Annotated in this window: 56 protein-coding genes and 1 pseudogene (1 of these 57 only partly in view); 44 read left to right on the top strand and 13 right to left on the bottom strand. The window is 43.1% G+C overall.

The window, feature by feature from the left end:
• The 4 genes from galU to B2U10_RS10050 all read left to right on the top strand — a co-directional run.
• On the top strand, window positions 1-662 hold the 3' portion of the coding sequence (gene galU, locus B2U10_RS10065; protein WP_035408354.1) for a UTP--glucose-1-phosphate uridylyltransferase GalU. The gene continues 205 nt to the left of window position 1, outside the view; 662 of the gene's 867 nt are visible here — the last part of the coding sequence; its start codon lies off the left edge, out of view; it ends in the stop codon at window positions 660-662.
• Between the two features lie 1,294 nt (window positions 663-1,956).
• Window positions 1,957-2,769 carry an ankyrin repeat domain-containing protein gene (locus tag B2U10_RS10060; protein ID WP_290787282.1) on the top strand — a complete coding sequence of 271 codons (813 nt, stop codon included), beginning with the start codon at window positions 1,957-1,959 and terminating at the stop codon, window positions 2,767-2,769.
• Window positions 2,770-2,895: 126 nt separating this feature from the next.
• The gene (locus B2U10_RS10055) at window positions 2,896-3,366 is read left to right on the top strand and encodes a DinB family protein (protein WP_290787279.1); all 471 of its coding nucleotides are present in this window, start codon (window positions 2,896-2,898) and stop codon (window positions 3,364-3,366) included.
• 384 nt (window positions 3,367-3,750) lie between these two features.
• Window positions 3,751-3,963 carry a hypothetical protein gene (locus B2U10_RS10050; RefSeq protein WP_290787276.1) on the top strand — a complete coding sequence of 71 codons (213 nt, stop codon included), beginning with the start codon at window positions 3,751-3,753 and terminating at the stop codon, window positions 3,961-3,963.
• Between the two features lie 46 nt (window positions 3,964-4,009).
• On the opposite strand, the gene B2U10_RS10045 is transcribed toward B2U10_RS10050, so the two are convergent.
• Window positions 4,010-4,993: a ketoacyl-ACP synthase III gene (locus B2U10_RS10045; protein ID WP_056060900.1), complete on the bottom strand. Its 984-nt coding sequence runs from the start codon at window positions 4,991-4,993 to the stop codon at window positions 4,010-4,012.
• A 168-nt stretch (window positions 4,994-5,161) separates the two neighbouring features.
• Here B2U10_RS10045 and B2U10_RS10040 point away from each other — a divergent pair, with 168 nt between their 5' ends.
• Both B2U10_RS10040 and B2U10_RS10035 read left to right on the top strand, forming a co-directional pair.
• Window positions 5,162-5,836, top strand: a complete 675-nt coding sequence (locus B2U10_RS10040) for a permease (RefSeq protein WP_056060902.1) — start codon at window positions 5,162-5,164, stop codon at window positions 5,834-5,836.
• A gap of 204 nt (window positions 5,837-6,040) precedes the next feature.
• Window positions 6,041-8,068, top strand: coding sequence for an acyltransferase family protein (locus B2U10_RS10035; protein ID WP_052019044.1), 2,028 nt, complete (start codon window positions 6,041-6,043; stop codon window positions 8,066-8,068).
• 58 nt (window positions 8,069-8,126) lie between these two features.
• On the opposite strand, the gene B2U10_RS10030 is transcribed toward B2U10_RS10035, so the two are convergent.
• The 5 genes from B2U10_RS10030 to B2U10_RS10010 form a co-directional block, all read right to left on the bottom strand.
• Complete coding sequence (locus B2U10_RS10030) at window positions 8,127-11,651, bottom strand: CDP-glycerol glycerophosphotransferase family protein (RefSeq protein WP_056060907.1); 3,525 nt, start codon at window positions 11,649-11,651, stop codon at window positions 8,127-8,129.
• Window positions 11,652-11,811: 160 nt separating this feature from the next.
• Window positions 11,812-13,386: a glycosyltransferase gene (locus B2U10_RS10025; RefSeq protein ID WP_290787269.1), complete on the bottom strand. Its 1,575-nt coding sequence runs from the start codon at window positions 13,384-13,386 to the stop codon at window positions 11,812-11,814.
• A 147-nt stretch (window positions 13,387-13,533) separates the two neighbouring features.
• Window positions 13,534-15,426, bottom strand: a complete 1,893-nt coding sequence (locus tag B2U10_RS10020; RefSeq protein ID WP_056060914.1) for a glycosyltransferase family 2 protein — start codon at window positions 15,424-15,426, stop codon at window positions 13,534-13,536.
• 175 nt (window positions 15,427-15,601) lie between these two features.
• Window positions 15,602-15,988, bottom strand: coding sequence for a hypothetical protein (locus B2U10_RS10015; RefSeq protein WP_056060917.1), 387 nt, complete (start codon window positions 15,986-15,988; stop codon window positions 15,602-15,604).
• 98 nt (window positions 15,989-16,086) lie between these two features.
• The gene (locus tag B2U10_RS10010) at window positions 16,087-16,326 is read right to left on the bottom strand and encodes a hypothetical protein (RefSeq protein WP_056060920.1); all 240 of its coding nucleotides are present in this window, start codon (window positions 16,324-16,326) and stop codon (window positions 16,087-16,089) included.
• Between the two features lie 240 nt (window positions 16,327-16,566).
• Between B2U10_RS10010 and B2U10_RS10005 the strand changes: the two genes are divergently transcribed.
• The 19 genes from B2U10_RS10005 (at window position 16,567) to B2U10_RS09915 (ending at window position 28,447) form a co-directional block, all read left to right on the top strand.
• Window positions 16,567-17,106 (top strand): hypothetical protein, encoded by a 540-nt coding sequence (locus B2U10_RS10005; RefSeq protein WP_056060922.1) that lies wholly within the window; start codon window positions 16,567-16,569, stop codon window positions 17,104-17,106.
• A 29-nt stretch (window positions 17,107-17,135) separates the two neighbouring features.
• On the top strand, window positions 17,136-17,792 hold the full coding sequence (locus tag B2U10_RS10000) for a hypothetical protein (protein ID WP_056060926.1): 657 nt from the start codon (window positions 17,136-17,138) through the stop codon (window positions 17,790-17,792).
• A 30-nt stretch (window positions 17,793-17,822) separates the two neighbouring features.
• A complete protein-coding gene (locus tag B2U10_RS09995) occupies window positions 17,823-18,533 on the top strand; it encodes a DUF2750 domain-containing protein (RefSeq protein ID WP_082478650.1) in 711 nt (236 codons plus the stop codon).
• 106 nt (window positions 18,534-18,639) lie between these two features.
• Entirely contained in the window at window positions 18,640-19,224 is a 585-nt protein-coding gene (locus tag B2U10_RS09990; protein WP_290787258.1) for a hypothetical protein, read from the top strand.
• Between the two features lie 42 nt (window positions 19,225-19,266).
• Complete coding sequence (locus tag B2U10_RS09985) at window positions 19,267-20,439, top strand: SMI1/KNR4 family protein (protein ID WP_290787254.1); 1,173 nt, start codon at window positions 19,267-19,269, stop codon at window positions 20,437-20,439.
• A gap of 10 nt (window positions 20,440-20,449) precedes the next feature.
• Window positions 20,450-20,938, top strand: a complete 489-nt coding sequence (locus B2U10_RS09980) for a hypothetical protein (protein WP_290787251.1) — start codon at window positions 20,450-20,452, stop codon at window positions 20,936-20,938.
• Window positions 20,935-21,567, top strand: coding sequence for a hypothetical protein (locus B2U10_RS09975; protein WP_290787248.1), 633 nt, complete (start codon window positions 20,935-20,937; stop codon window positions 21,565-21,567). The genes B2U10_RS09980 and B2U10_RS09975 overlap by 4 nt, the downstream gene beginning before the upstream one ends.
• A gap of 22 nt (window positions 21,568-21,589) precedes the next feature.
• Entirely contained in the window at window positions 21,590-22,072 is a 483-nt protein-coding gene (locus B2U10_RS09970; protein WP_290787245.1) for a DUF2691 family protein, read from the top strand.
• A gap of 88 nt (window positions 22,073-22,160) precedes the next feature.
• On the top strand, window positions 22,161-22,547 hold the full coding sequence (locus B2U10_RS09965; RefSeq protein WP_290787242.1) for a hypothetical protein: 387 nt from the start codon (window positions 22,161-22,163) through the stop codon (window positions 22,545-22,547).
• A gap of 20 nt (window positions 22,548-22,567) precedes the next feature.
• On the top strand, window positions 22,568-23,572 hold the full coding sequence (locus B2U10_RS09960) for a DUF2716 domain-containing protein (RefSeq protein ID WP_290787240.1): 1,005 nt from the start codon (window positions 22,568-22,570) through the stop codon (window positions 23,570-23,572).
• A 14-nt stretch (window positions 23,573-23,586) separates the two neighbouring features.
• Window positions 23,587-23,754: a hypothetical protein gene (locus tag B2U10_RS09955; protein WP_290787237.1), complete on the top strand. Its 168-nt coding sequence runs from the start codon at window positions 23,587-23,589 to the stop codon at window positions 23,752-23,754.
• Window positions 23,755-23,761: 7 nt separating this feature from the next.
• Entirely contained in the window at window positions 23,762-24,526 is a 765-nt protein-coding gene (locus B2U10_RS09950) for a hypothetical protein (RefSeq protein WP_290787234.1), read from the top strand.
• Between the two features lie 27 nt (window positions 24,527-24,553).
• Window positions 24,554-24,988, top strand: coding sequence for a hypothetical protein (locus B2U10_RS09945; protein WP_290787231.1), 435 nt, complete (start codon window positions 24,554-24,556; stop codon window positions 24,986-24,988).
• 174 nt (window positions 24,989-25,162) lie between these two features.
• Entirely contained in the window at window positions 25,163-25,780 is a 618-nt protein-coding gene (locus B2U10_RS09940; RefSeq protein WP_290787228.1) for a hypothetical protein, read from the top strand.
• 31 nt (window positions 25,781-25,811) lie between these two features.
• Window positions 25,812-26,207: a hypothetical protein gene (locus B2U10_RS09935; RefSeq protein WP_290787225.1), complete on the top strand. Its 396-nt coding sequence runs from the start codon at window positions 25,812-25,814 to the stop codon at window positions 26,205-26,207.
• Between the two features lie 45 nt (window positions 26,208-26,252).
• Window positions 26,253-26,633 (top strand): DUF5412 family protein, encoded by a 381-nt coding sequence (locus tag B2U10_RS09930; protein WP_290787222.1) that lies wholly within the window; start codon window positions 26,253-26,255, stop codon window positions 26,631-26,633.
• A 98-nt stretch (window positions 26,634-26,731) separates the two neighbouring features.
• Window positions 26,732-27,439 (top strand): hypothetical protein, encoded by a 708-nt coding sequence (locus tag B2U10_RS09925; protein ID WP_290787220.1) that lies wholly within the window; start codon window positions 26,732-26,734, stop codon window positions 27,437-27,439.
• A gap of 41 nt (window positions 27,440-27,480) precedes the next feature.
• A complete protein-coding gene (locus B2U10_RS09920; RefSeq protein WP_290787218.1) occupies window positions 27,481-28,050 on the top strand; it encodes a suppressor of fused domain protein in 570 nt (189 codons plus the stop codon).
• Window positions 28,051-28,141: 91 nt separating this feature from the next.
• A complete protein-coding gene (locus B2U10_RS09915) occupies window positions 28,142-28,447 on the top strand; it encodes a hypothetical protein (protein ID WP_052169499.1) in 306 nt (101 codons plus the stop codon).
• Window positions 28,448-29,360: 913 nt separating this feature from the next.
• Here B2U10_RS09915 and B2U10_RS09910 read toward each other — a convergent pair.
• Together B2U10_RS09910 and B2U10_RS09905 are read right to left on the bottom strand one after the other, a co-directional pair.
• Window positions 29,361-29,960: a DUF624 domain-containing protein gene (locus B2U10_RS09910; protein WP_035408312.1), complete on the bottom strand. Its 600-nt coding sequence runs from the start codon at window positions 29,958-29,960 to the stop codon at window positions 29,361-29,363.
• Between the two features lie 29 nt (window positions 29,961-29,989).
• Complete coding sequence (locus B2U10_RS09905) at window positions 29,990-31,114, bottom strand: GntR family transcriptional regulator (RefSeq protein ID WP_290787214.1); 1,125 nt, start codon at window positions 31,112-31,114, stop codon at window positions 29,990-29,992.
• A 372-nt stretch (window positions 31,115-31,486) separates the two neighbouring features.
• Here B2U10_RS09905 and B2U10_RS09900 point away from each other — a divergent pair, with 372 nt between their 5' ends.
• The 13 genes from B2U10_RS09900 to B2U10_RS09845 all read left to right on the top strand — a co-directional run bounded on the left by B2U10_RS09900 (window position 31,487) and on the right by B2U10_RS09845 (window position 46,241).
• Window positions 31,487-32,830: an ABC transporter substrate-binding protein gene (locus B2U10_RS09900; RefSeq protein WP_290787691.1), complete on the top strand. Its 1,344-nt coding sequence runs from the start codon at window positions 31,487-31,489 to the stop codon at window positions 32,828-32,830.
• Window positions 32,831-32,897: 67 nt separating this feature from the next.
• Window positions 32,898-33,794 (top strand): carbohydrate ABC transporter permease, encoded by an 897-nt coding sequence (locus B2U10_RS09895; RefSeq protein ID WP_035408306.1) that lies wholly within the window; start codon window positions 32,898-32,900, stop codon window positions 33,792-33,794.
• Between the two features lie 72 nt (window positions 33,795-33,866).
• Entirely contained in the window at window positions 33,867-34,709 is an 843-nt protein-coding gene (locus tag B2U10_RS09890; RefSeq protein ID WP_082478680.1) for a carbohydrate ABC transporter permease, read from the top strand.
• 73 nt (window positions 34,710-34,782) lie between these two features.
• The gene (locus B2U10_RS09885; RefSeq protein WP_290787211.1) at window positions 34,783-36,180 is read left to right on the top strand and encodes an arabinan endo-1,5-alpha-L-arabinosidase; all 1,398 of its coding nucleotides are present in this window, start codon (window positions 34,783-34,785) and stop codon (window positions 36,178-36,180) included.
• A gap of 278 nt (window positions 36,181-36,458) precedes the next feature.
• The gene (gene araB, locus B2U10_RS09880; protein WP_290787209.1) at window positions 36,459-38,150 is read left to right on the top strand and encodes a ribulokinase; all 1,692 of its coding nucleotides are present in this window, start codon (window positions 36,459-36,461) and stop codon (window positions 38,148-38,150) included.
• A complete protein-coding gene (gene araD / locus B2U10_RS09875; RefSeq protein ID WP_156358990.1) occupies window positions 38,147-38,842 on the top strand; it encodes an L-ribulose-5-phosphate 4-epimerase in 696 nt (231 codons plus the stop codon). Before araB ends, araD begins: the two co-directional genes overlap by 4 nt.
• 33 nt (window positions 38,843-38,875) lie before the next feature.
• Window positions 38,876-40,363: an L-arabinose isomerase gene (gene araA, locus B2U10_RS09870; RefSeq protein WP_047395662.1), complete on the top strand. Its 1,488-nt coding sequence runs from the start codon at window positions 38,876-38,878 to the stop codon at window positions 40,361-40,363.
• Between the two features lie 43 nt (window positions 40,364-40,406).
• A complete protein-coding gene (locus B2U10_RS09865; protein WP_290787204.1) occupies window positions 40,407-41,933 on the top strand; it encodes an alpha-N-arabinofuranosidase in 1,527 nt (508 codons plus the stop codon).
• 1 nt (window position 41,934) lies between these two features.
• Window positions 41,935-42,174, top strand: a complete 240-nt coding sequence (locus tag B2U10_RS15565; protein WP_414655319.1) for a DUF6171 family protein — start codon at window positions 41,935-41,937, stop codon at window positions 42,172-42,174.
• A gap of 17 nt (window positions 42,175-42,191) precedes the next feature.
• Complete coding sequence (locus B2U10_RS09860; protein ID WP_290787201.1) at window positions 42,192-43,190, top strand: aldose epimerase family protein; 999 nt, start codon at window positions 42,192-42,194, stop codon at window positions 43,188-43,190.
• Complete coding sequence (locus B2U10_RS09855) at window positions 43,187-44,356, top strand: sn-glycerol-1-phosphate dehydrogenase (RefSeq protein WP_290787198.1); 1,170 nt, start codon at window positions 43,187-43,189, stop codon at window positions 44,354-44,356. The genes B2U10_RS09860 and B2U10_RS09855 overlap by 4 nt, the downstream gene beginning before the upstream one ends.
• Window positions 44,353-45,300, top strand: a complete 948-nt coding sequence (locus B2U10_RS09850; protein WP_290787195.1) for a glycoside hydrolase family 43 protein — start codon at window positions 44,353-44,355, stop codon at window positions 45,298-45,300. Before B2U10_RS09855 ends, B2U10_RS09850 begins: the two co-directional genes overlap by 4 nt.
• Window positions 45,297-46,241 carry a family 43 glycosylhydrolase gene (locus tag B2U10_RS09845; RefSeq protein ID WP_290787192.1) on the top strand — a complete coding sequence of 315 codons (945 nt, stop codon included), beginning with the start codon at window positions 45,297-45,299 and terminating at the stop codon, window positions 46,239-46,241. The genes B2U10_RS09850 and B2U10_RS09845 overlap by 4 nt, the downstream gene beginning before the upstream one ends.
• Before the next feature lie 152 nt (window positions 46,242-46,393).
• Here B2U10_RS09845 and B2U10_RS09840 read toward each other — a convergent pair.
• Window positions 46,394-46,528: pseudogene (locus B2U10_RS09840) on the bottom strand (hypothetical protein); the annotation flags it as partial.
• 87 nt (window positions 46,529-46,615) lie between these two features.
• On the opposite strand from B2U10_RS09840, the gene B2U10_RS09835 reads away from it, so the two are divergent.
• The 5 genes from B2U10_RS09835 (at window position 46,616) to B2U10_RS09815 (ending at window position 52,634) form a co-directional block, all read left to right on the top strand.
• Complete coding sequence (locus B2U10_RS09835) at window positions 46,616-46,801, top strand: hypothetical protein (RefSeq protein WP_035408297.1); 186 nt, start codon at window positions 46,616-46,618, stop codon at window positions 46,799-46,801.
• Between the two features lie 790 nt (window positions 46,802-47,591).
• Entirely contained in the window at window positions 47,592-49,262 is a 1,671-nt protein-coding gene (locus tag B2U10_RS09830) for a DUF6044 family protein (RefSeq protein ID WP_290787189.1), read from the top strand.
• Window positions 49,263-49,286: 24 nt separating this feature from the next.
• Window positions 49,287-50,243, top strand: coding sequence for a glycosyltransferase family 2 protein (locus B2U10_RS09825; protein WP_231496861.1), 957 nt, complete (start codon window positions 49,287-49,289; stop codon window positions 50,241-50,243).
• Window positions 50,240-50,617: a GtrA family protein gene (locus B2U10_RS09820; protein ID WP_052169496.1), complete on the top strand. Its 378-nt coding sequence runs from the start codon at window positions 50,240-50,242 to the stop codon at window positions 50,615-50,617. Before B2U10_RS09825 ends, B2U10_RS09820 begins: the two co-directional genes overlap by 4 nt.
• A gap of 781 nt (window positions 50,618-51,398) precedes the next feature.
• Window positions 51,399-52,634 carry an MDR family MFS transporter gene (locus B2U10_RS09815; protein WP_035408295.1) on the top strand — a complete coding sequence of 412 codons (1,236 nt, stop codon included), beginning with the start codon at window positions 51,399-51,401 and terminating at the stop codon, window positions 52,632-52,634.
• A 262-nt stretch (window positions 52,635-52,896) separates the two neighbouring features.
• Here the strand turns inward: B2U10_RS09815 and B2U10_RS09810 are convergent, their stop codons facing one another.
• A complete protein-coding gene (locus B2U10_RS09810; RefSeq protein WP_251137727.1) occupies window positions 52,897-53,940 on the bottom strand; it encodes a Fic family protein in 1,044 nt (347 codons plus the stop codon).
• A 283-nt stretch (window positions 53,941-54,223) separates the two neighbouring features.
• Window positions 54,224-55,063, bottom strand: coding sequence for a helix-turn-helix transcriptional regulator (locus tag B2U10_RS09805; protein ID WP_214769681.1), 840 nt, complete (start codon window positions 55,061-55,063; stop codon window positions 54,224-54,226).
• A 118-nt stretch (window positions 55,064-55,181) separates the two neighbouring features.
• Between B2U10_RS09805 and fabF the strand changes: the two genes are divergently transcribed.
• Window positions 55,182-56,420: a beta-ketoacyl-ACP synthase II gene (gene fabF, locus B2U10_RS09800; RefSeq protein ID WP_056060993.1), complete on the top strand. Its 1,239-nt coding sequence runs from the start codon at window positions 55,182-55,184 to the stop codon at window positions 56,418-56,420.
• A 416-nt stretch (window positions 56,421-56,836) separates the two neighbouring features.
• On the opposite strand, the gene B2U10_RS09795 is transcribed toward fabF, so the two are convergent.
• Both B2U10_RS09795 and relB read right to left on the bottom strand, forming a co-directional pair.
• Window positions 56,837-57,106 (bottom strand): type II toxin-antitoxin system RelE family toxin, encoded by a 270-nt coding sequence (locus tag B2U10_RS09795; protein ID WP_247857230.1) that lies wholly within the window; start codon window positions 57,104-57,106, stop codon window positions 56,837-56,839.
• Window positions 57,103-57,327, bottom strand: a complete 225-nt coding sequence (relB, locus tag B2U10_RS09790; protein WP_026829710.1) for a type II toxin-antitoxin system RelB family antitoxin — start codon at window positions 57,325-57,327, stop codon at window positions 57,103-57,105. The genes B2U10_RS09795 and relB overlap by 4 nt, the downstream gene beginning before the upstream one ends.
• Window positions 57,328-57,671: the final 344 nt, after the last annotated feature.

Below are 57,671 nucleotides of genomic sequence, written 5' to 3'. Positions count from 1 at the left end.
ATAACCAAAAAGAACTCGAAATTACGCTCGAAAATTCCGGTAAAACGGAATTGCTCGAGAAAGTTCAATTCTCAACGAACCTTGCGAATATCTTTTATGTCCGCCAAAAAGAACAAAAAGGTCTCGGGCATGCCATTCTGACGGCAAAACAATTCATTGGGAATGAACCGTTTGCTGTCTTGCTCGGGGACGATATCGTCGAGTCAGACAATCCGGCAATCAAACAATTGATGGACGTCTACGAACAGACGGAAAAATCGGTCATCGGTGTACAAGAAGTCCGTCCGGAAGATACGCATCGTTATGGCATCATTGATCCGGTCTCACAAGACGGACGACTTTATGATGTAAAACAATTCGTCGAAAAGCCGGCACACGGAACAGCACCGTCAAATCTTGCGATCATGGGACGTTATGTATTGACACCGGATATCTTTGATTACCTTGCGAATCAAGGAGAAGGGGCGGGTGGCGAAATTCAATTGACGGATGCGATTGAACGCTTGAATGCGGATAGCCAAGTCTTTGCGTATGATTTCGAAGGTAACCGCTATGACGTCGGGGAGAAACTCGGCTTCGTCAAGACGACGATCGAATATGCGTTAAAAGATGCAGAGATGAAAGATGAGCTTAAAGCTTTCATTAAATCATTAGACATTTAAAAAGGTGAACCACTCTGAAAAACTTCAGGGTGGTTTTTTGTAATTCATGAAACCCATCTTTCTAGTCGAAACGTAGAAGAAACAAGAAGAGAGATGCTACATATGTTAACGTGGATTGCTTTAAAGAATTACCAAAAGTCAGATGGGCAATCCATAATTTGCTTGCATAGAACGTAATTGGCTCCTCGCAATATTTTCATGTAAATGTTTTTTAAAGTTGAATTAGTGGAAAATAAATGTAATTATATAAATATAGTGAAATGAAATGGTTTACTTCTATAAAAGTAAAATAAAGTATGAGGAATTGAGAGGTGAAACAGAAAGATGAAAAAACAAATTTTAGAAAGTGTTTTTGCGGCAATATTTTTTCTTATTTTTCTAATGTTTTTTGAAGGAATACCGAAGTCGACTGATACATGGGTCGAATATGGAATAAAGTTTGTGGCAATTGCTTTCATTTTCCTAATAACTGAAGTTATTTTTTCTAAAAAGTCACTCAAAAAAAACACATCAAATCAATAATGTAAGATTCAATTGTTCTAATACTGAGTAAGCAATAGAAAGAAAGCCCACATGTGCGTCATAATGTGGGTTTTCTTCAATACAAAGTTATCGAGTGAAGTATACTACGATATGACGAATCCACTATTTTCAACAATACCGCGATCCAATTCGATTTACTGCTTCATCCACCTTGCACTCCGACCATTCCCGTCGTTGAACGGATAGGAAATCGAGGATGAACAGGCTCGTCTGGATGGACGGATCGATGTCCTCTTGTTGACGAAGCTCACGTAGGCTGTCACATAACGCCTGCATCGCTTCCGAAGTTTCGAATGCTGGGCGAGAATGAAGCGCGTCCGACGAGTGCCAGCCGGGAACGTCTCACTAATCTCGTTATCAACGTTCTTCCATCGTCTACCTTCGACGGGGACAAACTTATAGAGTTCTTTGTATTGATCCGTCCAATCAAATGGACAATCTCCATCGGCACGGCGAGTTTTTTGAGATAGGTATATATAGTCGCGCATTCGTCGAACTCCTATAGCGAAATAGATCATTTTAAATTAAACATACTCATTTTCACGCTATTTGACTATGTTTATATATGTTCTGATCATAATTATTTTTCTTGTTATTCTAACGATCTCCCTAAAATAAATATATGTAGGGAGTGACGTACCGAGCTTGCTACAATAGACATTAGATATTCAAAGGCGTTTTTGCTCATTTCTCGATGTCCTTGATGTAAAATAAGAAAGACAACGACGGAACAGGTAAGGGGCGAACGGACATGACGAAACGATCCATCCAAGATGTTGCTTTTTTAGGCAAACGAAAACAAGTAATGCGGTGTATCGAACGTGGTGATGATCTGAACGAACTGGATGAAGAAGGGTTTGCGGCACTTCATTGGGCGATTCAGGAAGGATACTTGCGGATCGTCGAATTGTTGCTCGATCATGGAGCGGATGTGAATCTTCCGAATCAAGACGGGATGTCACCGCTGCATATTGCTCTGTATGATCAAAAGACGGACATTGCGTTGCTGTTGATTAAGCGCGGAGCCCATCTTGATTTAAATGAGTACGGCTTCTCAGCGCTTCACTTAGTAGCGGGGCGATCCGGCAATAAAAAAGTCTTACGGAAACTAGCGCAGAATGTGGAGTTGTTACATCAACGGACCGATGATGGAGCTGGGGTGACGCCGCTACATTACGCAGCGCAAGAAGGCAAGGCGAAAAAAGTCAAACTGTTACTTGAAGCGGGAGCAGAGGTTGATGTTATCGGATTAGACGGTTTCACACCGCTGTATCTGGCAGTTGGGAATAATCATCCGAAAGCGGTCAAAGTGCTCCTAAAGGCGGGAGCCGATATCGAGGCGGAAAACGTCGCAGATGGTGATACGGCAGTGCTTGCTTTAGCGAGTGCTTACGGTTATGAACGAATTGTCCGTTTACTTCTCTCTTATGGAGCCGATCCACTACATCGAAATGAAGACGGGCGGACAGCACGTGGTGCAGCACTTGATAATGACTACCATCAGATTGCGGAGATTTTAAGACAAAAAGAGATTGATGCATTGTCTGAGGAAGAAAATAAGTGAGCGATTGACGACAACAGGAAACATCTGCGGATGCTTCCTGTTTTTATTTTTAAAAGGACTTTCAAATCGCTTTGTCAAAATAGAGATAGGAGAACACTTATTCGTCATCGAAAGGAAGGATACGTCATGAACGCAAAAGATTGGATGGTATGGAATTTAAATGAAGTGAGAAGAAGAAGCATCAAAGTCTGGTGCTCGATTCCTGAAGATAAGCTGAACTGGAAACCGGATGAGAACGCCATGACGTGTTTTGAGATGATTCGTCATGTGTTAGATAGCGAGTATTATTATTACTTAGCCTTACAAAATGGAGGCAGTCTATCGTCGTATGAGTCTCCGTTTGAAGGGCGTGACTTCGTATCAGTGCAAGAGGAGCTAGACTTTGCGGAAGTCTATCGTGAGGAATTCATGACATATGTCGGGCGACTACCGGAATCAGATTTAGCGACGGTCCAGATTGATCGTTCTGAATCAGGTTATGTCCGTTCGCTTGGTGATATGCTGTTACGAATTGCTTATCATGAAGCAGTGCATACAGGACAGCTACTCGATTATTTGAGAACAGCAAACATTGAGCGTGTGCGGGTTTGGGACTAAGGTAGGTGAATGAGAAAATAATGGTAGTACTGTGAGCTACCGATGCTAGGGGGATGAAATTCTTGAATATACGTTTAGCCACGTCCAAAGACATGAAAGTAATAGCAAAAATTTACGTTGATACGTGGAGGACGACATACGCCGGTTTAGTACCCGATGTATACTTGAAACAACTCTCGGTTCAACGAGCTGAACAAAAATGGACACAGTTTTTGAACGATTCCTCACAAGATACGTTCCTATATGTGGTATTGAACGAACAGGGAATCACAGTGGGATTCGCAGCAGCTCAGATTCATGCTGATGATGGAGTACGGATAGGAGAGTTATCTGCCCTCTCTCTATCTATTACCTGAAGCGCACGGTTTAGGGATCGGCAAAAAATTGATGGCGACTATCGCTGCTCATTTCCTGAAAGCAGATGTCTTCTCGATGCTGGTTTGGGTAATGAAAAAGAACGAGTCAGGACGAGCATTTTACAAACGACTCGGAGGTAAATACATAGATCATCGTCAGAGTCGTTTTGGGAATGTCACGGTTAAAGATGAAGCATATGAATGGCTGGATATTACCACGCTTGTCCGTCATCAGAATTAAAAACAAGGAGGAAGTACGATGCATCTGTACCTCCTCCTTGTATGAATCACAGACTCCATTTCATTAGTAATCCAGCTTGTGTCAAACCGCCACCAAATCCATATAATAGAAGCAAGTCACCCGTTTTGATTTTCCCTTCGGTAACACCTATATCTAAAGATAAGGGAATGGATGCAGCGGAGGTATTTCCGAAATGGATGAGACTGTAAAGCGCTTTATCAAAAGGAACATTACTTTTTTCGCAAATCGATTGAATCATGCGCAGGTTTGCACTGTGCGGAATGAACCAATCGATTTGATCCAAAGTCATCGATGCCTGATCCACTACTTGTTTCATTCCACGAGGAACCGTGCTGACTGCCCACTTGTAAACTTCGCGTCCATTTTGGATGAGTTTATTAGTAGGAATGATAGGATCTTCGAACAAGTGATTTGACAAGTTCGAGCAATAGAGATTGGCTCCCTTTTGCCCTTCCGAGTTCAAGTAAAATGAAACAAAATCAGACTGGACTTCATCGCGTTCCACAAGAACCGCTCCACTACCATCTCCAAATAAAATGCATGTGTTTCGATCGGCATAGTCAGTGATGTTAGAGAGTGTTTCTGCTCCGATGACGAGAATTTTTTTATGAAGACCAGATGAAATTAACCCGTTCGCCAGGTGTAATCCGTATGTAAATCCTGCACATGCGGCGTTCAAATCAATTACACCTGCATGATTGATACCGAGTTTTGCTTGTACCAATGATGCAGTACTTGGTGTCTTAAAATCGGGTGTCATCGTACAGATGATGATCATATCAACATCTTGAAATTCTGTATTGTAACGCTGTTTTAAATTCATGGCTGCTTGATAGGCAAGATCACTTGTCGATTCAGTCTGACCCGCGATTCTTCGTTCTTTGATGCCTGTGCGTTGCACTATCCATTCATCATTTGTTTCTACTAGTTTCTCTAAATCATGGTTCGTCATGATTTGATTTGGAACGTAAGAGCCGATTGCTGTTACTCGAGCATGATATGCAGTCATAAATGGTTCCTCCCTGTAAAAAAGTTATACTTGGTTTTAGTACTAGGTACTAATTTAAGCGAATTTTCGTTTAAACACAAGGAATATAACTTATCGTACACACCATCAATTCAATTAGATGAAAAAATAGAGCGGTCTTTAGCGGATGCTCGAAAGGAGTAAGGAAGGATGATTGGAATCAGCATCGCCACCACATGGGAGTTCGACGCGACGATTGCATATTTTCATGTATCGCCTGAAGAAAGAATCGTCTATCCGTATGGTGAATACTTTACGCGCGAGATGAATGGGGAAACGCTCTTGTTTTATAGCACAGGCGTTCGAAAAGTAAATGGCATCGGTGCGAACCAATATATGATCCTCCGCTTTTCCTTGACGAAGGTCATCATTGCCGGAACATGTGCCGGCATCGATCCGAGGTACGACATACTCGATATCATCGTGCCAGATCGCGCTGTTCAATATGATTGTACGGTCAAAGAGATTGAACCACTCATTAAACCATCGTTCGTCGTCAATCTCGACGTCTCAAAATATGGCAACGACTTTCATCTCGGAACGATCGGAACGGCTGATCGCGCTGTCGTCATGTGGAGAGACTATATCGAACTGCGAGATAACGGTCTGACGATTGCCGATACGGAGGCGGGGGCTGTCGCGTACATCTGTCAGAAAAATGCTGTCGAATGTATCATCATCAAAGGCATCTCCGATTTTCCGACGGAAGAGAAGAACGAGGATGCTGTCGAAGCAAACGTCGAACAGATGCGAATCTATATCGAGAACACACCGAAAGTCATGCGACGGATTTTTGACGACTACTTGCATCAATTTCTAATGTAATTTGTACCCGATGCACTTCTTTTACATATTTTCCAAGTTTCTTACGGCAATATAGTTCATTGGCATTGTATTTTTTGAAATATGTTCTATCATAGTGAATGGAAACGTTTTCTCGAAATGGTGAGTACATACCGAACTGTACAAGAAATGCGCTGCAATCGTCAGGATTCGTAGGTGTAGAAGTAGATGGAGGGACATAGAAGCATGCAAGAATGGAAAGCATCTGGTCAGTCTGGGCAGAAACGGATTGATATTGAAAGCCGGTTTCGCCCGGAAATCGAAGGGCTACGCACGGTAGCTGCCTTACTCGTCGCAATTTATCACATTTGGTTCAATCGTGTCTCAGGTGGTGTCGATGTCTTCTTCGTCATCTCGGGTTTTTTAATCACGACATCAATCATCTCGACGATCAACCGGACAGGAGAGTTCAAGTTCCTGCCATATGTGACAAAGTTACTGAAACGACTGTTGCCATCGGTTTTATTCATCTTAGGAGTCGTCTTGGTATTAAGTACGTTTTTATTACCAGCATCGATTCTCGGTAAAACGATTCGTGAAGTCGTCGCCTCGATGTTCTTTTATCAAAACTGGCAACTCGCCGTCTCAAGTACTGATTATTTGGACGCGACGCAAATGAAGTCACCCGTCGAACATTTTTGGGCACTATCGATCCAATGGCAATTTTATATGATTTGGTTCGTCTTGTTTTCGTTCATCTTATGGATGATGAACAAATATCAGATTCGGTCAATTAAAGCCGTCCTCAATGGTCTGCTTGGATTCTTGTTCGTCACGTCACTTGCGTACTCGATCTATCTGACTGAAGTCAATCAGCCATGGGCGTATTTCATTACGCCGACACGGGTTTGGGAATTTGCTTTAGGTAGCTTGTTATGCGTGAACTTATCGGCAATCCGTATCCCGAAATGGGTGGCAACGATTATCGGCTGGATTGGTCTGATCGGTTTGCTGACGACCGGCGTCCTGTTCAATGTCTCGCAAATGTTCCCTGGTTACATCGCACTCTGGCCGATGACATGCGCCTTGATGATCGTGTTATCAGGGACGCAAGAGACACGGTTCGGATTAAAACGGTTCCTCGGATCTAAACCAATGGTCAAACTTGGGGGGATTGCCTTCGGGATTTATCTCTGGCACTGGGTACTGCTTGAGTTCTATCGCTACAACGTCCAACAAACACCTGGTGTTCTTGTTGGCACACTGATCATCGTCGCATCGATCGGCTTATCGTATCTGATGACGGAATGGATTGAAAAACCAATCCGGACTTCGACCGTCAATCGGACAGCGTTCAAGAAATTAGGTGCGCTGTTGACGGTCAACGTCTTGTTAATCGGATCATTACTCGGATTCGCTTATATGGAAGAACAAGAGCTGAAACAAGCCGTCAGTAAGAATAAATATCCGGGTGCCTTAGCAATTGAACAGGCACTGTCTGTACCGAAGCAAGACCCATTCCCGTCATATGCGAACGTCTTCAATGACTTACCCCTCGTCCATACGGATGGTAGCAACCAAGGGCTGCAAAAGACGGAAGCAAAAGTCGGCGAATACGGGAAGACGAAGGATTATAAAGCAACGATCGCACTCGTCGGTAGCTCGCACTCGGAGCAATGGTTCGGTGCCTTACATGAAGCAATCAAAGGGACGGACATCCGTTTACTCAACCTGACGCGGTCAGGAACACGTTTTTCAACCGGCTATGAACCGGACTCGCTAAAAGGAATCTGGAATCAGAATGTCTTGAACTATTTGAAAGATGCCGATGTTGATTTGATCATCTCACACGTGACGGCAGCGGATGCTTCAAAAGACAGCATCCATCAACAAATGGTCGACCAGATGCAGTTCGTCAAGGACGAGTATGGCATTGATGGATTGGCGCTTCGAGACAATCCACGGTACGATTTTAATGTACTCGAGGCACTGGAGACGACAAGCATCGCTGACACGACGAAACAGATGAACGCGCAACCGAATCAAACGGATGAGGCGTATTGGAAACAATTCGAAAAAACGAACCAGTCGCTCCATAAGCTGGATTTGACGCGTTACTTCCACGTTAAAGGCGAGTATCGTCCCGTTATCGGCAATGTCGTCATCTATCGCGATAACAGCCATATGACGAATACGTATGCGGAAAGTTTTGCTCCGATGTTCAAGAAAAAGCTCAACGAGGTCCTCGCAGAAAAATTAGCAACGGACGAATAAAATATGTAAAACGGCTTGCATCCAGAAAAGGGTGCAAGCCGTTTTTTCGTATCATCGCTCAAACAGAGTAACTGCCGTCTGGTTGTTCAAGTAATTCAAGGGTTTGAGTGCGCATCGTTTGATCCGTTTTGAAGTACGCATCGACGACACGAGAAGCGGCAAACCCATCCTCCATCGGACCGTACGTCGCACGGAACGCATCAAGTTGCGCTTGATACATTTTCGTCAGATGCGGAATATCCGATAAGGCGTGAAGCAAGGCCTCTTCCGTTTCTAAGATCGGTCCCGGAAGATCGTTGTAGTAGTCCAGGTAGAACCCGCGCAGCGTATCTCGATAAAGATCGAGGTCATACGCATAGAACATCATTGGTCGATTCATGTTCGCGAAGTCGAAGAAAACAGAAGAATAGTCTGTGATCAGTAGATCGGTGATCAAGTACAGTTCTTGAATATCCGGATAGGCCGTCACGTCGAGGAATTGTTCCCGGTGCTGCGCTGGAATCTTCGGCTTTTTCGTGACGAGCACGTGCGTCCGAATCAAGAAGACATACTCATCGCCTAACGCTTCCGCGACCCGGTCAAAATCAAACGGATAGTCGAAGTAGAACTTCCCTTTACCGAGCGACTGATGGTCACGGAAAGTCGGTGCATACAAGATGACTTTCTTGTCTTCTGGCAGTTGAAGCTGCGTCCGGATCCGTTCGATTGTCGCCGCATTATTCGCCGTAAAGAAGAGATCGTTTCGCGGATAACCAGATTCGACGACCGGTCCCCCGTACTGGAACGCACTTCTAAAGATGTTCGTCGCATAGGGACTCGGAGACAAGAGGACGCTCCATTGCTTGATCGCGTTCGTTACACGCTCGACATAGCCTTCGTCCCGTCCATGGATCTCGTCTAAGTCAAACAACATCTTCTTCAAAGGTGTGCCGTGCCATGTCTGAATGTAGGTCGTCTCTTTTCGCCGCGTCATGTAATACGGGAAGTTCTGATTGTTGACCCAGAACTTCGCCGTCGCCATGTAATAGAAGTAGGCAGGAGATAAGCGTTTGACGACTTTTGCGTTCGGATCTCCGAGATAAAGCTTCTTGTTATAGATCCAGACGACTTTGTAGCCGAGTGCTTGTTTCTTCAGTTCCTCATAAATGTAACGCGGACTGTCCGCGTAATGTTTACCGAGCCCACTCTCGAAGACGACGAGTGTCGGGTCGACCGGCAAGACGCGTTGCATGAGCCGGTATCCAGCCTTCATCGTCGGGAAGTAGAACCGGCTTCGGCGATAGACCTTAAAGAGGATGTTCGCTGCCTCGTTCGTCTGAATCTTTTCAAAGAGGCTCGTCTGTTTCGTATAGTTCATGATCGTTTGATAGACCTGATCAGAGTAAGTCGTATCCGTTTTCGTCAAGAAGACGTCAGCGCGTCGTTTGTATTCGTCCGCCATCTCAAAATTACGGCGTGCCGTCGCGTCAAGATCGTCGAACAGGTCATCAATCGTTTTTGAGATTCGACCCGGTAATTCGTTCTCGAGATCGAGATACGAACCGAGTGGACCGATGAAGCGTTTCGGGTCGAATTGGAGATAGTGAACCGGTCGTTTCAAGAAACTGAAGTCAAAGGCAACACTCGAGTAGTCAGTGACGAGCAAGAGGCTCTCTTTTAACAACCCTTGGACGTCACGTTCGCCTTGGTGGATGACCGTGATCGGTAAGTTCTCGAAATGACTCGAGTATTGCTGCATGTTTGGATGCAGGCAAAGGACGATCTCGAGATGATGTTGTTTCGCATACGCATGCAAACGATCACTCGATAGGAATGTTTGGTACTGCTGATAGTATTCTGATTCGAAGAACTGGAGAGGCGTCTGTAGCCACGACCGCCACGTCGGAATGACGAGCATCTGACGTTTGACCGGGACGTCATTTTTCAAGAGTGCATCAAAGCGAGACAAGCCAGTAATTTTGACCTCGCGCTCAGCGTATCCCATATCTTGTGTGACGAGTCGCTTTTCCCGCTCCGAGCTGACAAGGAACAAATCCGTGTCGAAGGCAGCAGCAAATTTCCCGTATTGATTGTTCATGTTCTTCGTTCCGAGAACTCCGTGTTGGATGAAGACACGATCTGCTCGCATCTTGCGTTTGAACGGCTCCGAGCGAAGCGGATACAAGTATTCCGCGTGGTGTGTCCCGATGACCTTCTTTGCCATCAAAGAGTGATAGATGTGTTCCTTCGATTTGATCGGCAAGACGTTTCCGAGCGGAGCAACTTGCGCATATTCGTTCGACGCCGGATCAATAACGTAATAGACCGGTCGCTCAGGATAAGTCTCGCGCATGTATTTGAAGAAGTGGTAACCATTGTCCTGCGCTTTATATGGACGTTCTCCGACGAGCCACGTGTTCTTCTCGGCAAACAGCCGGTAGAGCGGGGCGAACGTCATCAGATGATTCAGATAGGCGTAATTTTCATTCGTGAACTCGGTCATCTCAAACGATAGATTCCGGTGACCGACCGTGTAGTACGGAATGATATGCATCGTCGACGTCACATCTTTCCCTAACGCTTCCGGTGTCAGCTGACGCGTAATATAACGGGCACGACCGAGACGGTATAATTTCGGTTCCGATCGGTGATAGAAATCGAGCGCGATGAAAGCATCATAAACCCCTTCTTGCAATTGGGCTGCTTGATGGAGTTGTGACCAGTGGATCGTCGCCGTGTAATGATAGCGATACAATCCGAATTTTTTCGCACTTACCTCGTTTTGGTACAACCAATCGATTGGGACAGGGACTTGATCGCCACTCTCTCGGTGCACGAGGAGCAACCGTCCCGTCTTAATGAACGCATGACGCGTAAAGGCTTTCCCGCTGATGACCGTCGTCGCTTTCGTCTCATTGCGGACCGCATCGATTTGGATCTTCGGCTTCATCTGCGGTTCTTTATTCAGCAATAGACGCAGGTTGCCTTTTAGATCGGTATACAACTGGACGAATTCGTTAAACGTCTCATCCATCAACGGCGCGAGAGGCGCAGGAATCTGTGTATCAAGAAAGCGCCCTAACAGAATTTCGCGGGTAAAGACGGTCGCGTCGAGCGTAGCATGGCTCGGTAACCCGTTGGATTCCCATTTTTGTAATTGTTCCGGTGTGAGATGCTCGACGTTTTTTGTGAACGTTAGCCAGAGTGAAAAACGACCAATCGGATAGAGCGTATCTTGATCGGCTTCGACGGACTCGATCTCAGCGAGACCATCCTCTTCGACCGTCGGAACGTCCGCCTCTTCTTGCATCTGAGAAACATGTTGACTCAATTGAGACACGATTGAATGCGACAGCTGAAAGGTGAAGCGATGATCGTCCAGTTGGTTCGGCACTTCAAGGACCGTCTCTTGCGATCGATCGCGGATACGTAAGGACGTGATCGTCAGCAACGGATCATTCAATTGACCGGATAGCGTATAGTCTGTCGGCGAAGATTGAATCTGTAACGATTCTTTTAATGCCGATCGTTTAAGTTTTTTTTGTTTTTTCGGAAGTACGGAATGTCCAAATTGGAGCACCCGAAGAGCAGATTTAAACAGCATGGAATCAAGGAACCTCCTACTAAAAGATGTTTTATGAAAGCGTTATCTTCCATTAGCATTTTATCATAATCAATAGCTAAAACATCCCAAAATTTGAAAAACAATGCGGACTTTGGTGGATACATAAAAAAACCTCCTCACAGGGGAGGAGGTCGACTAACTATTCGTCGAGCTGATTCAAAAGCATCAGCCAATTTTTCGTGAAAAGATCATCCGAAAAACGGTCCACCGAATGCAAGGCGGCTTCGCCCATTTGACGTCTTAGGGACGGTTGCTCCATCAAGCGAATCGCTGCTTCAGCAAAGGCTGACGAGTCTCCAGGTGGAATGATAAAACCAGTCGTTCCATGCTCAATGATTTCACGGGGACCGTAACAAACATCGTAGGCAATGACCGGAACACCGTGACCCATGCTCTCAAGGATCGCCATCCCGAACCCTTCGGATTGCGATGTAAAGATCGTTGCGACAGCACCATGATAAGCGTCCTGAATGTTCGTAACGAACCCTTTGAAACGGATGTGCTTCGTTAATGACAATTCCTTGATCAAAGCATGGAGATCCTTTTCGAGCTGATCGTTGTAACCGAAGCCATAGAAATCAAGGAAGGCATTGGGGTGGTGGTCGACGATCTTCCGCATGACACGGACACTCGCAGCGACATCCTTTTTAATTTGAATGCGCGAGACGACGATGAACCGATTCGGATCAGGTTCAGGAAGTGACGTGTAATCCGCTTCCGGCACCGGACCAACACCGTGTGGGATCGCATGGAACGTTTCCGGATGATCGAACTGGTTGGTCATATGCGCTTGTTGACGAGGTGTTGCCGTGATGACTCGATCCCACTCGTCGATGCGCCCGAATAATGTATCCCAGACACCACTGACGGCTGCTGTCTCATTGAAGGGCGACACGAAGTGATTGCTATGCCCGAAGGCAATCTTTTTAATATTCGGATGCTTGATGTCTAGGATGACCGCATCCAAATTTTTTTTCGGTAGGTTGGCAAGACGATCCCGGTATTCGGATGAGATCAAGACCGCGTCATGCTGACCTAACAGCTTGTTCAAAACGAACGTATTAAAGATCGCTGGATCATTGAACTGTTTTTCCTGACCGGCTTCGAAATAAAACAGATGGCTCCAATCCGCCGAGTTGATTTTATGCCAAATCGTCAAATAACACGTTCCATCACTGTGGAAGAAGGAGCGAGAGACCGGCTTGTTCGACGTAAACGAATACTGGATCGTCTGCACTAACTGACCGTTAGCGAGATATTCTTCACGGCGTAAGCGATGTCGATTCTCTGAAAAGTAATCGATGAAAGAGAGCTGATCGTTAGCGTCAAACCGAGCATACTGGACATATGTACCATTGTCGAACAACCGATACGAATCTTTTTCGGCGCGACTCGCATCGAGGAACAACGTATATCGTTTTTCCCAGCGCGGAATCAATTCATCTTTCGAAGAAACGACGGACCGTTTGTCTACCTGTCGACGTGCTAAATAATTGATGACGTTGACGACCTGGATGCGAGGATCAAGCAACCGTGCTTCGACCATCTCTTGACGAATTGTTTCGAGATTCGGTTGAATCCCGAACGTCACGAGCGTCACGTTTCGCTCCGGATCAGCCGTGATGATCGCATTCGCGCGTTTAATGACTGCTTTTGATAAACCGCCACGCTGGGTTGCTAACGTATTCAATGTAAAAAACAAATCTCGTGTCATAGGGCATCTCCTTTATGTAACGCTTACAATTTTAAGTGGTAACATGTCGCGATGGATCGGTTTAGTGAATCTAGCACATACTATAGCATACTTTGTTGGAATAATAAGGAACCTAGGGATGAGATCTCTCTATCCCTAGGTGTATTGTTACGCTTCGTTGATTGGTTGAACGAATGATTGATTGGCTGTGATGTAGGTATCCTGAGCCGTTTTCAAGCGCGGTGTTCCTTTCGATGACAGGACGACCTTCTTAATTTGAAGCACCGTATCGGGTGTGTTTTTCGTAGGTAGTTCATTTTTAAAGTCACGATCGGCGTACTGTTTACATGTTTTCAGAATTCGGACCGTTTCCGGTGGCACTGTCAGATAGGTCTCGTCATCAATCGCAGGTGGGAGATGGACATATTTTTTATTTGCCGTGACGTAAGCACCATCAGCCGTGACGAGTCGTGGTGTACCAGCAAGCGTCAGTTGTAGATCGGTGATCGCCAGGAGTTGCCCGACTTCAAGAGCCGTCTGCTTGCGTTCGAATTCGAGGTCATCATACAAGAAGGCTTTCTCGAGTACGACGACTTGCGTCGGTGCTTCGACATGATACTTCGTCGCGTCGATTTTCTGTAACGGTGATTTTTGTTCCGCGGGACGAAATTCGACTTTGAGTTGCTGATAATGCAAATGCATTCCGTCGACGCTGCTCGGTAATGTCATCCGCACGACGAACGGATGATAATCGTCACGGATCAGCATCAATTGGAATGGATGCGAATGCCGTTCGAGTGCCTCTGTCGGAATGAAAAGTTCGGTCCCGTCGATATGGAATGGAACGTCGATTTCCATTGTTTCGTCGTTCGGCGCAATCAAGAGGACACGAGTGATCGTAGTCGTCTCGTCTTTCAGCACGTGCACGATTTCATAGAAGACGTCATCGACGAGTCGTGTTCCGGCGTACGTAGCGAAGAAGGGTACAACGATTGGTCCGAGGTGGCTCAACGAAGCAGGCATTTGGTAATAGAGACGGTTCTCCGATGTATAACGCCGTGCTTTGTGCTTTTGAACGAGCAGCGTGATGAAGGTGACGAAGCTGTCATAATCTTCTTGCTGAAGCAAGGCATACTGTTTTTGGAAGATGTCATCGAAAATGAAATCCGCTGGATCTGCATTATGGCGTTCAAAGATGGCAATCATTTTACGGAATAGGTCAAAAAAGGTCTGCTGTTGTGGGTGTTCAAGGAAACGTTTGTTGTTGAACAGTCGGGATAAGAAGTCCATCTCAATCAACCGACTCAAAGCATGCGTTTTAGCGACTGCCGGAATATCAAGTGCGAGCGTTTTCTCAAGCACTTGTAAATTAAAGGTCGTCTTCTCGAAAATACTTGTTTGTCCGACTAGCGAATCATTCATCGCGAATCGATTGACGTGATAGACCGGTGCCGGATTCATCGAAGCGGTCTGACATTTTGAGATAGCTTCAAAGAAGAATAGTTTATCTTCACCGAACTTCATCGGGCTGAACCGGATGCCATGTTCGAGCAAGACGGAGCGCTTCAGGATTTTTCCCGGAGGTCCGACCGCGCGGAATACTTTGTCGATTTCATACGGGACAAGTTGATTAGCAGTCGTAAATGATGCGAAGCGACCAACCTTTTGAATCGACGTGTCCGTATGTTTGATCGTTTGACCAAATGCGATATCGGCATCGTTCGCAACGGCTTGCGCGACGAGTTGAGTGAATCCAACCGAATCAAGACGATCATCAGCATCTAAGAACGTGACGTATGTGCCTGTCGCCTCTTCGATTCCGACATTTCGTGGTTGCGCAGGACTGCCCGTATTTTCAGGAAGTTCGATGACGCGAATGAAATCCATCGTTTTTGCAGCCGTGTGGAGAATCGATAAAGACTCGTCCGTCGAACCGTCATCAACGAAAATGGCTTCAATTGTTAAATGATCAAGTGTAAGTGCCTGAATCGACTCGATACATGTCGAGAGATACGTCGCCTTATTGTATACAGGAATGATAATTGACACGATTTTTTCCAACAGGAATTCCCACCTTAAACAAAATATTAAAAAAATACCATCTGAACTGTACCATAAAACGGTTGGCTACATGAAAGAGAAAAGTAAGAAAACGCAAAAATAGTCGATGACTCCATTAAAGAATAGAGTCAACGACCATTTAGACAATTAACAAATCAGCCTTATAGGATTAGAATTACTTGATTCCAATGTTCTCAAGGTATTTTTTTTCAGAGGCATCGATTTTACGACTGATTTGTTTCGTGTAGGACTTCCGCGCGTAAGTTGATCCGTCTTTCTGATAAATGGCTCTTTCGCCTCCAGATGATTGGTCGTAATAGATTTCCATAAGACCTTGATCCTCATAAACGATGATGCCCGTTTCACCGGTGTTTCGCTTTAGTTGTCGGTTGTCCTGTTGCTGCTTCAAGTACTGGTTTTCCGATTTAAAGACTTGATTGATGGCTGCATCATATTTCTGTTTTGCTTTCTCACTCGTCGTATTTCCGTCTTGATCGTAATCACTACATCCCGCTAGAGTGACTATCGAAAATAGCAGTAAAGATAAAAGTTTGTTTTTCAAATGCGAATACCTCCGAAGTACACGTTTTGTATTACCGATAGTGTACATCAAGGCAACACTTCATATGTAACGCACTTGAGAAAAAGGGAAGTGGTCCATTATAGTTCGATGGCATCGATGACACCTTCAGGATACTCCCAGACATTGCCTTCGATGAGCCATTGATGATGGCAGTTCGGACAAGCGACTTCCGAAGAGAAGTCATATTGGATTTCGACACCTAAGCGCCGTTCTTCATACGCTACACTATGTAAATCTTCAATGAGAATTTCATCCTTGAATTTCTCGCGACAACGCGGACATTTGAATTTCGAATAATGACTGATGACCGTATCCATTCGATTCAACTCCTAAATAAAGAATAAGTACCGTATAAAGTATAATGATAACGCTTACATAAAGGTATTTAAATTTTGAATTGTAATCAAAATGGAATATATCATATGAATAAATAAAAATTCCCATAAATGGTTATGGCTTTTATAATGAAGAAGAGAAATTGAGTTTTCAAGAAAACAACAAATGACAAGAAATTATAAATTTCATCGACTTATTACTTAAAGGGATCGTGTGACAATATGCAACTCATTAAACAAATCGACGGTCATAATCATTTTTGGTTGTTCGAGAAGGATGGACGGACCCTTTACACGTTTCACGGCATTATGGGGGAGCGGTTAGAAGAACCAATGAGCGAGCAGAAGTTCTCGCGATTTTTCAATCTGGATGCTTACATTCGGGAGCTCGTAGCTGAGAAAGAAAAAGACGGTTACTCCGTCGTTCAAGAAGCAGATTACTATGAGATTGTCGTCGAAATCTTTTGTCAGGATACAGAATATGACGTCATCTTTAAGCATCGTTCGAATATCGAAGACGACCTTCATACATTTCTTTTTCAAATCGGCAACGGTTATTTTGTTGAGGATGATTATGGTCCGGAAGCCATCGAATTCGTCCTTCATGTCCTCGACCCATCTCAGATCGTCCAACCCGTCATTGAATATTTTAAGAAACAGTATGGAGTGACACGGCTTCGGATGGGGCAGGCAAAAGTTCATTATGGCAGACGCTTGACTGGGCTCTATCCTGAAGGGAAAAACTTTAACCGAAAAAATTGAGCAATGACGACACAGATAGGAGGAACAGTATGAACGAGCTGACGATCGATGAATACTTTTTTCAGTCGAAGAGTATCCAACGTATGCTTCAGACATCCGAAATCAATGTGCTTGGTCACTTGCAAACTATCTACGAAATCATGTGTTGTGACCGTACAATAGGTAGCTTTACGAGTGAATTGACGGAGGAGGTATTGTATGACACGCTAGTTCGCTACAATCATTTTCCTTTATATATCACGACAAATTTTGATGAGATTAGAGAAGATGAGATGCACCTCTTAGAACGTTTAAAATCGCGACCATTCGTATGCCACGAACATCCGCGGTACGAAGGCGATCATCGGCGCACCAGTTTTTACTGTTGTATCGAAGTGTTGAATGCGAACGATCTGCGTTTCGTCTTAGAAGAGTCCTTTTTTCGAGCTGCCTATAGTGAAACGTTCCTCATCACGTTCGCTCGCCCCACGTTTGAGTTGAAAACCTCTGGAAAATGGATCTTTAAAGAAGCGAAATACACGCATGTGATTGATGCACGCGATAGATTACCGTTCATCCTTCCGTCACATGATGCGCTCGGTTTCATGTGGTTTTCGAATGGAGATGCCTTTCAAAACGTCGATCAGCTACAAGCGATTTTACCAACGGATTATCAGATTGATCATGTACTAAATACCTTCGAATAATTCAATTGAAGACAAAAGGAGTCATACAGAATGACATATCAGAATGGATTACCTGGTGTTACAGAAGAGAGACTACAAGAGGTAGAAGCAGAGCTCGGCTTCGAGCTTCCGAAAGAATTACGAAACATATACAAGCGCGAAAACAAATTTAGCGTCGGTGACTGGGAGTTTCATCCGATCAAGGACGAGCAGCATATCAAACGGACATGGGATGACCTTGTTCGTGTCAATTTGACAGAGGCAGATGAGTATCCAGAAGGGTTCTTGCGGATTGCGGCGGACGGAACGGGTGACGAACTCGGGTATCAATTTCCGGACACAAAGACGATCGTCTGGTGGGATCATGAGGAACAAGAGCTGTTTCCGATAGCAACGACACTTAAAATGTTCATAATAAAGGAACAGAGTGCAGAACAAGCAGAACTTTTCATAGAGACGGCTCTTGAGATGGGTGCTGTCTATGGTCTGTCGAAGTTTGAACAGTCGGGCTGGGCGTATTGTCCGTCGAATCAAGAGGAAACGGACGTGCTGTTATTCTTTTCGACGGAAGCAGGGGCGAAAGCGTTGCAGATGAAGGAATGGGCGGACTATCATCTAATTCGCTTGGATCTGGATCTGTTCATGGATGGCTGGTTACCGAACATGATTGACGATGGACTATATTGTGGGTTGAACTGGGGAACTGAGCTCGTCGGAATCGAACTTGATCCGGAAGATGTCCTAGCCGATTTAGAAGGTTAATAGGATTTGGGCGTTTTGAAACAAGTCGATAGAATGTCAGATGTGTGGCGTATCTATCGCTATGGATAAAAGAAGATTAACTTAATGGATTAAGGATGATGAAAAAATGATTGTCACACTTAGTAAGCAAGTGGATGGCATCACCTATTTCTGGTTTATGTATCGCGATGGTCGAACGATTCAGATGTATCACGGTGTCACCGAGCAATGGAAACTCGATCAGGATGTCAGTGATTCAATGGAAGAACGATATACATTTCGGCGTCAAGCAAAACGAAGACTGAATGAATTGATTGTAGAGAAACAGGCGGAGGGATACAGACAAGATGATATCTACGGGATGCAACCTGGACGAAAGGAACGCGAGAAGTTTCGACGACGGACATCGTGGTTCGCCTATCTACTTATAGGACTAGGTCTGTTTCAGTTCGTGACTCCGTTTACTATTTTGCCAATTGTCGTATTAGGTATCGGTATCATTCTGATGTTCTTAGCATTCCTCAGTAAAAATCAATTGCCGATGTGGATACGTATCATGTGTTTCGTCGATTATTTCTTGATGCATATCAGCTTTCGGCAAGAACAATATATTCCACATCTATTTCCGATTCTATCGATTGGAACAGGGATGTTGTTATGGTTCTATCTTTTCAAAAAACAACACATCAAATTAAAAGCATCGTCTGAATAAAAATGAAGGCTACATATAAATGGATCTAAGGAGTTATAAATCATGAAAAAACTAGGCACGTTTACAAGTCGGGAAGGAAATCTGATCGTCTCGGATCCGGCTTTCCTTGAGCCGGATATTGAGTACAACGTGACAATTCAAGTTGAACAAGGTTCGATTTGGACGGTCTTCTATGACGAAGATGAGTTTGAATCAATCAATTTGCTTTACTTAACGGTGAACGAAAAAACGAAGATGGCTCCATTCGATTTCGAGCCGTTATCCGATCTAGTCGTTGTTGATTCAGCGCAGCTCGTTGTCATGAACACAGCTGATTACGGGAGACGGGAAGCCATCGACTGGGAGATTCGAAATACCTTGGAGTTCGACGAAGAAATCGACCCGTTCTATATCGCAATTTCAGACGAAATGATGGAAGACGAGATCTTCCTGTTTCCGTTCGGTGTCGCCGTTCAGTTGATGGGGAACGGACACTATGAAGTCCTCGTCCGCCGAGAAGACGGGAACGTGACAGGCATCGCGATCGTCCTCGGAGAACATGAAGCTTTTGAAGAACACGATGACGAGGAAGAATTATCGCTGGAAGACGTCGACGTACCACGACTAAATCATCAGAACACTGCTTTGCCTGACGATGCCTTTCTTACGAGTATCCTTCAGGCGATGCGATTATTTTATGTGAACGATCAAAAATCCTTGAAGTACAGTATTCCGATTGAAGGTCAGAAGGTGGAGCACAAACTGTATTTGTATGATTATTCATCCTCCATTCAAAACTATCAAGTGGCAGTGGAAAGTCCCTGTCCAGAAGCTCGTATCCAAGCATTCGAGACCGATCATTTTGCAATTCCGGAGTGGTATAAAGATATTTTGAGAGTCTGTAACGGTGTGCGTTTTGCCGAAGAGTTGAACTTATACGGTATTCCGTTGACGAGCTGGAACGGGTTATCGCATGAGATCCAAGGCAATCTCTCCGTCAGTCTCGAGGAATACGCGTTAACCGAGTTCGATGCGATTCGCGACAAGTATTTCTTTTTTGGATCGTCGTTTAGACAGGATGAATATTATGCGGTATTGAAAGAGCGTCCAGACGAAGCCGTCTATTGCTTCGACTACAGAACGTTGAAACTCAAACGCCAGGCGACGACTTTCCAAAAGATCGTTCGTGATGCATGGTGCGCTTGTAATCTCAAAGCATTTCATAAAAGAATTTGAGGATGATCTCATGAGAACAATCTATTTGCGTGAAGACTTACTCGCACTCGAAGATCCCTTTGAATATGAGGTGGGGTTACCGATCCGAATCAGAGAACTTCCGTCTTCTGTCATCGAAGAGAAGATTCTGGATAGCCGAGAACAATTGGATCGTCTTCTGAAAGATGGCTATACCTTGGTCATCCAGAAACCCCGAATTCCGAACGCTCCCGTATTTGCGGGGTTACCCGTGATAGCGGAGAATACGATCATGAAATTGTATATCTACGAGGCGAATTGTTGTGAGGATGCGTTATGGGATGTTTTGTCTGAGAATGAATACGATCGGCACTGTGCTTATTTTTTATTGAAGAAAATCGAAGGTGTCAGATTCGAATTGGCTTATACGCAACCATCACAACAATCACTCATCTTGGTACGAATCAACTCGTGTATCTACAGTTTGAAACGTATCAAAGCGTATCGTGTCAGTGGGATTGAAAAAGGAGATTTTTCATGAAAACGTATATCGAAGAGCATAGCGATGCGACACGTATCTTCCCTTGGCTTGCGGATGCGAGCTCATCAATTCGTTGTCTATGTGTGGTCGGTGAGATGCTCCTGTTTCCAGAAGAAATCGTCCAGTTCAAACAAATATGTAGTGAAATGTTCCGTAACGAGCTAAGGCAAAAGCATGAGCTGAGCACTTATCGCTTTTATTTAGTAGTGTGTGCCGGAAATGGGTTCCAGTCCAAAAGAATCTTTGATTACTACAAACTGTGGCGTCTACTCGAACGAGAAGAGATGCTTGATGGCTTCACATCCCGAATAGAAGTACCAGTCCAAGTTGGAGAAGAACCGTATTACGTTGGGATTGCTGAATTTGGTCTCGAACAGCTTTCGAGAGCCATTGAGATGATTAGTAATTCTCACTCTATGTATACCATTGTTTGTGCGAATTATGCTCGCCCGTCACACTGTCAGGAGTTACTTGATCAGGTGCTTGACTTCGGCTTAACAGAGTGTGGAGGTTTGCCAGTCGTCGAGATGGTCACGACATTGACCGCACAAGGTTATGCCGTCTGCACGTGGGGAAGTTCGAGTGAAGAACAGGAACTTCAGTGTTTTCATATGGCAGCCTTCTTATAACAAGGTAGAAAGAGGGAATTCGATGAGTCTGCGTGGCGTATCGTTTGAAATCCCGAATGAACCGGGACGCATCTTGCTCGACATATTAAGTGCGATTGAAATGAAAGCGTATGATTGGTTTCTTCGTAATTTTGATTTTCCGATCCAAACCATGGATGGGGACTTGTATGACAGTTTAGAAGAGTTTTCAATCGATCGGATAGCTACAGGACATGAACTAGCGAAATGGCTAAGGGGACCAAGCAATTACCTGATTTTTGCTGAATTGTTTGCTTTTCAAAGTGGTCAGACTGAAGAAGTGGGAATGACGTATGAGTGGTTTCAGAAAAGCAATTGTCACATCGCGATTTTGGTATATGACTGTACGTACGTCGATATCTATTGTAAGGAGCAGCACGTATCCGAAGCGTTTTATAAGAACGCCGTGAGACGTGGATATACCGGAATCAAGTGGGTGACCGATGATAATGATCCTCGGACTCGGTTGTCGGTATGGTCAGAATAAGACACTGTTCAGACGAACAGATGTAATCGGTAAGCGTTCAAGATGAGAGATATGAACTACGAAGTGTTGATAAAAGGAGAGAAAAATCATGAATCAAGAGATGGAAGAATTCGTTCAAGCAGTCCATCGGACGGTCGTTCAGGACGGTATGGCAGATTATAAGGACATCTATGAAGAAGAAGTCGATCCAAACGTCAATGACTATACGGCCTGCATCGCGTTTTACCAACAGGCGAGCGAAGCGGATCAAAAACGAATGAGACAGATGATGGAACAGACGATCATCGATACGGTTTCGCATGTATTTGGCATCATCGATGGGAGTTCAGGACTAAATGGATCTGCGCTTGAAGCGAAACTGGCACTTGTCCGAGTCGACGAAGCAGGAGATCCGGTCGAGACCGTAGAGACAGATGGTGCATTGCAAGATACGTTTTTAGGATACATAGAAGATCGTGACTTGAACGCATTGTGAAGGAGGGAGCGAAACCACTCATGATCCAACTGACAAAACAAAGCGGCTCGGATACACTCTACCAAACAATCTATACGGAGGGACGCCTCATCATTCAACATCAAGGAATCGTTGGAGAGTGGGTGAGAGCGGAAGACATAGGACAGATGCGTGTCTCGCGCTTCAAACGATTAGGTGTACAGATTTTGCAGCTGATCGAGAAGTTTGAACGTCAAGGCTATCGCGAGCTGAACGAGGCAGATTACCGGGAACTAATCGTCCAGTTTCCTTATGACGAGGGTCAGGCAGAAGCAGCATTCGAGCGTCGCCATATGATGGAAGAGATAATCGATGAAGGTCTGCTTCATACAGGAATCGGCTACTGTGAAGGGGGAGATATAGGAAGTGGCACGACGAATATCTTTTACTATGTCCTTGATGTCGAGGCAGCCGTTTCTCTGATTTTTGAAGGGATAAAGGAACATGATGTGCAAGGCGAACTGATCATCGCGATATCAGAAGGAGAAGCGTACACCGTTCTATACCCTGAAGGAATGACGTTCGATCTGATTGGTGAAGGGAAACCATGGAGCTGGATTCCGATGACGCAAGCCGAAGACGAGAAGGTATGGCAAGTCATTGATCAACAATTTCAATTCTCGCCTAGTACGACGGTTTTCCCATCATACCATGCCCCAAGTCCGTTCATTACATATGAAGTGGATTACGAGAAACGAGAAGAAATCGAACGAGAACTAGGACGTATTCTGATCGAGCTGACTTTTGAAGGAGAACGCGTCATGGCTCTCGATTGGAATCATCAAGGGTATTGGATCGACCCAAGACGTCCGTTTCTTCGAAATGAAGAAGGAGACTGGATGATTCCAGCAGTTCCAGATGGCGATTACTCCTTTTTCATCGCCCGAGATTTTCGCTGGGGATATCTCGGTCATCCGTGGGAGGGAAGTATCACGTTGTTTGGAGAAGATATGATCTCTGCGTTCCAAGGGACAGACATTTTTATGAATGAAATCAGAAGAGGATAAAAGGGGGACAGGAAGTGAGAACACCATACGACGAGTATCAAGAAACAGCATTATGGCAGATCATCTCGGAGACAATCAATGAATTAATCGACTATGATGATCTCGAAGAACGGACGACGCATGAACATATTGTTGGCTACCTCTATAGCAAACTAGAAGGTCGGATGAAAGATGAAAAGTAAGAATAGGATGCGATTTCAACGAGACGAATGGATTGATGTGTTCCGGGAACTGCTACCACGCGACGATTGGCAAGACCTCGTCCGTCTTCAAGTAAGTCAGCATTCGTATCCGTTTGAAGTGAAGTTACTAGAACGACCACTCAAGCAGAATCCAAATATTCATGATTTATCGGATTGGACGGTTCGTTCCCACTTCATCATGACAGATGCCGCGCAGCTTGACCGATTTCTCGAACATCTTGTCATCGAACAGCAAGAAATGGCGACTGAAGCAGAGGTGACACTCATCGTCCAAAAACAAGGACAAGGAATCGTCCGGGTCACAAACGATTGTGTCTCGATGTATGGAGTCGCATATGAGGAGCTCGATGATGCTGGAACAGAATATGAGAACTTTTTTGATGCGATTTTACCACACGCCACGTTTCCGGTCGAGGTCGTCTTTTGTGGTCGGGATGTTTTAGATAATGATGGTTCAATTCACGTGTTGACGTTGCATGATTCCAATTGGCAAGCGGTATTTGAAGAACATTTATTGCATTTACTGAATCGAAAAGAAGTGACGACAGGATTATTTTCGAAATATGCACGTCCCGCGCGTCAAACGCTTGAGGACTTTATGTCTGAATTCTCGTTATTGATGGCGTATAACTTCATCGTTACTCGCGATGCGATGGATCGATTTGGCATGCTCGATCACTTTTGTACGAATGGAAAGATTGCGCATTTTGGAAAGGCAGACGATCGAGAGACGTCTTTCAAGAAACAATGAAAACTTCACACATAAGGAGGAAACACAATGAGCTTAGCGTCATATATCTGTATGGAGAGACAAATTCCTGATCAGTATCTCAATTTGGATGAAGAAGATGAAACCCTTCCATTATACATCGGCCCCTGTTTTGCGGATCAAGACTGTCTATATGAAGTAAAAACGAGGCATTTTCATAAATGGTATGTATATGAAATTTCGAGTCATTGGGGCATCGAGATCGTTGAACCTTTTGATTCCAGCATTTCAAAGGGGTCAAAGGAAAAGCTGCGTTATCTGTTTACGTTCATGAATGACTTCTTAGACGAGGGTGAATCATTTGAACTGTATACCTGTTGGATTGGGGAAGAGTCCTATCCGCAAGTGAAAAGTATGACGTTATCATTGGCACTTGATCAGTTAGAAGACATTGAGATTCCTGAAAGAACGCATATTTTAATCACGAAACAGAGTGAAAACTAAGAAGCCGCTGATTCATAGCGGCTTTGGTTTAAAAGGTTCACTTTGAAGTTTGAAATGACAAAAGTAAGACGGTAGTTAATTAAAAAAAGAGAGTAGTGCCAGTAATCGAATAGAAGCACTCTTTCCAGACGATAAAATCGGCGGTAATAAAGTGATTGAGAGAGGAGTGGCATCGTGTTATATGTCTATTTTGAGAAGCGTATGGATCACGCACAAGTGTTTAAGGACAGATACTTGTACGTTGATCGACCAGAACGTATCGACTTCATCTATTCGATGGGTTGTCTACCGGATATGGAAACTAAAAGAGACTATCAAGGCGATTCAAATCGAGTCTTAAAACAATTTTTGACGCGTCTCAATCGCTACCCGATTTTCGTCACGTTCGGTGGAGGTTTTACGGACGAGGAGGTCGAGCCGTTTTTTCAAAAGCACGATCTATCGTATACAAAGGTTCGACCAAATAAGAACTTATACTATAGCGTTCAGGTGCATGATGCGAGCGAACTTGAGCTATTGCTAGATGAGACCTATTGGTATGGGGCTGTGAATGAAAACTTCTTTATATCGTTTACGAATTTCTTGACGTTTGAGCGGAGAATGGTCAAAGGATGGTTTTTCAAAAAAGAACGTATCGTTCCTGTCATTCGTGCGACAAAAGAGATGTCATTCATCACGATGGAGCATGATTTCATGGGCTATTACCTGTTTTCGAATGAAGCTTGTTTTGATACTGAAGACAAGGTAAAAGCGTTTCTTCCGAAAGGAGACGGCATCGACTACTATGATTGACATCCGGTCGGATGATAAAAGGGAGGACATCATGTTTGGAATTAGTACAAGTTTAAAAGAAATGCCAGAAAATGAAAAAGAGATTCTATGGTATCCGAGTAACGTCCAACGCTTTTTGAAAGAAGACTTCGCAAGGATATCTAATCGTTGCGATCTCTTGATTAATCTCGATCCTTACACTGATAAGTTGTTTGGAGCGAGAGAAGTGAATGAGTTGATCGGAGTTTGCGAACTACTTATTCAACGATATTGCACACCGAAGGAAGCGTGGATGATGAATCAAGCGAATTATTATGCGAATGAGCCGTGGGTGATGCATCAGTCAGACAAACGAGTAATGGAACTGCATCAATTTTTAGAGTTGCTGAAGCGAATATGTATCGCATCTGTCTATCAGAACGCATTGATTTGTTTTTGGGGCGACTAATCGTTTGAATTTTGATGAATATATAAAAATTGGAGTTTTTGAAAAGTGAGAAAAAAGTTAAAGATAACGGGAATCATAGCAGGTGTAAGTCTTTTGATATATGTCGTGTGGACGATCTATCGACTATTTTTCTTAGTTGATATCAATGTTGTTCCAAAAGAAGAATATATCTCAAAAAGTACATCGCCCGATCAAGCGTATACGGTTCGCTTTTACCGCGCAAATGGTGGTGCGACGGTGGATTATGCAATGCTCGGCATTATGGAAAATAAGAACGGAGAAAAGCGTAGAATGTACTGGGAGTATCCTTGTCGCGAAATAAAAGAAGTGAAGTGGACGAAGGATACGGTGACAATCAATGGCACTAAAATCAAGATATGGAGTCAAGTGTACGACTTCAGAGAGGGCATATACGAAGCAGACTAAGAGGAACATGAGGATGATGATATGCATTCAGCAAATTAGAATATCAAATCCATTACATACACTCATTGAATTCATTTTACATGACAAGGAGCCAATTCATGAACTACCTATCTGCAGGATATTATCTTATCCTACCAACCCTTCGAAAGGAGTACATGGATAAAAAGATTGTTCCTGAATCCGTCCTATCCGTAAGTGAATGTATCTGTACGCATTATCCTGATATCAGTATCTTATGGGGAAACTCGGAAGTAAAGAAAGACCGTTATATGGAGCAACTCGGTCTTTCATCTAACACCTTTCAGTTACTTGAAAAATGGATAGAAGAACATCGGAAGACAGGAGATGTGTTGTTTCCTCAAGTGTTCTCTAACTTAGATGCTGCGCAAACGTTCGTAGATCGTTTTTTGAATCATCTTCCTGACATACGCCTCATCAGCATCGGTTTGCCCAAACAGTATAGAGTGGATTTCCTTGATGACGTAACGGCTTTTAGTAGTAAAAATCCTGAGCCTTATGGAGTAGAAAAAATCTTGCAACGGCAACTTCCAGTTAATATGGAGGGAGCCCAAATAATCGGGTACGAAGTGTTGGGATTTGACTCGGGATTGTTCCATTCCTATTTATGTAACGGGCTAGAGCATGATTTCAGTCAACAGTTTAACTTTTCGATAAACAGTCGCGGATTGATCCATACGTTCGAAGAAGCGGATCGTTACTCAGATTATTGTAATGAATTAGGCGAGGCAACAGAAGCAGTCTTATGGCTTCCGTGGGCGATTTTTGAATATGAACGCAGCAATTAGAAGCAAATAATCATAAATTTTATTTAATGGAGGTTGATTTAATGAACTATCTTGATCATTTAGAAAAGCATTGTGGAGAATTCACGGAAGCATTTCCAATCGAGGAACTTGAACAAAAGAACGTCCAAATCTTGAAATTCAAAGATGCGCCATTTAAGGAAATCTATACGATTGCATCCCTTGGATTACTTTTTCATACACTTCGAATGGAAGACGGTTCACTGATGCATCAAGAAATAATGATGTCAGCGGAACAACCAGACGTTCAGGATGAGATCATTTTTCTACTCTGGCAATTGGCTGAATACGCGATGAGAACAGGACATGCATTTGATGCAGCAGAATACTATCCACTCCCTGAAGGAATATTTGAAAAGTATCAGTTCTCATCTGTTTATGTTACAAGTCCTGTGTACTTTGATGAATCTTTCTGCCTATTTGAAACAGATTCTAATGTTGGGAACGAGCCTGACACAGTATTGCCAGTATTGTTCGTACCGATTTTTGAATCTGAGGAAAAATATATTGAAAAACACGGAGCGGATCGATTTGAAAATCTTTTATTTGAGACAGATGAGTTAGTAGATTTTAACCGTAAACCACTCGTATAAATGGTTACTGATAGTTATTTGAAAGACAAAACATCAATCATACATGATCTGATTGAAGATCTTAGAGGTTTAGAGAATAAAGGAGAATCAAATGAAGACGCCTCGTATACATGACATCATATCGAAATTAGAATCGGTTTTAGAAAATCAACTACCAAGGGAAGAAGCTTCAGAATGGGCTTACAAATGGATGATGATATCAGAAAATGAAGAGGGTTTGGAGACTACAGATTACGATATTTTAGTTTTCCAAGGCTTAACTAAGGTGTATGGCATGGACATGCTCAATAGTCCTACCGAATATCTTCATTGTGAGGAAGATATACGCGACTGGGTAAAGGAACTCCAAAATATCGAAAACCGTTATCATCAGAAGTGTAGAAAAAACTTCAACTAAAATTTTGATTATATCGCGCAATTACAGTAAACGATCTAGTTTCTTTGCAAAAGAAAGCTAATTTATCGGTTGTCACGTAAGGGGGAAGAAACTGAAGATTTTTGTGTTGACTCTTCTGATTTTTCATTAATGAATTATGTGCTTGAAATCGTCAAAACGTATGGCAGGGATGTATTCTCGCCTCTATCGCCCATGCTATCTTTGTCGCGAATAACCCTGATTTTGCTTATGAGCATTCGTGTGATGGTGATCATTACAGTAAGAATGATGGTCAAGGCTGTAGAGGAACAGTAACATTTGGACGAACAATTTTTTTAGCGGGCTTTCGAAACGAAGAATTTTTTAAAGAGACTACAGAAGCGAACAATTTACTAATCGTAGCTCCAGAAAAGCAGAAAGACTTGCTGCAGATGATACTTTTCAATATCTATTAGATGATGTTGAAGGAGTCATTCTCCCAGTCGTTACTACTGTCTTATGGGAATATATTTATGTACTAAGCCATGAAAAAAATACTTTTATTTCTTCTATATCAAATGTGGATGAAATTGTTCTAGGTTGCTATCTATACAAACTTAAGATTAGTAATAAAAATGAGTTGTACGAGTATATAAGCTTGATTTATCTAGACTCATTTAATGGATACAGTATGGTTATTTCAACAAATAAAGATATATGAATTTCTTAGTTCTACTACAGAAACATACTTTCTAACATTAGGTCACGATGGAGATGGTTTTGACTTTATAGCAAATTATAAAAATCACCCATACAAGTATGTAAAAATAGTTGATGAGTAATTAAAGAGAGCTCTCGATGATCGAGAGCTCTCTTTATCTTGATGTTTTAAAATTAAAATTCATACTAAGAAAACAGATATGTTGTAATTGTGAGAGCTCTGATCCAACAACGATTAAGATTCAAGCATCACGCGATCCAATTGATGCAAATACAGTTTGGTAGTAAGAAAAATAACAAATGAAAAGCCGAACAGTAAATAAAGTGGTGATTGATATGTTAAGACACTCAATGTTGCTAGTAGAAGAAATGAAAACAATAAAATGTATCCATAGCGTACTAGACTAAAAAGGGCTAGCTTAAGGGCATCCCTTTTTTTCAAGTCGTAATGCGAGAGAATCGGAAATAAGAAAACGGAAATAGCCAAGAAGAACAGACTGACGATTGAAAGACTCGTAAATAAGAAAGTCTGTCCTGTCTCTAAGTGACGAATGATTAAAAAATCAAAAAGTAAAAACAGTAAGATGAAGGTCCACAAAATACCGAATTTAAAATGGGACTGCATCGCTTCTTTAAAAAAACGAATGTAGGCTCGAAAAACACTGTAATCTTGATGAACTGACCACTGTCTTGTGACAGCAGTTAGTGCATAAAGAGCTGGGAAAATCGTGATGACTGGTAAAAGGGTGATAAAAAAAATGAAGTTCAACTGTACGAGTCCAGTAGTGAATTCAAGTAGTTGGAATAGTTTGTTTTGTTCGTGTCTTAAGTTCATAAGTACCTCCCTCGAAGTTCTGCTCAAAATTAACTAGATTTAGATTCGAGACGATTAAATGGTGCTGTTGAGTTACGAATAATTAATTCCGGTTCATAAATGTGAGATGGAGGGGCTTCTTTTTTCTCCACCGCTGCGATAATCCGTTCTGCTGCAGCGCGTCCAAGTTCTTGTTTCGGGTGAATGATCGAAGTCAACTTCACTTCCGTTGCCACTGCAAGTACGGAATCATCATAACCCACGAGAGAGACATCTTGAGGAACAGATAAATGTAGCTTCCGTAACTGATCCAAGACACTTAATGCCAATTGGTCATTGTAACAAACCACAGCACTCGGCCGATGCTGTCCATTTTCAAAGAGACGTCCAATCGAATCATAAAAACTTGGAATTAACTCTTCCGTTGTATAGGTAATGATTAATTCTGGCTCTAAAGGAATGTTGTACTCACGAAACGCACGAAGGAATCCACGCATTCGATAAACTCCCTGTAAATCATCCGTCTTAAACAAGCCCATGATACGTTCGTGACCAAGGTTGATTAGATGTTCCGCTGCTAAAAATCCACCTCTTTCGTCATCCATCATAAGATGAGGAGGCATTAGTTGAGAGTAATATTGGTTGATCATCAAATAGGGAATGTTTTGCTGCTCAAGTTCTAGATAGTATTTGATGTTCGGATTATAGTTACTACTTTTCGTGGGTTCAACAATTAATCCATCAATTTGACGATCTAACATCATTTCGAGGCATTGACGTTCTTTGTCTACATCATTGTTTGTGCACGAAAGTGTCAGCGTGTACCCTTTTGAAGCTAAATGCGATTCAATTCCTCGAATGATAGATGGAAAGATGTAATCAGACATATACGTTGTAATGACACCGATGTTTTTTCCATTATTAGCACGTTCAGTTATCTCAGCTTCTAGTGTAGGAAGTACTTGGGAGCAGTAAGTTCCTGATCCTTGTTCGCGGTACAGGTATCCTTCATTTACAAGTTCTCCAACTGCTTGACGAATCGTGTGGCGACTAACTTTAAAGGATTGTACAAGCTCACTTTCAGGAGGAATTTTTTCGCCTGGACGTACTGTGCCATCTTTAATCCAATCGAGAATATGATCTTTAACGATACTATATTTTGTCCGTTGTGCCATGAGGCGTCCCTGCTTTCTCTCTTGTAACAGCAAACTTATCCGTACAAGATGTGATAGTACTTACATATTAGCAAATATTTGTCCGGTTTGCTATGGATTTAAGAGAAAATCAATAGATATACTAATTAAATGTACGTACAAAAAAGAAATAAATGACAAAAAATCGAATTGACATGTCCGAATGTGTGTAATAGACTCAAATTGTGCAGAAAACGCTTTCATTGTTCATTTAACTTGTTTTAATTGTCTTTCTTATAGCGTTGTGTGGGCTTCGCTATAAAAAACATTGTTTTTACTTAAATAAATATGTACGTACATCTTAATTCCGCTTTGACACTGAAAACTAAATCAATGGAGGAATTCACAATGAACATTAAATCAAAGAAAATGTTTGCGCTAACCATGACTGCCTTGATGACTACATCGATAGCATTAGCTGGTTGTTCGGGAGATGGCAAAAGTGCTGACGGGAAAGTCGAACTCACATTCATGTTTCGCGGGAATCCTGAAGAATTAAAAGCGTACAAAGCAACAGTAAAACGATTTGAAGAAGCCAATAAAGACGTTAAAGTGACAATGGTACAAACAGCTCCAGATCAATATGATACGAAATTAAAATCTGCAATTGCAGGACGGAAAGTGCCAGATGTCTTCTTTTACAATCCGGCTCAAGTCAAAGCTTACGTGAACTCAGGTGTACTACTAGATATTACAAAGAACGTCGAAGGATCGAAAGACATCCAGTTAGAAGACATCTGGAAAAAAGGGGTCGATAAGTACCGCTATGATGGAAAGGTACTTGGCAAAGGGGCTATATATGGTCTACCCAAAGATTTAGGACCATTTGCGCTTGGCTATAATAAAACGATGTTCGAGAAAGCGAAGGTACCGCTTCCGGATAAGGACAAACCGTACACATGGGACGAATTCATTCAAGTAGCTAAAAAGTTAACGAAAGATACGAATGGCGATGGGAAAATGGATCAGTACGGTACAGGATTTAATGTGAACTGGGCATTGCAACCGTTCGTTTGGAGCAACGGAGCAGATTGGATCAACGAAGAGGGAACGAAAGTAACGATTGACGATCCAAAATTCATCGAAGCTCTCCAATTTTTCGTAGACCAGCAACTAAAGCATAAAGTAACTCCATCAATCGGAGAATCACAAACACTCGATACCTATCAACGCTGGATGAAAGGACAACTTGCGTTTTTCCCTGTTGGTCCTTGGGATATGGCAGCTTTTAAAGATCAATTGAAGTTTGAGTATGACCTTCTTCCGTGGCCAGCGGGATCAACAGGTAAACCAGCAGGGTGGGTCGGCTCACTCGGGATTGGTGTAGGATCAACGACGCAACATCAAAAAGAAGCAACAGAACTAGCCATGTACTTATCTGCTAACCAAGAAGGGCAACAAGCTTTAGTGGATGCGCAAGTTCAATTACCAAACAGCATGGAAATCGCAAAAACTTGGGTGGAGGACACATCAATCAAGCCTGCCAACAAACAGGAATTCCTTGATTTGATTAATGATTATGGACGTGGTCTCCCGGCAGAAAAAACGTATACTGCTGAATGGTATGACGAGTTCTTCAAAAACATCCAGCCTGTACTCGATGGAAAAACATCAGTTGAAGATTATGTAAAAAAAGAGCAACCGAAAATGCAAAAGTTGCTAGATGATGCCATCGCACAAGAGAAACAGGCGAACTAACTAGAGATGATGATTTAGGTGGCGTAAGTCGCCACCTGAATCTCTAGCGTAGAAAGGATGGAAGACAATGAAGACAAAACCGATTCCCAAGTTATATCGTACGGAGCAACGGTATGCCTATCTATTCGTTGCGGCTCCGGTGATTGGGTTCTTTCTATTTGCGTTAATTCCGTTAATGTATTCCTTCTATGGTGCATTCACGAACTGGAACGGACTCGGACAAATGAAGTTCATCGGACTAGAAAATTTTATTAATGTGTTTCAAGATGAGTATTTTTATAAAGCCATGTACAACACGCTGTTCATGATGATCGGGATTCCAATTGGCATCGTATTAGCACTTCTCCTTGCCCTCGCGTTGAATCGAGGGATTTTTGGTACTAATACGTTCCGCGTCATCTATTACATTCCCGTTATCTCTTCCATCGCGGCTGTCTCGATTTTGTGGCAGTGGGCATATAACGGTGATTATGGTTTGGTGAATCAGTTCTTGGACTTGATTGGTATTGATGGTCCGAACTGGCTCCAAAATGCCAATACCGTTAAGCCGGCATTGATCGTTATGGCGATTTGGAAAGGTCTTGGCTATACGATGCTCTTGTATTTGGCAGCCTTGCAGAGTGTACCGCGTTCGTATTATGAAGCAGCAAAATTAGATGGGGCGAATGCGTGGCACTGTTTTTGGTATATTACGCTCCCAATGGTTAAACCGGTCACCTTCTTCATCATCGTGACGAATATTATTGGTGGGGCGCAAATCTTTACGGAAATCAACGTCATGACACCAACAGGGGGACCGGAGTATTCCTCTGCTTCTGCCGTCTTCTACATTTGGCAAAAGTCCTTCGGAAACTTCCAGTTGGGCTATGCTTCAGCGATGGCACTCGTTCTCGGTCTTTTCATTTTCATCGTTACCTTGTTCCAATTCCGTATGAACGAAAAATCATCATTTGACTTGGATTGAGACATTCATACCTTAGAAAGGAGAATGACCATGCAGTTAGCCCTTACCCGTAAAAAAGAAAAAGTAGAGACGATGTCCGTGAAGAAAAAAGATCGAATTACTGATATATTCGTCTTCATCTTTCTGACGATGGGTGCAATCGTCATGATCGCACCATTATTGTGGATGGTATCGACCTCTCTGAAGTCAAAAGATGAAGTGTTTTCCCTTCCACCGGTTTGGATTCCCACAGACATATCGTTCAATAAGTATATGGAGATTTGGAATATGGGTCCGCTGTTGTCTGGTATATCGAACAGTCTGATCGTCGCGTTATCTGTCACGATCGTTGGAACGTTCACCTCGAGTCTTGCGGCATTCGCGTTCGCTAAGTTGAATTTCAGAGGAAAAAATAAAATCTTTCTTCTTTTGTTCGCATCTGTCATGATTCCGTATCCTGTCCTGATGATTCCGCAGTTTATGATGTTCTCGGAAATCGGGTGGGTCGATACCCTTCTTCCGTTGATCGTACCTGGTTTGTTCGGGAATATCTTCATGATTTTCTTCTTACGCCAATTCTTGAACAGTATTCCGAATTCTATCATCGAAGCGGCTAAAATTGACGGTTGTTCCTATTTTCAAATCTTTTATAAAATCGTCTTTCCATTGATCAAGCCCGCTGTAGCTGCACAATTGATTTTATGGTTCATGGCGATTTGGAACGATTATCTCGGTCCGATTCTTTATCTCAATTCTCCCGAAAAACAAACCCTGCAATTGGTCATCGCCAACTTTAATGCATCCTATGCTATTCAAAGTGATTATCCGTTAATCATGGCCGCGTCTGTTGTCGCCTTATTACCAATGCTGATCGTCTTCATGATCTTTCAAAAACAAATCATCGAATCGATTGCCATTTCTGGCGTTAAAGGTTGAGCTGTAACGAAAAGATGAAACACCCGTCTTAAGTAAAGGCGGGTGTTTGTGATTAAAGGAGGAAAAAAACAATATGAAAAAAATGATGATGGGGATCATTGTCTTATTCATTGCAGGGTGCTCTTTTTTTTGGTGGTCTACGAATGCGTCTCTCGAAGATTTGGAATTACCGAAAGCGCCATTCGATAAGGAAGTCGCAGACGTACAACCTGATATTTTGAATCAGGAAAAGAAATGGACTACAAACTTTGCGCATGACGGAGCGATCATAAAAGAAGGTGATACCTATTATGTGTTTTCGACAGATTATATGGTAGGAGGTCCACCGACACCAGGCATCCAGATTCGAAAATCAAACGATCTCATTAACTGGCAATTTACAGGACGTGTATTTGACGAAGTCTCTCAAGAAGCATTCAAATGGACAGGAGGAAATACGTTTTGGGCCCCTTCTATTACGAAGATCAAGGATACATTCTACCTTTACTATTCTGTCTCAAAAGTCGGGAGTCGTACCTCGTATATTGGAATGGCGAGCGCTTCAAATATTGAGGGTCCATGGCACGATCAGGGAGTCGTCATCGCCTCAAAAGAAGGAGATGGAAAAACGGTCAACGCGATTGATCCTCATGTGCTCCAAGATAAAACGGGGAAATGGTGGATGACGTATGGCTCCTATTTTGGCGGTATCTTCTTGACGGAAATCAATCCGAATACAGGAAAGCTGATGAAAAAGTCATCAGAAGGGGAGTTGCTGGCTAAGCGAAAAGATATGACGATGGGAATTGAAGGCCCAGAAATTCTTTTCAACGCAAAGACAGGTTACTACTACTTGATGGTTTCATACGGTTGGCTAGAAGATTCGTACAACGTAAGGATTGGGCGATCGAAATCGATCAATGGACCTTATGTTGATTCACGTGGTCGTGATCTACGTGATACTTCAAATGAATCTTTTGATACGGGTGTAAAAATTGTAGGCTCCTACCGTTTTGAAGAAGACGATGGTTATGTAGGGACCGGTCACTCTGCATTTTTACAGGATGGAAAAGATACCTTTATTATTCATCAAGCTCGACCAAGCGAAGATATCTACTGGTCGCAATTGCAGGTGAGGAAAGTGTATTGGACAAAAGATGGATGGCCAGTGGTTTCGCCCGAACGATACGCAGGTGAAAAGAAAATCAATGTTCAAAAAGAGCAGATCGTTGGAGAATGGGAGATCATTACTTTCCCGCGCTTTGATGACGGTCAGCAACAATCAAGAAAGCTGAAGTTGCAAAAGGATGGCAGTCTTTTTGGTAAGAAGGGTTCATGGCAACTAAAGGGAAGCATCCTTGAATTACGCATAGGACAGGAGACATACGATTTACAAGTTGGTGCGGCGTGGGATTGGGAAAATTGGAAATCAACGATCATCATGACGGGTCTTAGTAAGGATGGAACAGCAGTTTGGGCAAAAAGACGTTGAACCCATCATTTGTACGGACAAATGAATGTATTAAAGAAAATTGATCATCTGATAGATAGAAAAAAACGTCAAAAAATGCGTATTTTTCTGAAAAATGATTGCATATTCCTAAATAATTGATACAATCATAGTGTAAGTTATACGTACAAATTTATTGTTTATTTAAATTTTCTGCATGGATTTTGATTATTTGTCCGGATGAAAACAAGAGAGTGCCCACACACTTTATTTTTTCTTCTGAAATGTAAGCGTATTCTTTTTGGGAGTAGGGTGATGAAATGTCGAAATATACAATCGGAATTGATTATGGCACGCAATCAGGTAGAGCCGTCTTGATTGACGTCGAAACAGGTCACGAAGTGGCGACTGCAGTCAAACCATACACACATGGAGTGATGGATCAATTTTTGCCTGATGGAAAAACACGGCTTGAACATGACTGGGCACTCCAACATCCGCGTGATTATTTAGAGGTCCTGGAAACGACGATCCCGGCAGTTGTCAAAGAGGCAGGTATCACGAAAGAACAAGTCATCGGGCTCGGCATCGATTTTACAGCTTGTACGATTCTACCGATCGATGCCGATTTAAATCCGTTGTGCTTCCATGAAGAGTATCAACATAATCCGCATAGCTATGTGAAGTTGTGGAAGCATCATGCAGCTCAAGACGAGGCAGACGCTTTAAACCGTATTGCGACTGAACGCGAAGAACCTTTTTTAAAGCGTTACGGCGGGAAAATCTCATCCGAATGGATGATTCCAAAAGTCTGGCAAATTCTAAACGAAGCACTCTCCATTTACGAGGCTGCTCACGAAATTTTAGAGGCGACGGATTGGGTCGTTTCTCAATTGACTGGAAAAGTGGTACGCAATAGTTGTACGGCTGGCTATAAAGCGATCTGGCACAAACAGGAAGGCTATCCTTCAAATGAGTTTTTTAAAGCGTTAGATCCACGACTTGAGAACGTAGTTGAAGAGAAGCTTTCCAATGACATCGCACCAATCGGGGCCAAAGCAGGAGAATTAACGATATCCTTTGCAGAACGAATCGGTCTCCTTCCGGGAACTGCCGTTGCAGTAGGAAATGTTGATGCGCATGTTGCAGTACCTGCCGTTGGAATCACGGAACCCGGTAAGTTGTTGATGGTGATGGGAACCTCTACTTGTCATATCCTGCTTGGTGAAGAGGAGCAGGTCGTACCCGGTATGTGCGGGATCGTCGAAGACGGAGTCTTACCAGGGTATATGGGGTACGAAGCTGGTCAGTCCTGTGTCGGAGATCATTTCGAATGGTTCATCGAAAACTGTGTACCAAGTGACTATTTGCAAGAAGCAACTCTTCAAGGAGTTAGTACGCATCAATTATTGACCGATAAGGCAACGATGCAACGCGTCGGTGAACATGGATTGATCGCCCTTGATTGGTGGAACGGAAATCGTTCTACACTAGTGGATACAAATCTGACGGGTGTACTTCTAGGTGCAACATTACTGACAAAACCAGAAGATATCTACCGCGCATTGATTGAAGCGACGGCCTATGGCACGCGAACGATTGTCGAAGCGTTCCGCACAAGCGGTGTTCCCGTCCACGAAGTATACGCTGCAGGAGGAATTGCGGAGAAGAATGCCTTGATGATGCAGATTTATGCTGACGTTCTAAACATGGAAATCAAGATTTCAGCCTCTTCTCAAACCCCCGCTTTAGGATCTGCCATGTTCGGTGCCGTAGCCGCAGGAGCAGAACGAGGCGGTTATGCCACCATCACGGAAGCAGCGACGAAGATGGGACGTGTAAAAGAAAAAACATATCTTCCGATTCCAGAAAACGTTGAAGTGTATGAGGCGCTGTTCGCTGAGTATACGAAACTATACGATTATTTCGGTCGTGGAGAAAACGATGTGATGAAGCGATTAAAGAAAATCAAAGCTGAAGCGTCGCGTCAGAAGGGAGAACCTGTATGGTGAGTCGTCAATTAAAAGAAGAAGTGCTTGAAGCGAACCTAGCATTGCCAAAGCATGACTTAGTCACCTTTACGTGGGGAAACGTCAGTGGGATTGATCGAAATGCGGGTTTAGTCGTTATCAAACCGAGTGGTGTCCCCTATGACGCTTTGACGGTAGATGATTTAGTCGTAGTCGATTTAGAAGGCAATGTTGTCGAGGGTGATCTACGTCCATCTTCTGATACGCCAACACATTTGGCTTTGTATCGTGCTCTGCCTGAGATCGGAGGCATTGTCCATACGCATTCCCCTTGGGCGACAAGCTGGGCGCAAGCAAAACGAGCAATTCCTGCATTCGGAACGACACATGCCGACTACTTTTATGGAGAAATTCCGTGTACACGTGAACTATCTGATGAAGAGATCGAGACGGCGTACGAGCTAGAAACCGGAAACGTCATCATTGAGACGTTGAACGAACTACACTTGGAAGCTGTTGCTGTACCAGGTGTGCTGGTCGCAAATCATGCACCTTTTTGTTGGGGGAAGCATGCGGATGAAGCCGTGCACAATGCAGTCGTACTTGAGGAAGTAGCCAAGATGGGTATTCATGCCTTGAATCTGAATCCAGGATTAGCACCCATCAAACAAAGCATCTTAGATAAACACTACTTGCGCAAACACGGAGCAAACGCCTACTACGGTCAGAAATGATAGGTGCACATAGCTAGATGAGGGGGATTTTAAATGTTGACAGCAAACACACACGAATTTTGGTTCGTGACAGGAAGCCAGATGCTCTACGGTGAGGAGGTAATTCGTCAAGTCGAAACACATTCAAAAGAGATGGTCTCAGGATTAGATGCAGCGGACGTCTTCCGGGATCGAATTGTTTACAAGGGAGTCGTCAAAAATGCAGAAGAAATTCGGCAGATGATGTTGCAGGCGAATGCTGATGATGCCTGTGCCGGTGTGATCACATGGATGCATACCTTCTCACCATCGAAAATGTGGATTAGTGGGATGCGTGTGTTACAAAAACCATTGCTCCATTTTGGGACACAGTTCAATCGTGACATCCCGTGGGATGCGATCGATATGGATTTCATGAACCTCAATCAGTCGGCGCATGGTGATCGTGAACATGGTTTTATCACAAGCCGAATGAACGTGAAGCGAAAAGTGCTCGTCGGTCATTGGGAAGATGAACTCACACGTCAAAAGATGTCATCTTGGATGAATGTAGCACATGCGTTAGCGGAAAGTAAGAACTTAAAAGTCGCGCGATTCGGTGACAACATGCGGAATGTAGCAGTGACAGAAGGTGACAAAGTCGAAGCTCAGATTCAACTGGGCTGGACGGTTGATGGGTATGGTGTCGGCGATCTCGTCACCTACATGAATGCGGTATCGGAGTCAGATTTAGATGACTTGATGGAAGAATATCGCACGCGGTATGAAGTGACGAATACTGGAATGGAAGAAGAAGCATTCCAGGAATCGGTTCGCTATCAAGGTCGCATCGAACTCGGCATGAAGGCTTTTCTTGAAGCTGGTGGATACACTGCCTTCACGACAACCTTCGAAGACCTACATGGCATCAAGCAATTACCTGGGCTAGCCGTTCAACGATTGATGGAGCAAGGGTACGGGTTTGCTGGAGAAGGAGACTGGAAAACCGCAGCGCTTGTTCGTCTTATGAAAATCATGGCGAGCAACGAACGGACATCTTTCATGGAAGATTATACTTATCACTTTGAACCAGGCAACGAAATGGTTTTAGGGGCGCATATGCTCGAAATCTGTCCGACCATTGCGGTCGATAAGCCTAGAATCGAGGTACATCCTCTCGGAATCGGAGATCGTGAAGCGCCAGCGCGGATGGTATTCGAAGGGCAGAATGGCAAGGCATTGAACGCTAGTTTGATTGATTTAGGACATCGCTTCCGTCTCTTGGTAAACACAGTCGAGGGCATCCAACCGGATGAAGCAATGCCGAATCTTCCTGTGGCACGTGTTCTATGGAAAACAGAACCATCGATGGCTCAAGCTGTCGAAAACTGGATCCAAGCCGGGGGAGCACACCATACTTGTTACTCCTATGAAGTAACAACTGAACAACTACGCGACTTCGCAGAACTTCTGAACATTGAAATTGCTGTCATCGATAAAGAAACGGAGACGGTTCGATTTAATAATGAGTTACGTTGGAATGAACTGTACTATCGACCATAATTTATAGGGACCTTCCTAGGTCCCTTTTCTTGGAGGAGATATTATGAATAACCAACTCGTCACATCAACACTAAATACAAAAGAAGCTGCAACACAACTAATCGTCAATGTAGATTTACCAAAAGGTAAAATCAGTAAGCATATCTATGGGCACTTTGCGGAACACCTTGGACGTTGTATTTATGAAGGGCTTTGGGTTGGTCCAGAATCATCCATACCGAATACAGATGGCATTCGGAACGATGTATTGACAGCATTGAAGAAATTGAACATTCCGGTTTTACGATGGCCGGGTGGATGCTTTGCAGACGAGTATCATTGGAAAGATGGTATTGGACCAAATGAAAACCGAAAGCGGATGGTCAATACACATTGGGGTGGCGTCGTCGAAAACAATCATTTCGGAACCCATGAATTTATGCGCCTTTGTGAATTACTAGAGTGTGAGCCTTATATTTGTGGAAACGTTGGAAGTGGGACCGTCCAAGAAATGTCTGAATGGGTCGAATATATGACGTTCAATGGAGAATCACCGATGGCGAACTGGCGTCAGGAGAATGGCCGTACAGAGCCGTGGTCGCTTAAGTATTTCGGTGTTGGTAACGAGAACTGGGGTTGCGGAGGGAATATGCGTCCGGAGTATTACGCCGATCTATATCGTCGCTATCAGACATATGTCCGCAATTATGATGGCAATCAACTCTATAAGATTGCTGGTGGTGCAAACATTGATGATTACAAATGGACTGAAGTTCTCATGCGTGAAGCGGGTACGATGATGGATGGTCTTAGTCTGCACTATTATACGATTCCGGGCGATTTTTGGTTAGGTAAGGGATCAGCGTTAGATTTTACGGAAGATGAATGGTTCATCACCCTAAAACGTGCTTATTACATGGATGAACTGATCACAAAGCATGGGCAAATCATGGACCAGTATGATCCAGAAAAGCGCGTCGGTCTCATTGTTGATGAATGGGGAACGTGGTTCGACGTTGAACCAGGAACAAACCCAGGCTTCTTGTATCAACAAAACTCAATCCGAGATGCACTTGTCGCAGCGATTCACTTCAATATCTTCCATAAGCATAATGACCGCGTTCACATGGCGAACATCGCACAAATGGTCAATGTGCTTCAAGCAATGATCTTAACGGAGGGTGACCAGTTCATTCTTACGCCAACGTACCATGTCTTTGAGATGTATCGCGTTCACCAAGATGCTGAACGAGTCGAGCTAGCAGCCATCACGCGTGACTATGTAGCTAAAGAAGAATCGATTCCTTCTGTAAACGCGACAGCTTCTCGCGATGCTGATGGTGTATTGCACATTAGCCTCTGCCAGCTTGATCATCAAAATAGCGATAAAGTAGAAATTGATTTGCGGGGAATGGGGACGATTTCTAACGTATCGGCACGTATTTTAACAGCAGATCATCTCAATGCCCATAACACGTTTGAACAACCAGATGTGGTTGCGCCGCGTGATCATGAGGTCCAGGTGACAGAAGACGGAAAGCTCATCATGGATGTTCCGGCGATGAGCGTCATCACAGTGGCGGTTCACTGAGATGAAAGTCGTCGAGACAAGACGGTGTCGTACTTGTCCACCGACAAAAGTAGACACTGATTGGTTATTAACCATCGACGCGGAAGTCATGCCGCAAGTCACGGACGTTGAGTATCAGGAACGTCTTCGTCAATGTGCAGTCTGTCCGTTTTATCAGGACGATACCTGTTTGAAGTGCGGGTGCTATGTCTCTTACCGGGCACGCCTTGCAACAAAGCATTGCCCGGTGAAGGTTTGGTGAAAAAGGAGCGACTTGAGATGGAGCGACAAGAAGTAGTAGATCAGACGGCGTTTACGCTCGAGAACGATATGTGTCGTTTACGCATTTTGACATATGGAGCAACCCTGCAAGAGTTTTCGATTCAAGATGAGGGATGGAAAAATCTCATTTTGTCATACGATACGGTTGAAGAATACAAGACAGACACGTATTACTTGGGAGCGACTGTCGGACGTGTCGCTGGTCGAATCGAGGACGGTACATTCGATATGGACGGTGCAACGTACCAACTGCCTCAAAACGAAGGGAAGCATCATCTTCACGGGGGAGACGGTCTCCACTGTCAATTCTGGAAAATGGAAGACGTATCCAATACTCATCTCGTTCTTCGGTATGTAAGTCCTGATGGTGAGAATGGCTATAAGGGTACACTCGATGTCAGAGCATCGTTTGAATTGTTAGCTGACGGTGTCAAAATTACGTATGAGGCAATCAGTGACACGGATACGGTATGCGATATGACAAATCATACGTACTTTAATCTAAGTAGTGGAAGTCGTGATATTTTAGGACATGAATTGACGTTACCGGCTAATCAATTTGCTGAGCTGCGAGATGATTTGATTCCTACAGGACGCCTATTGGATGTCGATCAGACCCCTTTTGACTTCCGATCAGGACGAATGCTAGGAGATGGTCCAACTTCAAGCCATCCACAAAACCAACTCGTCAATGGTTATGATCATCCATTTTTATTCGACGACCAACGAAAAGCGACGCTGTACGATCCTGAAAGTAAGCGTTCCTTGATGTTGTCTACGACTGCACCAGCTCTTGTGCTCTATTCAGGAAACCAGATGAATGAAGAAACGATCTTACGTGAGGGACGCTCTCGAAAATATTATGGTGTTTGTCTCGAGCCGCAACATCTTCCGGACGCCGTTCATCACAGTAATTTTCCATCCATTCGATTATTAGCAAGAGAGACGTATCACTGGGAAACGGAATATCGCGTTGGGAAAGGAGTCAGTCGATGAACCTCGAACAGATACAAAAGCAGGTTGCTACTTGTTCGTGTGGAAATCTACATTACCCCATTACGATTGAACAAATCAGTGCCTCTGAAAAAGTATGGCAATCAGTGGTCGAGTTTGTGCAGCAAAAAGAGTGGCGGCACCTCCTCGTCATTGGTGATGTCAATACGCAGATGGTCGGTTATTCTCCACTGAAGAAAGCATTAATGACAGTAGGAATTGACGTATCAATAGTCACGCTCTCGCCGAACAGGCAAGGGGACGTTTTAGCTGATGAACTATCAGTTGTACAAGTAATGCTCGAGTTGGACGATAGTGTGGATGCGTTGATTGCACTCGGAGCAGGGACGATTCATGATGTGACGCGGTTTTGTGCTGCGAAAGCAAAAATCCCATTTCTGTCTGTTCCGACCGCTCCTTCGGTGGACGGGTTTACTTCGAAAGGAGCTCCCTTAATTATAAGAGGGAAAAAAATCACCTATCAGCTCGTCTCACCAATTGCCGTATTCATCCCAAGTGACATTATCCGTGATGCACCTCGGGCGTTAATAGCAGCAGGTGTCGGGGATATGCTTGGGAAGTACACTTCCTTACTGGATTGGCGTTTTGGTGCTTTTGATGGACAAGAACCCTTTTGTCCTGTAGTTGCTCGATTGACAGAAATTGCTTTATCCGATTGTGTAAAAGCTCTACCAGATATCTATGCAGAAAGAGCGGAAGGTTTGGATCAACTGATGGATTCACTGATCTTATCAGGAATTGCGATGTTGATTTTTGGGCATTCACATCCTGCATCTGGTGGAGAACACCACCTCTCTCATTATTGGGAGATGGATTTCTTAACGCATGACCGTCCAGCCGTCTTACACGGTACAAAAGTAGCGATTGCGACGATGGAACTTATCGATACTTATAGAGCGATGATCCAAGAACAATCTGATGTACCAAAGGAGCTAGGTGATTGGGTCACTCAAATGCCAACAAGACAGAAGTTGGAGTCCATTTTTAATTCGTTACAAGCACCTCTTCAGCCAGAGGAAATCGGTATTTCGTCTCTTCTCCTAGCGAGTAGCAAGAGAGAAGCATATCGTCTTCGAGAGAGACACACGCTGTTAAAACAGATGAGCTTACAGACGAGCCACTTTGAAACAGAGGAGCGTTCATTATGACAGAGACAATCGTAAATCCAATCATAGAACAACGCGCGGATCCATGGATCATGCGGCATACAGATGGCTATTACTACTTTACGGCGTCCTTACCTGACTTTAGCGGTATTCCGCTGCGTCGTGCTCAGACGATCGGGGAGTTGACTAAAGCAGAAGAGAAAGTCGTATGGCAGAAGCGTTCGACCGGAATCATGAGCGCTAACATTTGGGCACCAGAATTACATCACATTCAAGGGAAATGGTACCTTTATTTCGCGGCGGCACGTGAAGATGCTATTTTTGATCATCGCATGTACGTTCTCGAAAATAGTTCAGCCAATCCGCTGGAAGGTCAATGGACGGAAAAAGGACAAATCAAGACATGGCAAGAATCATTCGCCCTCGATGCGACAACGTTCGAGCATGAAAACCGGTTATATTACATCTGGGCTCAGAAAGATCCAAAAATTGAAGGGAACTCGAATCTCTATATTTCTGAAATGGAGAATCCTTGGACATTGACAGGACCGCAAACGATGATTGCGACACCGGAATATGCTTGGGAAAAAGTCGGCTTTCTTGTAAACGAAGGACCTGCTGTCTTAAAGCGAAATGGTTATATATATGTCACGTTTTCAGCAAGCGCGACGGATCATAATTATTGTGTAGGTTTTCTTCGTATCAATGAAAAAGAAGATGTGTTAGATGCTACTCATTGGGAAAAACACCCGCAACCCGTTCTTACTACGAATGAGTCAATCCGTGAATACGGACCAGGTCATAACAGTTTCACGACACTCGCAGATGGGACCGATATGATTGTTTATCATGCACGGAACTATAGAGAAATCGAAGGGGATCCATTATGGGATCCGAATCGTCATACGTATGTACGACCATTTTCTTGGCAGGGAGATGTGCCTGTTTTTGAAAACAGGATGGTCAACGAGGAGGTCACACGATGAACCAGACAGAGGATCGAAATCTTGTTTTAGAGCAACGGGCAGATCCATGGGTGTATCTGCATTCTGACGGTTATTATTATTTTACAGCGTCTGTTCCTGAATACGATCGAATCGAATTGCGTCGTGCTAGATCTCTCCATGAACTAAGGGATGCAGAAGCGGTGACAGCATGGATTAAACCAGAAACTGGCCCTATGAGTGATCTGATTTGGGCACCCGAATTACATCGTATTCATGGGAAATGGTATCTTTATTTTGCGGCTGCGAAGTCACGCGAGATTGTAAACGGACTCTTTGATCATCGGATGTTCGTTTTAGAGAATAGTTCGGATAATCCTCTAGAAGGCAAATGGTTAGAACACGGACAAATAAAAACGCAGTGGGATTCATTTGCTCTTGACGCGACCGTCTTCGAACATCAAGACGTTCATTACTTAGTGTGGGCACAAAAAGATCCTTCCATTGAAGGAAACTCGAACTTATATATTGCAACTTTAAAGAATCCATGGACCATTCAAAAGCCACAAGTCATGTTGACGAAGCCAGAGCTTGATTGGGAGACAAAGGGCTTTCTGGTGAACGAAGGACCGGCAGTCTTGAAGCGCCATGGACAAATCTTCATTACGTATTCTGCTAGTGCAACGGATGAGAATTATTGCATGGGTATGTTGAGTGCCTCAGAAGACGCAGACCTATTGAATCCGGATGCTTGGGAAAAATCATCGTCTCCCGTATTTGCGACGAATGAAGAAGTTGGTCAATATGGACCAGGGCACAATAGCTTTACAGTAGATGAACAGGGACAAGATGTCATTGTGTATCATGCACGGACCTACACTGAAATCGAGGGTGATCCTCTGTACGATCCGAATCGCCATACACGGGCACAGATCTTTACGTGGGGCATGGATAAAAAACCAAACTTTGATAAGCCAATCTGATTGCGAACAGAATCAACTTTTTTTATAAGAAAACGTAATTAATCTTGTACAGTTGATGATTTTTTGTTTAATAAACTTGAGGTCACAAAAAGCATCTCTTATGTAGATTTACTCTACAGAAGGGATGCTTTATCGCAAAAAGACGTTACTCTTCAATCTGGATTTTCACCTTCGTTTTCAGCGACATGCATAGAGGGATTCTTGACATCAGAGGCGACAATGGAAAATCCTTTTTCTTGCTTAGCAGCTCGTGCTGGTTCGATCGCTACATTCAAGGCAGGTAGATTGGTTTGTTCAGAATATCATGAATGATAAAATAAGATTGAATTAGATGTAAATTACTTTATAGACAATATTTATTGGGGGTACTTTAAATGGAAAATAAAATTTGCTCATCATGCGGAAGTACTAATTTTCAAGAGGCAACAGATTATATTCCACTAAAGCCATCTAAAGGGTCATTTCATAGTGCTCAAAAAGTATTTTCGTTTTGTATGGATTGCGGTATCGTAGATGCGATTCGTATTGAGAACACAGAAATCTTTCAAAATAAAGAGTAAATATTCAATCTACAAAAAGAGCGTCCGATATGGATGCTTTTTTATAGAGAAAAAATGTGTCGATCATGAAAAATAATTAGTTTTGTAAATAAGGAGTAATGTAGTGCCTATCTTTTTCTTAAATGGCACTGTAAATGCATATCTAACCAATGCAACCAGTCAGATGCACTTAACCAGCCAAGTTCATCATAATAAATCTTTTTTGAAGCATCTATAGTTTGAATATGCATTTTAACGCACTCCATTTGAGTAATTAATTATTTTGTGCTTTTTAGGAGAATAGCGTAATCCAGGTTACTTTCTAGTTCGATATTAAAATCATTTTTAAATTTACACGTACCTATGGAACTTCGTCATATAAAAAACAAAGTCTCCAAATCTTATTCTCCTTTTCGAAGGCTGATGAAGTAAGTTTAAGAACCCAAAAGCATCGTATCTTTTCTTAACAGAAATGGTACGATGCTTCTTTGTAGTTCCTCGATAGAATTAAAAAAATCTATAGTTAGTCATTCATAAAAGGGAAAAGTAGAAAAAGAAGAAGAGGTCTGGTCAAGATTGATTAATTCTTCTAATCTCCATTTAACTAATTTATTAATTGAATTAACTTTAATTCTGAAAAGTAAATTTAATAAATGTCACCTATCCTATTGTGATATAAGGTATCATTGGAAATAGTTTCTTAGGGAGTATATACCATAAAGAAAGTTATAAGAGGAAAAGAACAGGCAATTGATTTCTTGAAACTACTAACAAAAGAATTAAATCTTAAAGTAGATGAAGGAGAGGTATGATGAGAGAAAAAACTCGCATATTAATAGGGCTGCTACTAGCTTGCCTCTATATTTTACCGATGGTCTTACTGGGGGAACATGCACATGTCCGTATTCATGATAATCTAGACTCAAACATCACGTGGTATAAAACATTGGTCGATACCAATAGTATTTACGCAAGCCTTCATGCAAATGTTCCTGACTTATTGAATGGGGTCGTCTCGAGAAATGCTTTCGTCAGTGAGTTTACAGGTATCGTGTGGCTATATCAATGGTTCCCACCATTTACGGCATACGTGATCAGTCAAACGTTGGTCCGAATCTTTGCTTTCTTAGGAATGTACTTATTACTACGTGATTATGCGAAAGGGGTTATTCCTAAATCATATGCGATGTGGGTAGCAGTTCTATTTTCTTGGACACCATTCTGGCCATCGGGCATGCTCAGCACGCTTGGGATGCCACTCTTATTGTGGGCTTATTGGAATATCTGGCATGGACGGAAAATAAAATCGAGTGCATTCGTATTGTTAGTGGTTCCGTTCTATTCGAGCTTCGTGCTAGGAATCGTTTTCTTTTTAGCAACGCTTGCCATTTACCATATGGTGAAGGAGATACGCGCACGTAGTTTTCATAGCCGTTTTTGGATCGCCTATGGCCTTCAGGTCCTTTTATACTTATTAATTGAATATCGACTGGTCTTCTCGATGCTGTGGGAAGAAGAGCCTACGAGTCGAAATGACTTCGAAACAGGGAATAACGGATTTTGGGCAAGTATTCGTTTATTTTTTAAGAATTTGGTGTTTGGTCATACACATGATCGCGCAGTACAATCGCCCATCATCCTCCTAACACTTCTGATTGTTGGATTTCTAGTATTTCGTCAAAAAGATCATGCAGCAAGACGAATTCGAACTTTGATGTGGTTTCTATTTGGACTATCGCTGTGGTATGCGTTTTGGTTTTATGAGGGGTGGAATCCGTTAAAGCAACATGTCTCTCTCATTAGAACTTTCAATTTCTCACGATTCCACTTCCTTCAACCGATGTTGTGGTATGCATTGTTTTACTTGATGCTCGACTGGCTATGGCGAACTGCCAAACGAAAATGGGTGACTTGTTTGCTCGTAGCCCAAACCCTTGTCTTGCTTGCATGGAATCCCGAGTTCCTCTATCGTCATCATCCATCCTATGAAGCGTTTTATGCGACTTCTCAGTTTTCTGACATTAAACGCTTTATCAACCAACCAACGAAAGACTATCAGGTCGCTTCTCTCGGATTGCACCCTGCGATCGCACAATACAATGGTATGCAAACCGTGGATGGTTATGTGAACTTTTATCCATTACGCTATAAAGCATCTTTCCGAAAGGTGATTGCTGGAGAATTGGATAAAAGTAAGCTATTACAACGTTATTTTGATACGTGGGGAAATCGTGTCTATGTGTTTTCATCTGAACTCGGTAAGGAATACGAGTACACAAAGGAGCATCAAGTACCGGTTCGACATTTATCTATCAATACAGCACAGTTGAAGCAAATCGGTGCGACATATCTTTTGTCTGCTGTACCAATCAAAAATGCTGCAGCCATTGGATTGCAGTACGAAAAAACGTTTGAAGATCAACATTCTGCTTGGAAGATTAGGTTATACCGTATCCAAGCTACTACAGAGAATACGAAGTAAGTTCATTTAAGGAGGAGTAATGGTATGACGATGACGACAATCCCTACGCTAGGCGTAATTATTCCGTGTTATAACGAGACGGAAGTATTACGCTTGACGGTCCATACGATGCACCGTTTCTTAACAGAGTGGCGAGAACGACACCTCATTTCTGAGGACTCCTTTGTCTTGTTCGTAGATGATGGAAGTCAGGATGATACCTGGTCCCAAATTGAAGATGTACACGCACAAGATGGTCGGTTTAGAGGATTAAAATTAGCACATAACGTAGGACATCAAAATGCTTTGTTCGCAGGTCTTGTCGAAGGACACACCGATGCGGATTGTGTTGTGTCAATGGATGCGGACCTTCAGGATGACGTAAAAGTGATTGAACAGTTTTTAAGTGAATTTGCGAAAGGGAATGATATCGTCTATGGGGTAAGAGAAGATCGTCAGACCGATAGCTGGTTTAAACGGTCGACTGCTCAAGGCTTTTATCGCTTCATCGACTGGTTGGGTGTAGAGACTATCTTCAATCATGCAGACTATCGTCTCATGAGCAAACGAGCTGTCGAAACACTTTGTGCACATCCGGAACGCAATCTCTTTTTGCGGGGGATGGTACCTTCGCTTGGTTTTCAAACAGCAGAAGTGACCTATACACGTCAATCACGTCCAGCAGGCGAATCAAAATATCCATTACGAAAGATGATGGCACTCGCATGGGATGGGGTGACCTCGTTTAGTGTTCGTCCGATTAAGTTGTTATTTTTAGTCTCACTATTCATGCTCATCGTCTCGATCGGTTTTGTCGGATATGCTCTTTATCGTAGATATGAAGGAGAAGCGATGGATGGGTGGACGTCTTTAATGATGTCGATCTGGTTCATCGGCGGGCTTCAATTACTAGGTATTGGACTGATAGGAGAATACATCGGTAAAATCTATCAGGAAGTCAAACGACGTCCTCGTTATGTCGTCGAGAAAAAACGAGAATGATGACCTTTCTTCGTTTCTTATTAGTAGGAGTTCTTAATACGCTGGTTGGTCTGACGCTGACACTGATTTGTTTTCATGTCTTGCATACTGGTTATTGGGGAGCGACGGCGATCGGGAATGCATGTGGTGTTTGGGTCAGCTATATGCTAAATCGTCGCTTCACCTTTCGTCAAGAGGCTGGAGGATGGCCCTATTGGATACGTTTTTTGATCGTCGTTTCGATTAGCTATCTCATCGCTTATCGTCTTAGTTTATGGGGAGTGCATTACGTATTGCCAAATCTACAAGAGACTGGAGCGATTCTGATCGGGATGATTATCTATACGGGGTTAAATTATCTAGGTCAGTCTTATTGGGTATTTCGCAAATCATGATGATAAAACAAGCTATCTATAGAGGTAGCTTGTTTTTTTATCCTCTCAATTGCACTTGCAAAAGCACAGTAGCAAATCAAAAGACTGACAAATGAATTTTCAAATTATAGAAATCAACTACTCAGATTAGAGTGAGGAAAGTCATTTACAATTTGATAAGATGACGCATTCAACGTATGCATCACATAGTTATATGGGTGGATATGCTATTTCTCATGTAATCGACCATGCCTATTCCTTATTCATCGACTCCCTTCAGTCCACCACATTAAATGATCGTTGATGAACGAATCCCAAAAGAAGAATGAAAGTAAAGTATCCGTGAAATCTAATTTACAGACTTAAATTTATTACAAACGACATCAATAAATCGCAATTTCTTCTTGTAGTAAATAATTCTGTTAAAAATAAGAAATTTTTATTTTTTAGTTGGTCCGTTATTACTCCTTCTCGATAAAGTAAAAGTCTATGAACTTAAACGATAAGAAGCAGTTCCTGTCATGTAAAGACAGGAACTGCTGCTTATCGAACAATTATATCGTCGGTAATTCTAAAATTCTTAAGAGATAGAAAAAAGTAAGGCAGAAAGATATGTCAATTCGTTTCAAAACAAACATACGTTCGTTTTACGTGACAATTTAAATAAAAGTGTCCTTACTTAATTTTCATAATATTAGTATAATCCATATCAAAATATAAGTCTATATCTTGGTAACTATCTTCTCTATAGTAAGACTACGAAAAGAAGGTGCTATTCGTTAACTACATGAGAGGAGTTATTATGAACAAAACTACATGGAATCCTAATGTGAAAGTCAGATTGATAGGAGAAGGGATTTTCAATCTGCTATTTTGGATGTACTTTCCTTTTTTAACGGTCTATTTTGGTAAAGAACTTGGGTTACAGACTGCTGGATTAATAATGGCACTGCCCCCCTTAATAAGTATTGTCGGAAGTTTAACCGGAGGAAGCTTTGCGGATACGTTAGGGAGACGTCCTGTCATGCTGATCGGAACATTTTTGCAAATGAGCATGTTTATTCTATTCGCTGTCTCTTCTTCTCCTTGGATTAATTACGTTGCCTTTATCGGAATTAATATAGGCGCAGCATTTTATCGTCCTGCTAGTTCAGCGATGATAGCGGACACAGTTCCAAAAGATGAATTGCGACAAGTGTATGCGACATTTATGACCGTGAACAATATTGGTGCCGTTTTAGGACCGATCATTGGAGCAGTCTTCTTTTTTCAACATCGTCAACTGTTATTGTGGACCTGTGCAATAGTTCTCTTTCTTTACTTCATAACGATCTATTTTATTGTTAGTGAAACCTTACCTGTCCAATCCAAGCAAAAAGATGTAACGACCCCACTTAAATATGCGTTTCAGTCTAAGTGGTCTGGCTATCGACTTATTCTCAAAGATCGTATTTTTCTGCTATACGTAATTGCGGGAACCTGTTCACTCTTCCCAGTGATGCAACTCGATCTCTACTTACCAGTTTACGTGATAGAGAATGTGCCTAAACAACCTCTCGTACCGCACTTGCTGGATTCTTTTCAGCTCACGAGCCAATCCATTTTTGGCTATCTGGTAGGCTTTAATGGTCTTTTGTTTGTCATCTTGATCCTTCCCGTAACGAATCGACTTAAAAATTGGTCAGAAAGACGTCTCTTCGTTGTTTCGACCTTACTTGCAGGAGGAGGTACATTTTTAATCGGATGGAATAACAACATCTGGTTTTTGTTTGGTTGTACGCTCATCTTCACGTTAGGTGAGATCATGCGTACACCAGTTACGCAGAGTTTCATCGGTCATTATGCTCCAGAGGAGGCAAGAGGTCAGTATCTAGCTGCTGATAGTCTTCAAAACACACTTGGTAAGACGCTAGCACCTCTCGCTATCTACGCATCAGGATGGATCGCCCCGCTTGGTATCTTCACTATCATTCTCCTTTTTGCTATCATTGGAGCTTGTTTATATCTGCAATTATTTAGACTGTATTCTCCCACTTGACAATCAGGTTGATAATACAAAGTGTACGATTACAAATAAAATATTAATTTAGGCTTTAGAATGATTTCATAAAAATAATAATTACTATAGATAATTAATATCAGATAAATGCTATCTAAAATATCTTAAATCAGCATGAACGAGATGATTTCGATTTCAACATTTCGCGACAATGAGTTGTCGACGTCAAGTAGAAATTGACGTTTTCTGCTCGATTGATAAGTTATTTATTCTTCACGGATGTTCTTGATACCATGTAGTGTTATTGTTTCGTCCATTTCGCACTCCGACCAAGACCGGATGGGGCAATGATCCCCTCGTCACGTAAGTCACGCAATACGCGATTGATTGTCGCCTCACTGATGTCGGGACAAGCCTTCCTTACGTCTGCTTTCGTGAACGGTGTGATTCGTCCTTCAACAAAACGACGAATCCGATTGTTCTTGTTCTGACTACCCGTCGTGACCAATCCGACGCGATCTTCAAGCTCCTTATAAGCAGCAAGAATCGTGCTCAGCAAGTAGTTGATCCATGGAAACGGATCTTGTTGGTTTTGGTGCCAACGCACGGAAGAGAGACGGAGTGACTCATAATAATCTTCCTTCCGCGATTCGACGATCTTCTCAAGACTGATGTAGCGTCCGACTTCGAAGCCATACTGATAGAGCAGCAAGAGGGTCAACAATCGTGCCATTCGACCATTCCCGTCATTGAACGGATGAATGGATAGGAAATCGAGGACGAACAAGCTCGTCAGGATGAGCGGGTCGACGTCCTCTTGTTGCCGACGCTCTCGTAGGCTGTCGCATAACGCCTGCATCGCTGCCGGTGTCTCGAACGCAGGGACGGGGATGAAGCGAGTCCGGCGCGTGCCATCCGGGAACGTCTCACTAATCTCGTTGTCGACGTTCTTCCACCGCCCACCTTCGACGGGGACGAACTTATAGAGTTCCTTGTGGAGTTGCAACAGAATATTCGCATTGACCGGGATGTCCTCGGCTGAAGCGTTGATCAGGTTAAGTACGTCGCGGTAACCAGCAATCTCTGCTTCTGAACGGTCGGCAGGGTCGGCTGACTTTGACATGATGGTCTGAAGACGACTTTCCGTGACGATGATTCCTTCGATCGCATTCGAGGCTTTCGTCGACTGGATGACGGCGACATCGCGTAAGGTGTTAAGGATTTGAGGCGCTTGCTGTTTATAGAGATCCTGTTTGCCTTTATACTCATTGATCCGTCCAATCAAGCGGACGGTCTCCATCGGCAGGGCGAGCTCTTTGAGATAGGTATATGTATAGTCGCGCATTCGTCGAACTCCCTTCGCAAAATAGATCACTTTAGATTAAATACACTCATTTTTATATTATTTGACTATGTTTAAACTCAATATAATGTATTTAAAGTCGTTCAAACACATATAAACATAGTCAAATTATCATATTTAGACTATGTTTATTTATTTATGACCATGATTACTTGTCAATCCGAAAGTCGGACAATCCTGACTGATTTGAACGGAACAATCCTGACATGGAAAGCGTCTCATCGATTGCTTCCATATTTTTAGCAGTTTTTCACTTCATTTGAATTCATCGAACTAAAATCAATCGTTTCAGTTTTTCTTCTGTACCGGATTCCTCGACAGGTGTATAGATGCTACATCGCAAGTCGTCTTCTCCCTGCACTTGAAGAGAGGTCAGGTCGAATAGCATCTTGCCAACTTTTCCATGACGGAATTCAATCAGGATTTCCGGAGCCTTACTGACCTGACTCTCCATCCAGAGTGATTTGAATTCAGGATACGTATTACTCATCTCCTGTATGAAGGACGTATACCATTCATCACCAGAGTATTGACCGTAGTATGTACGGAAAATGGACAAGAATCCTTTGGCGAAGTGTTCCCAATTCCCGGCAAGTACTTTAAATTCTTTCTGTGAGAACAAGAGGCGAATGAGGTTACGTTGTGATTCTGGAATGGTCGCAAAATCTACAAACACATGGGCCGCTGCAGGATTCCAGCCGACGATATGGCAGTAACGATCCGTAATGATCGTCGGACACGTCGTCAAGGCAGAGAGAATTTTTTCGAGTGACGGACTGATAATCATAGGGGAAGCTTGAATTTTCATACTGACGACCTGCGTCCCTAATGCTAAATCGTTCAAATATTCGTGTTCATCCCTGTTCAGACATAACGCCTGGGCGATACAGTCTAAGACGCTTCTAGATACCTTAATATCTCTTCCTTGTTCTAACCAGGTGTACCATGTCGTACTGACTCCTGCTAATTGAGCAACTTCCTCTCTTCTCAAGCCAGGTGTTCTCCTTCTTGATCCAGGCGGTAGCCCCACTGATTCCGGTTTGAGCTGTGCTCTTTTCGTCTTCAAAAAATAGGATAGAGCTTCTAATCGATTCGAGTCGTCCATATACGTTCCTCCTGATTTCTCTCCATCCAAGTATCAATTATAATAGGATAAATGAACACTTGTAATAGGATACATGACACGTATGATTATCTCATACTATTACAAGGAGTGAAGAAAAATGGAGCGCGTAGTGATTACAGGAATGGGTGTCGTCTCACCAATCGGAAACGACGTGGAGTCCTTTTGGAATAATATGATTGCTGGAAATTCAGGCATCACGGAAATCGATACGTTTGATACGACTGATTTCAAAGTAAAGATTGCAGGGAGTGTAAAAAACTTTGATGCGGAAAAGGCGATTGGTAAAAAAGCCTCTCGTAACCTGGATCGCTTCGTCCAGTTCGCATTAGCGGCTGCTGATCAAGCCTGGAACGATTCTAAGCTAGGAGAATCTGATCTGGATCGGGAAAGACTTGCTGTATATGTGGGTTCAGGTGTAGGAGGGATTGAAACGTTAATTGACGGTGTTCATGCTTTACACCAAAAAGGTCCGAGAAGGGTCAGTCCAAGTCTCGTACCTTCCATGATGTCTAACGCAGCAGCCGCTCAAATTAGCATCAAGTGGCAAGCGATGGGACCTTCCATGTCACCTGTATCCGCTTGTGCAATCGGAAACACGGCTATTGGTGAAGCATATCGACTCATTCGAATGGGAGAGGCTGATGCTGCATTCGCTGGTGGAACAGAAGCGGGTATCACTGAATTGTCTATAGCAAGCTTCGGTAATGCGACGGCATTGTCTACAAGAAACGAATCACCCTCTAAAGCGAGTCGTCCTTTTGACGCGACACGCGATGGTTTCGTGATGTCGGAGGGAGCGGGCATCTTGATACTGGAATCGTTATCGCACGCAAAGCAACGAGGTGCGTCCATCTATGCGGAAGTCGTCGGATACGGAGCAAGTTCCGATGCTTATCATATAGTAGCGACTCATCCAGAAGGTCAGGGAGCATACCTCGCTATGAAGCGGGCCGTTCAACAGGCAGGGATTGAGACGAATGACATCGATGTGATCAGTGCCCATGCGACGAGTACGATCGTCGGCGATCAGTCCGAGACACGTGCGATTAAAAAATTGTTTGCAGAACATGCGAACATACTCCCGGTGACGGCGAACAAATCAATGCTAGGTCACATGCTCGGTGCTGCCGGTGGAGCGGAAGCGATCGCGCTTGCGAAATGTTTACAGGAAGGAATCATTCCACCGACGATTAATCTTGAAGTCGATGATCCAACGTGTGACCTGGATTATGTAGCAGGAGGGGCTCGTTCGCTGGAGATGCAGTACGGACTATCCAATTCTTTCGGATTCGGTGGTCATAACGCCGCCATCGTCTTGAAAAAATATATGGATTAAGCATCAGAGTTTGGGTTCGGACAAGAGAACTCAATGAGTAAGTACTCGCTGAAAATGGATTGTATACATTTCGACGTCGAAATGTATACAATCTTTTTTGTGTATCCAATTCTTATTAAATGTTAGTGATTCGGAAACCTTCACTATTGCTGTGTCGTCATTCATCCAACGATTCATGACACGTTCTATCTATTTTACATAAAACGCGAATCATCAGTTCTAGTCAGAGTTTGCCTTAACTAGGACATCATGATCTTTATTTTAGTAATCCGTCCTCTGAAGGGAGGTTTGAATCCACACTTAAAAAAATAACTGTATATATTGTCATTCTAATTCTAGCTTTTTCATCATATCGTCAAAAGAGAAGGCTTTTGATTGATTATCATGTACTTCCTAAGATATGAGTTTTAGATGCTTTATTTATAAACATCCCGACGATGTCCAATCTCAAGAATCAATATCACGACTTTCTCATCCTGGATGTCAGCAATCAGACGATAGTCGCCGATGCGATACCGCCATTCGCCAGAGCGATTCGAGACGAGTCCTTTCCCATGACGACGCGGATCATCCGTCCCGACAAGGTTCTTCTTGATCCAGGACATGATGATCCGCGCTTGTTGTGGGTCCATCTTCTTGAGAGATTTTTGAGCCCCGCGCTCGAATTCTACATTATAAGCTGTCATTCTAAATCAAGTTCCTTCATCATGTCGTCGAAAGATATCGCTTCTGATTTTTTACGGTGTGCTGCCATGGAATCATGATAGAGTTGCAAATCGATTTCGTCTTCGATACGGTCGAGGACGGCATCGCGAACGAGTGTAGAGATCGTGATGTTCTTTGCCTTCGCATATTCCTTGATAAGTCGTGTATCCTGATCATCCAGACGTACGGAAATGGTACTCATGATTATCAGCTCCTTTGTAATACATTGTAATACATATTAAGGTTTTAGTACATAGGATTGAGAGCGGAAACCCTGAACGAATATTCTTTGAAGTACTGAAATTTGGCTTTTAAATATCCTAGATGAGTACGATTAGATTAAAAAAGTGAATGAAATTATGTTCAAATTAAAGTAAACATAGTCATTCATCTTCTATTTGACCATGTTTAGTAGGAAGGTGATGATCATGATAATTCCTTACATTCTCCTCGTTTGCGAAAAAAAGATATGCATCCAGACGGCGCCGTGTATTTATTACAAGAAAACAAAGAGTGTTTTGAATTGAAGAAAGATCAAGGTACAGA

This window comes from Exiguobacterium sp. UBA7533 (genome assembly GCF_002479335.1).
Lineage (GTDB): Bacteria > Bacillota > Bacilli > Exiguobacteriales > Exiguobacteriaceae > Exiguobacterium_A.
This window is presented reverse-complemented; position numbering and strand designations above follow the sequence as displayed.

Coding starts and splice junctions, on each gene's coding strand:
- B2U10_RS09820 (WP_052169496.1), top strand. CDS start 50,240: ATGATGACCTTTCTTCGTTTCTTATTAGTAGGAGTTCTTAATACGCTG.
- B2U10_RS09850 (WP_290787195.1), top strand. CDS start 44,353: ATGACAGAGACAATCGTAAATCCAATCATAGAACAACGCGCGGATCCA.
- B2U10_RS09970 (WP_290787245.1), top strand. CDS start 21,590: ATGAGTCTGCGTGGCGTATCGTTTGAAATCCCGAATGAACCGGGACGC.
- B2U10_RS10040 (WP_056060902.1), top strand. CDS start 5,162: ATGATTGGAATCAGCATCGCCACCACATGGGAGTTCGACGCGACGATT.
- B2U10_RS09985 (WP_290787254.1), top strand. CDS start 19,267: ATGAAAAAACTAGGCACGTTTACAAGTCGGGAAGGAAATCTGATCGTC.
- B2U10_RS10035 (WP_052019044.1), top strand. CDS start 6,041: ATGCAAGAATGGAAAGCATCTGGTCAGTCTGGGCAGAAACGGATTGAT.
- B2U10_RS09825 (WP_231496861.1), top strand. CDS start 49,287: ATGACGATGACGACAATCCCTACGCTAGGCGTAATTATTCCGTGTTAT.
- B2U10_RS10045 (WP_056060900.1), bottom strand. CDS start 4,993: ATGACTGCATATCATGCTCGAGTAACAGCAATCGGCTCTTACGTTCCA.
- B2U10_RS09830 (WP_290787189.1), top strand. CDS start 47,592: ATGAGAGAAAAAACTCGCATATTAATAGGGCTGCTACTAGCTTGCCTC.
- fabF (WP_056060993.1), top strand. CDS start 55,182: ATGGAGCGCGTAGTGATTACAGGAATGGGTGTCGTCTCACCAATCGGA.
- B2U10_RS10000 (WP_056060926.1), top strand. CDS start 17,136: ATGAACGAGCTGACGATCGATGAATACTTTTTTCAGTCGAAGAGTATC.
- B2U10_RS09895 (WP_035408306.1), top strand. CDS start 32,898: ATGAAGACAAAACCGATTCCCAAGTTATATCGTACGGAGCAACGGTAT.
- B2U10_RS09920 (WP_290787218.1), top strand. CDS start 27,481: ATGAACTATCTTGATCATTTAGAAAAGCATTGTGGAGAATTCACGGAA.
- B2U10_RS09810 (WP_251137727.1), bottom strand. CDS start 53,940: ATGCGCGACTATACATATACCTATCTCAAAGAGCTCGCCCTGCCGATG.
- B2U10_RS09905 (WP_290787214.1), bottom strand. CDS start 31,114: ATGGCACAACGGACAAAATATAGTATCGTTAAAGATCATATTCTCGAT.
- B2U10_RS09865 (WP_290787204.1), top strand. CDS start 40,407: ATGAATAACCAACTCGTCACATCAACACTAAATACAAAAGAAGCTGCA.
- B2U10_RS09795 (WP_247857230.1), bottom strand. CDS start 57,106: ATGACAGCTTATAATGTAGAATTCGAGCGCGGGGCTCAAAAATCTCTC.
- B2U10_RS09885 (WP_290787211.1), top strand. CDS start 34,783: ATGAAAAAAATGATGATGGGGATCATTGTCTTATTCATTGCAGGGTGC.
- B2U10_RS10030 (WP_056060907.1), bottom strand. CDS start 11,651: ATGCTGTTTAAATCTGCTCTTCGGGTGCTCCAATTTGGACATTCCGTA.
- B2U10_RS15565 (WP_414655319.1), top strand. CDS start 41,935: ATGAAAGTCGTCGAGACAAGACGGTGTCGTACTTGTCCACCGACAAAA.
- B2U10_RS09805 (WP_214769681.1), bottom strand. CDS start 55,063: ATGGACGACTCGAATCGATTAGAAGCTCTATCCTATTTTTTGAAGACG.
- B2U10_RS09835 (WP_035408297.1), top strand. CDS start 46,616: ATGGAAAATAAAATTTGCTCATCATGCGGAAGTACTAATTTTCAAGAG.
- B2U10_RS09855 (WP_290787198.1), top strand. CDS start 43,187: ATGAACCTCGAACAGATACAAAAGCAGGTTGCTACTTGTTCGTGTGGA.
- B2U10_RS09915 (WP_052169499.1), top strand. CDS start 28,142: ATGAAGACGCCTCGTATACATGACATCATATCGAAATTAGAATCGGTT.
- relB (WP_026829710.1), bottom strand. CDS start 57,327: ATGAGTACCATTTCCGTACGTCTGGATGATCAGGATACACGACTTATC.
- B2U10_RS09815 (WP_035408295.1), top strand. CDS start 51,399: ATGAACAAAACTACATGGAATCCTAATGTGAAAGTCAGATTGATAGGA.
- B2U10_RS09975 (WP_290787248.1), top strand. CDS start 20,935: ATGAAAACGTATATCGAAGAGCATAGCGATGCGACACGTATCTTCCCT.
- B2U10_RS10010 (WP_056060920.1), bottom strand. CDS start 16,326: ATGGATACGGTCATCAGTCATTATTCGAAATTCAAATGTCCGCGTTGT.
- B2U10_RS09965 (WP_290787242.1), top strand. CDS start 22,161: ATGAATCAAGAGATGGAAGAATTCGTTCAAGCAGTCCATCGGACGGTC.
- araB (WP_290787209.1), top strand. CDS start 36,459: ATGTCGAAATATACAATCGGAATTGATTATGGCACGCAATCAGGTAGA.
- B2U10_RS10005 (WP_056060922.1), top strand. CDS start 16,567: ATGCAACTCATTAAACAAATCGACGGTCATAATCATTTTTGGTTGTTC.
- B2U10_RS09890 (WP_082478680.1), top strand. CDS start 33,867: ATGTCCGTGAAGAAAAAAGATCGAATTACTGATATATTCGTCTTCATC.
- B2U10_RS09950 (WP_290787234.1), top strand. CDS start 23,762: ATGCGATTTCAACGAGACGAATGGATTGATGTGTTCCGGGAACTGCTA.
- araA (WP_047395662.1), top strand. CDS start 38,876: ATGTTGACAGCAAACACACACGAATTTTGGTTCGTGACAGGAAGCCAG.
- B2U10_RS09990 (WP_290787258.1), top strand. CDS start 18,640: ATGATTGTCACACTTAGTAAGCAAGTGGATGGCATCACCTATTTCTGG.
- B2U10_RS09935 (WP_290787225.1), top strand. CDS start 25,812: ATGTTTGGAATTAGTACAAGTTTAAAAGAAATGCCAGAAAATGAAAAA.
- B2U10_RS09960 (WP_290787240.1), top strand. CDS start 22,568: ATGATCCAACTGACAAAACAAAGCGGCTCGGATACACTCTACCAAACA.
- B2U10_RS10025 (WP_290787269.1), bottom strand. CDS start 13,386: ATGACACGAGATTTGTTTTTTACATTGAATACGTTAGCAACCCAGCGT.
- B2U10_RS09995 (WP_082478650.1), top strand. CDS start 17,823: ATGACATATCAGAATGGATTACCTGGTGTTACAGAAGAGAGACTACAA.
- B2U10_RS09925 (WP_290787220.1), top strand. CDS start 26,732: ATGAACTACCTATCTGCAGGATATTATCTTATCCTACCAACCCTTCGA.
- B2U10_RS09910 (WP_035408312.1), bottom strand. CDS start 29,960: ATGAACTTAAGACACGAACAAAACAAACTATTCCAACTACTTGAATTC.
- B2U10_RS09845 (WP_290787192.1), top strand. CDS start 45,297: ATGAACCAGACAGAGGATCGAAATCTTGTTTTAGAGCAACGGGCAGAT.
- B2U10_RS09945 (WP_290787231.1), top strand. CDS start 24,554: ATGAGCTTAGCGTCATATATCTGTATGGAGAGACAAATTCCTGATCAG.
- B2U10_RS09980 (WP_290787251.1), top strand. CDS start 20,450: ATGAGAACAATCTATTTGCGTGAAGACTTACTCGCACTCGAAGATCCC.
- B2U10_RS10055 (WP_290787279.1), top strand. CDS start 2,896: ATGAACGCAAAAGATTGGATGGTATGGAATTTAAATGAAGTGAGAAGA.
- B2U10_RS09860 (WP_290787201.1), top strand. CDS start 42,192: ATGGAGCGACAAGAAGTAGTAGATCAGACGGCGTTTACGCTCGAGAAC.
- B2U10_RS10060 (WP_290787282.1), top strand. CDS start 1,957: ATGACGAAACGATCCATCCAAGATGTTGCTTTTTTAGGCAAACGAAAA.